Consider the following 54,134-nt stretch of genomic DNA (forward strand, 5'->3'; position numbering starts at 1 on the left):
CGCGGCCGCGCTGAACGTCGTCGAACCCACCTCCACGGGGCTGGGCGGCGACGTGTTCGCGTGCTACCGGACCGCCGACGGCGACGTCGGCGCGATGCGCTCGTGCGGCCCCGCGCCCGCGGACGCCACCATCGAGAACGTCCGCGAGGCCGTCGCCGACGAGCAGGACGTCGCGCCCGAGGACGCCGAGATGCCGATGACTGGCGCGCACACCGTCACCGTCCCCGGCACCGCCCGCGGCTGGGAGGCGACCGCCGAGAAGTTCGGTCGGAAGGACCTCGGCGACCTCCTCCAGCCCGCCATCCGGTACGCCACGGAGGGCTACCCGGTCTCGGAGGGCATCGCGTCGGCGTGGACGCACGGCGAACAGCTCTTCGAGGACGACAACGCCCGCGACGCCTACCTCTTCGACGGCGAGTCACCGGACGTCGGTCAGACGGTGACGCTCCCGGAACTCGGACAGACCCTCCAGCGCATCGCCGACGAGGGCGCGGACGTCGTCTACGAGGGCGACATCGGGGAAGCCATCGCCGCGGAAGTCCAGTCCCACGGCTGCTTCCTCACCATGGAGGACCTCGCGGCCTTCGTGCCCGAGTTCCCCGAGCCGGTCTCTACGACGTACAACGGCGCCGAGGTCTACGAGCTCCCGCCGAACAATCAGGGGCTGGTGGCGCTGGAAGCGCTCAACATCGCCGAAGAGTTGGGCGCCGGCGACTACCCGCTTGACTCCCCGGAGCGCGCGCACTACTTCGCGGAGGCGACGAAGCTCGCGTTCCACGACGGCCACCACTACATCACCGACCCCGAGTACGAGGACCACCCGCCGCTCGCCTCGAAGGAGTGGGCCGCAAAGCGCGCCGCGGAAGTCGGGGAGACGTGCAACGACGACGTGTCGTTCGGCGTTCCCGACGCGAACGCCGAGGACGCCGACACCGTGTTGCTCTGCGTCGCCGACGACGAGGGCAACGTCGTCTCGTTCATCAACTCCCGGTTCGCGGGCTTCGGCTCCGGGCTGGTCGCCGGCGACACCGGCATCGCGCTCCAGAACCGCGGGTCGTCGTTCTCGCTGGACCCCGAGCACCCGAACCGCCTCGAACCCGGCAAGCGGCCGTTCCACACGCTGATTCCCGCCGCCGCGAAGCTCGACGAGGACGACTGGGCGGCGTTCGGCGTGATGGGCGGCTACATGCAGCCGCAGGGCCACGTACAGGTAATCTCGAATCTCGTGGACTACGACCTCCCGCTGCAGGCCGCGCTCGACCGGCCGCGCTGGCGCTACCGCGAGAACGGCTCGCTCGCGGTCGAACCGCACTTCGATTCGGGGGTCGCCGCGAAGCTCTCCCGGAAGGAACACGACGTCGAACTGCTCACCAGCGAGCTGTTCGGCGGCGCGCAAATCGTCAGAAACGACGGCGGCACGCTGTCGGCCGCCACGGAACCGCGCAAGGACGGCAATGCGCAGGGCTACTAGCGGTTGATGGCGGCGCCGTCGCCCGCCAGCACGTCCTCGACTTCTTCGCGGGTGACCAGCGCCGTGTCGCCGGGCATCGTGCGCTTCAGCGCCGCGGTCGCCGCGCCCCACGCGAGGGCGTCGGGCACGTCGCCGCCCTCGACGCGGCGCGCGAGGAACCCGCCGACGAACGCGTCCCCGGTCCCGATTGCGTCGTGCGTGTCGGCCTCGAACGCCGGCTGCTCGTAGACCTCCTCGTCGTGGACCGCGAGCGCGCCCTCCGCGCCGCGCGTCACGACGACCGTCTCGAAGCCGAACTCCGCCGCGAGGTCGCGCCCGATTTCGCCGGCGCTCCCTTCGCGGGCGAGCACGTGTTCGGCGTCGCGCTCCGCGGTCACGAGCACGTCCACGTCCGGGAACAGCGTCTCCAGCACGTCGCGGGCCTCCTCGTGCTCCCAGAGCTTCGCGCGGTAGTTCACGTCCAGCGCCGTCGTCGTCCCCGCCTCGGTCGCGCGCTCCAGCAGTTCGGCGGTCGTCGCCGCGAGCGTCTCCGAGAGCGCGGGCGTGATGCCGCTCGTGTAGAAGTAGTCGGCTTCGTCGATTCGGCCGGTCGCAAGCTCGTCGGGCGTCGCGGTCGTCACCGCGGCGTCCGCGCGGTCGTAGACGACGTTCGTCCCGCGGGGCTCGCCTGCGTGTTCGAGGTAGTACGTGCCCTGTCGCCCGGCCTCGCTCCACGCCACGTCGGGCTCCGTGCCCTGCGCGCGTAGCGTCGCGGTCACCTTCCGCCCGAGCGGCGAGTCGGGGAGCTTCGACAGCCACGCGGTGTCGGCGCCGAGCCGGCCGGCGTTCACCGCGACGTTGCTCTCCGCGCCCGCCGCGCGGAACTCTAACTCGGTCGCGCGCTCCAGTCGCTCCTGTCCGGGCGGCGAGAGCCGGAGCAGGGTCTCGCCGAACGTCACGAGGTCCATACCCCGCGGTACGACGCCCGGGGTTTAGTTCCCGCCGTCTTCGCGGCGCCGCCCGCCGTGCCCGGGGTAGTCCCGTTCGAAGCGCTCGGCGAGCTCGTCGGCGTCCACGCGAATCAGCGTCGGCCGGCCGTGCGGGCACGCGTAGGGATTCTCGCAGCCATCCAGCGCGTCCAGCAGCGCCACTACCGACCCCTCCGTCAGCGACGTGTTCCCCGTCACCGCGGGCCGGCACGCAAGGTCCGCCAGCAGGTCGTCAGCGGCGTCGCTCACGGGGTCGCCGCCCGCGTCCGCGAGGAAGTCCGCGAGCACGTCCCGCGCCAACTCGGGGTCGAGGGCGTCCGCCAGCACCGCCGGCACCGCCGTCATGCGCGCCGTCCGCCCCGAAAGCTCCGCGTCGAATCCGAGCGCGCGCAAGTCGTCGATTGCCGCGTCGAACACCGCCGCCTCGCCCGCCGTCAACTCCAGTTCCACCGGCGAGACCAGCGCCTGCGACGCGCCGCCGACCTGCTCCTGCAGGCGCTCGTAGTGGACGCGCTCGTCCGCAGCGTGCTGGTCGACGAGCACGAGGCCGTCGTCGGTCTCCGCGACCACGTACGTCTCCGCCAACTGGCCGAGCACGCGCATCTCGGGCAGCGAGTCGAAGCCATCGCCCTCGTCGGCTCCGTCGCCGGCCGGCGCCGCGAGCCGCGCGTTCTCCGTCGGCGCGTCGAACGACGAACTGGTGCTCGCGCGCTCGCCGGCGCTGTCGCTCGTCGTCGTGTCCGCGGCCGGCTCACTCGTGCTCGGCTCCCGCTCCGCGCCGCTCGGCTTCCGCTCGGTCGACTCGGATTCGGTGTCCGCCAGCGAGTCCGTCACGCGGCTCTGACGCTCCGCGCTCTCCACGGCGACGTCCGCGGACGCGCTGGACGTGTCGGCCTCGCGCGTCGCTCCTTCTGCGGAAGCCTCGTTCTCGCCGCGCTCGCCCGCCGGCGAAATCGTCGCGTCCCCGGGCTTGGACGCGCCCCGCGGCGCCTGCGAGCGCACGATACCGGCGTCCAACAGCGCGTCTCGCACGGCGTCCTCGACGGCCGCCTGCACGCGGTCCTCCTGCTCGAAGCGGACCTCCATTTTCCGCGGGTGGACGTTGGCGTCCACGCCCTCTGTCTCCACGAACAGCACCGTGAACGGGTAGCGGTCGCTCGCGAGCTGGCCGCCGTAGGCGTCGAGGACGGCCTCGCGGAGCACCGAGTCGCGGACCGACCGGCCGTTCACGTACGTCGCGAGGTACTCGCGGGTCGAGCGCGTCGTCTCCGGCTCCGAGACGTAGCCGTGGACGCGCTCCACCGGGCCGTCGGGCGTCGCGTCCACCGGGACGAGCGACTGCGCGACCTCGCGGCCGTACACCGACAGCGCCGCGTCCCGCACGTCCCCGGTTCCGGTCGTCGCGAACACCTCGCGGCCGTCGTGGGTCAGCGAGACGGCGACTTCGGGGTTCGCCAGCGCGTACCGCGTCACCGCGCGGTTGACGTGCGCGAACTCCGTCGCCGGGCGCTTGAGGTACTTCCGGCGCGCCGGCGTCTCCGCGAACAGGTCCGCGACCTCCACCGTGGTTCCGGCCGGCCGGCCAGCCGGCCGCACGTCCCCGACGTCGCCGTGTTCGACGGTCAGCGTCGCCCCGGAGTCGCCCGCGTCCCGGGCGCGCGTCGTCACCGTCATCCGCGAGACGGAGCCGATGGTGTAGAGGGCTTCGCCCCGGAAGCCCAGCGTCGCCACCGCGTCCAGCTCGCTGGCGTCGCTGAGCTTGCTCGTCGTGTGCTGGCGGACCGCCGCCTGCAGGTCCTCGCCGGTCATCCCGTGGCCGTCGTCGGCGACCACGATTCGGTCGCGGCCGCCGCTCTCTACGGTGACGTCGATGCTCGCGGCGCCCGCGTCGAGGCTGTTCTCCACGAGCTCCTTGACCACGCTCGCGGGCCGCTCGACGACCTCGCCCGCCGCAATCTGGGCCACCGTCGCGTCGTCCAGCTCCCGCACGCGGTCGCCGTCGGTCATACTCGCCGGCAGGCGGCCCGCGCGTATCAATCCCGCGCTGCTACTCGTCCAGCCGCCGCTGCCACTCCTGCACGCGCGAGAGCAGTTCCACCGGCGGCGTCTCGTTCACGTCCACGTCCCGGAGGTCGTCCAGCACCTCGCGGGCCTCGGAACCGAGGCCGTCTGCCTCGCCGCCGTCGGCCGCGCTCTCCGTCCCGGTCGCCGGCTGCGATTCCGCGCCCGTCTTGACTTCGCCCGATTCGAGGTCGAACACCGCCTGCACCGGCTCGCTTGCGGAACCCCGGGCTTCGACGGCTTTCTCGTCTCGGAGGCGGTCCAGCACCTCCCGCGAGCGGTCCACCACGGGGTCGGGGACGCCCGCGAGGTCCGCGACGTGGACGCCGTACGAGCGGTCGGTCGCGCCGTCTCTGACGGTTCGCAGGAACGTCACGTCCCCATCCCGTTCTTCCGCCGCTACGTGGACGTTCGCGACGTCGGCGAGGTGGTCCGCGAGCGCCGTGAGTTCGTGGTAGTGGGTCGCGAACAGGGTCTTCGCGCGCACCTCGTTGTGCAGGTACTCTGTGGCTGCCCACGCAATCGAGATGCCGTCGTAGGTCGCGGTCCCGCGCCCGACCTCGTCCAGAATCACCAGCGAGCGCTCGGTCGCGGCGTGGAGGATGCGGCTCAGTTCCTGCATCTCCACCATGAACGTCGAGCGGCCCTGCGCGAGTTCGTCCAGCGCGCCGACGCGGGTGTAGATGCCGTCTACGACCCCGATTCGGGCGCTGTCTGCGGGCACGTAGCTCCCGACCTGCGCGAGCAGGACGATGAGCGCGACCTGTCGCATGTACGTGGACTTCCCGCTCATGTTCGGCCCCGTGACGACGAGGAACCGCCGGCCGTCGCCGAATCGGGCGTCGTTGGGCACGAACTCGGTGGTCTGCTCGACCACGGGGTGGCGCCCGCCCTCGATTTCGAGGTCGTCGCCGTCCACGAGGTCCGGGCGCACCCAGCGGTTCGCGGCGGCGTGCTCGGCGAGGCTCGCGAGCGCGTCCAGTTCCGCGAGCGCGCGGCCGACGCGCTGGAGGGCTTCCGCGCGCTCGCCGACCCACTCGCGGAGGTCGTCGAACAGTTCGTACTCCAAGTCGCCGCGCTCCTCCTCGACGCGCAGAATCCGACGCTCGCGCTCCTCTAACTCCTCGGTGGTGTACCGTGTGGAGTTCTTCAGCGACTTCACCTCCCGATACTCGTCGGGCACCGCGTCGGTCTCTGACTTCCCGACCTGTACGTAGTAGCCGTCGGTCTTGTTCCGGTCGACCTGCAGGTGCGTGATGCCGAGTCGGTCCTTCTCGCGGGACGCCAGCCCGTCCAGCCACTCCTCGTGCTCGCGGGCTTCTCGGAGCAGTTCGTCCAGTTCGTCGTCGTAGCCCTCGCGCAGGAGGCCGCCCTCGCGGAGCGTCTTCGGCGGGTCCGCCGCGAGCGCGGCGTCCAACTCGGCGCGCACCCCCTCGGCCGCCTCGCGGTCCACGCCGTCCAGTACCTCGCTCACGGGCGAGGCCGCGAGGTCCGGGTCGGATTCGAGCGCGTCCGCGGCCTCCGGGAGCGTCGCCAGCGTCTCCCGGATTCGGAGCAGGTCAGTCGCGTCCGCGCGGCCGCCGGCCGCCCGGCTCGCGAGCCGTTCGAGGTCGTAGACGTCGCCGAGCACGTCTCGGAGCGCGTCCCGCGCGAGCGGCGCGTCAGCGAGCGCGCCCACGGCGGCTTGCCGACGTTCCAGTTCCGCGCGGTCCCGGAGTGGACGCGTCAGCCACGCCTGCAGCCGCCGACCGCCAGCAGCGGACACTGTGTGGTCGAGCGTCGCGAACAGCGAGCCCTCTCCATCTCCGCCCATCGTCGCCGTGAGTTCGAGGTTGCGCTGGGTCGTTGCGTCCAACTCCACGTGGTCGTCCGCGCGGTACGGCTGGAGCCGCGTCAGCGACGCCAGCACGCCCGCGTCCGTCGCCGCGACGTAGTCGATTGCCGCGCCCGCTGCTCGCGCTGCCGGACTGTCACTCGCGACGCCGAGGCTGTCGAGCGCTCCGTCGCCGAACTGCTCGCGCACGCTGTGGGCGGCCTTCCCGGGCGCGAACGACGCCGCCTCGTGGAGCGTCAGCGTCGCGTCCGCGCGCTCCCGGAGTGCCCCGAGGAAGTCGTCGTCGCTGCGCAACTCGGGACCGGGAAGCACTTCCTCGGGGCTGAAGCGGTGCAGTTCCGTCAGCGCGTCCGTCTCCGTCTCGGCGTCCGCGACGTGGAACTGGCCGGTCGTCACGTCCACGAACGCCAGCCCCCACGTCTCGTCGCGCACGACCGCCGCGAGGTAGCGGGCGTCCGCACCGGTCACGTCAACGAACGTTCCCGGGGTCGCGACCCGGGTGATTTCGCGCTCGATGTCGTCGGCGCCGTCCTCGATTTGGTCGGCGACGGCGACCCGGTAGCCGCGCTCGACGAGTGTCGCGACGTACGGCGTCAGGTCGTCGACAGGCACGCCCGCCATCGGGTACGACGACCCGTGCGCGGACTTCTCGGAGACCTGCAGGTCGAGGACGTCCGCGACCGTGCGCGCGTCCTCCGCGAAGAACTCGTAGAAGTCCCCGACCTGCATCGCCAGCAGGTCGGCGTCCGTCTCCTCCTTGAGGTCGAGGAACTCCTCGACTATGCCCATGGCTGGTTCCTCGCTCGCATCGTCGGAACCTCGCCGCGCGCCGCAAAGAACCCTCCGGACGCCGCCCGCCTACTCACCCCAGAATCGCTCGCGGCCGGTCTCGTAGGCGCCCCACAGCGGGTCGGATTCGGGTTCCGCGAGCGGGGCGCCGTCCACGGTGACGCGCTCGTTGTCCGCCGCCCCGACTTCCCCGACCTCCGCGGCCGGAATGCCCTCGCTTTCGAGCGCCGCCAGCACCGCGTCCACGCTGTCGGGCGCGACGGTCGCGACGACGGTGCCCTCGCTGGAGGTCGTCCACGGGTCGATGCCGAAGTAGTCGCAGACCTCGCGCACGCCCGGGATCACGGGGACGCGCTCGCGCTCGACTGCCAGCGAGACGCCGCTGGCGGCCGCGAGCTCGTGGAACGCGTTCGCAAGCCCGCGCTCGGTCGCGTCGTGCATCGCCGTCACCTCGCCGGCGGCCGCCGCGGTGAGCGCGTCCCGGACGGGGCTGACGTCCTCGAAGCGCTCGCGGGCGGCCGCCGCGGCGTCGGCGTCGATTGGGAGGTCGTCGCCGAACAGCACGCCGAGCACGCCCGTCGATTCGATTGCCGGCCCCTTCGTGACGACGACGCGGTCGCCGGGTCGTGCGCCCGTCGGCACCACGAGGTCGTCGGGGTCGCCGATAGAGAGCGCGGTTGCGCCGCCGACCGTCGGGAACGAACACCCCTCGTAGGTGCCCGTGTGGCCGGTCGTCAGGCTCGCGCCCAGCTTCTCGGCTTCCCGGTCGAAGACGTCCCAGATGGCGTCGAACGTCTCCGTGCTCGTGTCCGGCGGGAGGTTGAAGTCCACCGCGAGGTGCGCGGGCGGCAGGCCGGAGAGTGCGACGTCGCTGACGCAGATGTGGAACGCGAACCACGCCGCCCGCTCGATGCCGAGGTCGCGCAGCACGAACACGGGGTCGGTCGCCATCGCGACGACGCGGTCGCCGACGTCTACGACGCCGAAGTCCGCGCCGTACGTCGGGCCGAGCCGCACGTCCTCGCGCTCGGCGCCCGTCCGCCCCGCGACGTGCTCCTCGAAGAACCGCCGGCTCGCCTTCCCGGAGTCCATACTCGTTGCTCGCCGCCCCGCCACAAGTACCCCGGCGGTTCTGGTGCCGCTCGGCACCCCCTGCCGAAAGTCAAAGCCCTTTACGTGAGCGCGGCTTACATTTGGTCAACGAAGACAATGCAGGGTCAGAACCAACAGCAGGCCTACGACCGCGGTATCACGATCTTCTCGCCGGACGGCCGCCTCTACCAGGTGGAGTACGCGCGGGAAGCGGTCAAGCGAGGCACCGCCAGCATCGGCGTCCGCACCGAGGACGGCGTCGTCCTCGTCGTGGACAAGCGCACCCGCTCGCCGCTCCTGGAGGGCTCCAGCGTCGAGAAGCTCCACAAGGTCGACGACCACGTCGGCGCGGCCAGCGCCGGCCACGTCGCCGACGCGCGGAAGCTCGTCGACCACGCGCGCCAGCAGTCCCAGGTCGAGCGCGTGCGCTACGACGAACCCATCGGCGTCCGCACGCTGACGAAGGAGGTCACCGACCACATCCAGCAGTACACGCAGGTCGGGGGCGCGCGCCCGTTCGGCGTCGCCCTCCTCGTCGCGGGCGTCTCCGACGGCGAACCCCGCCTCTTCGAGACGGACCCCTCCGGCACCTCCAACGAGTGGAAGGCCGTCGCCATCGGCTCGGACCGCTCCGCGATTCAGGAGTTCCTCGAAGACGAGTACGCCGAGGACCTCACGCTCGACGAGGGCGTGGACCTCGCGCTCCGCGCGCTCAGCGAGGGCCGCGACGACGAACTCTCCGCGGAGGGCGTCGGCGTCGCCACCGTGGACGCCGACTCCGCGCTGTTCCGCGAACTCGAGACCGAGGAGACCGCCGAGTACCTCGACGCCCTCGAATAAGCTGCCCGGCGGGCGTCGGCGAACGGCGCCCCCGCAGCAGTCCTTTTCCGCGCTCGCACCCTACATTTCTGCATGAGCACACAGTCACGACCGAACGCACAGAAGCCGATTCGCGTCGTGGACGGCGAACAACTCCGCGACGTCCTCGACAGCCACGACCGCGTGCTCGTGGACTTCTACACGAAGGGCTGCTCGCTCTGTCAAGCCATCGAGCCAGTGCTGGGCAACGTCGCGAAAGCCACGGGCATCACGGTCGCGATGGTCAACCCCGGCGACGACATCTCGCTCGTGGAGGAGTGGGACATCACGAGCGCGCCGACACTCGTGCTCGTCGAGGACGGAGAAGAAGTCGGGCGGCTCGCAGAGGGATTCAAGGGTGGCGACGACATCGAGGCGTTCCTCGACGAGCACCTCGACTAGTCGTCGCTGGCTGCCTCCTCGGGGACGTCGCGTTCGGTGACGTCCGGGAGGTGGGGGTCGCGGTTCGGGTTCCGGCCGAACGCCGGCAGCCCGTCGTCTAACTGTTCTTTCAGCACGCGGCGCAGCCGATTCAGGCTCGTCTTGTCGAGGCCGTGGCGCTCGGCGAGCGCCGCGAACGCGGGCTCGTCGGTGACGTCGTGGCTGCGGTACCGCTCGTAGAGGTCGTTCATGCGCTCCTGGGAGAGGTCCGCGGGGTCGAGGTCGTCGATGCCGAAGTACCGGCGCCGGTCGACGTCGACGACGTGGCGGATGACCACGAGCGCGACCTTCTCGATGGCGCGCTGGCTGCCGAACTCCGTGAGGTCGATTTCCCCCATCACGCCGAGCGCGACGTCGCGCTGCCACGGCGTCACGTCCACGGCGTTACACAGCGCCTGCGTGGTGCGCAGGCGGTCGAGGTAGTGGGTGCGGCGGCTGTGGCCCTCGGTCGCGGTGTGGCGCTCCTCGTGGAGCCGCCGGACGCTCTCCGAGAGGTCCGCGTCCGGGGACTCCGCGCGCCCGATGACGGTCGCGCTCGGGGAGACGACGCCCCACTTGCGGACCGTCGTGTCGCGCTGGGCTTCCGCCCGCGAGAGCGCGCCCGAGCCCGGCCGGTGTTCGACGCGGCGCTCCTCGCGCGTCTCCCAGCGAATCTGGTCGCCGCCGTCGGCACTCATTAGCGGTACCTGTGGCCTCCCGCGGTTTAAACTCTCGGCTGGCGGCGCCGTCGCTGTCGAACGTAACTCCCCGAGAAGTCCTTCGTATCTAGCTCTTGTCGCCAGAAGCACTTAAACGAACGACGCGCTGGTCGCTCGGCGGAGTGTCGAGCAGTCACGACGGCGCCGCGGCTACGAGGCGTAGCGCGCTGAGAAGCTGTTCGTATCTACGCCTTGTCGCCAGAGACACTTAAAGAGAATCTGCACGGCTCGCCGCTCGCGAGTCGGAGTTGGACTCCGCAGACAGCCGCGACTGGTCGGCGAAGTGCTCGGGAGAAGTCCTTCGTATCTATCCCTTGTCGCCAGAGATACTTAAATCAGGTTCGCGCGTCGGCTGACTGCCGACAGCCCGCTCGCGCTTACGTGCCTTCGACGAGCCGGCGGAGCTGGGACGGCGGGACGGCGCCGCGCGCGCCGTAGCCGTCGTACGCGAACGTCGGCACGCCGCTGATGCCCTGCTGTTGGGCCTCGCGGAACTTCGCGCGGAGTTCGTCGTGGTACTGCTCGGTTTCGACGACCTCCCGAATCTCGTCGGGGTCGAGGCCGACGTCCTCGGCGAGGTCCGCGAGCACGTCCACGTCGCCGATGTCGCGACCCTCCTCCCAGAGTGCCTCGAAGATGGCGACGTCGAAGTCCAGCCACTGCTCGGGGTGCTCGTCGCTGACGTACAGGGAGGCGGCCTGCGCGTCCAGCGAGTCGACCTCCCCCGAGAAGTCCATCTGCATCTCGTCGGCGCCGTACTCCTCCTTGAGGCGCTGGACGTTCTCGCGGGCCTTCTCGAAGTACTCGTCGTCCTTGCCGTCGTCGACGCTGTGGTCGATTTCGCCGTCCGGCCCGCGCTTCTGCGCGCGCAGGTCGAAGGGCTGCCAGTCGATGTCGAGTTCCTCCTCGCGCTCTGCCTGGTACTCCGACAGCGACTGCCGCCCGAGGTAGCAGAACGGGCAGACGTAGTCGGAGTACACCGTGATTTCGTCGGCGTCGCTCATCGCCGTCCGGTAGGACGCGCACGCCGAAAAGACCCCTGCTGGCGGGGGTTCCCGCTGGGGCCGCGACGACTGACGAGCCGTCGGCTCCGCGGTCGGTGTCGCCGAGAAGTCCTTCGTATCTATCCCTTGTCGCCAGAGACACTTAAACGAGGTCCGCGCTCGCCGCGCCGCCGACCGCTCGCGGGAACGACGGCGCCACGGCTACGAGGCGTAGCGCGCTGAGAAGCGCTTCGTATCTGTCCCTTGTCGCCAGAGGCACTTAAAGCGAGAGCGCGCTGCCGCCCGCGGAGAAGATGTTCGGCGAAACGGCTTCCGTTCACCGCCAGCACCGACTACGTGCGCGGCTGGTGTCCCCTCGTGGCGGGTCCGCCGCGACGGCCAGCCCGCAGTGGTCTAACGTCCGATGGCGAGTCTTCGATTCTCGCGCGCCGGCCGGTGGTGCCGGTCGGCGCGCTTCTCCGACGCGGCCAGCCCGCGTGACACGCTCGTCCTCGCCGGCGAGCGCGGGTGACAGGCAGCCACGTGCTTTTTGCCGGTGGCGGTCGCGGGTTCGCCCGTGACGGACTTCGACCTCGACCTCGCGGCGGCCGGCGACGAGATTCGGTCGTTCCTCGCGAGCTACCTCGACGCCGCGCCCGCGGACGGCTACGTCGTCGGCGTCAGCGGCGGGCTCGACTCCGTGCTCGCCGCGCACCTGCTCGCGGACGCCGTCGGCCCCGAGCGCGTCACGGGCCTCCTGCTGCCTGCCGACCCCAGCGACCCCGAGAACGTCGAAGACGCCCGTGCGGTCTGCGAGCGACTCGGGGTGGCCTACCGCGAACACGACATCCAGCCCGTCGTGGACGACGTCACCGCCGCGCGCGACGACCTCTCGAAGACCGCTGTGGGGAACGTGCAGGCGCGCGTCCGGATGGTCCTGCTCTATCAGGCCGCCAACGACGCGAACGCGCTCGTCGTCGGCCCGAACAACCGCTCGGAACTCCTGCTGGGTTACTTCACGAAGTACGGCGACGGCGCCGCCGACGTCGCGCCGCTCGCTGACGTCTACAAGACCGAGGCGTACGACCTCGCCCGCGAGGTCGGCGTCAGCGATGACGTCGTCGCGAAGACGCCCACGGCGGAACTCTGGGAGGGGCAGACCGACCCCGACGAACTCGGCGCACCTTACGAGGTCATCGACCCGATTCTGCACGCGTACGTCGACGAGGACCGAACAATCGAGGAGACCGTGGAGGCGACCGGCGCGGACCGCGAGACGGTCACCGAATTCGTCGAGCGCTACGAGGCCTCCACGCACAAGCGCGAGCGCCCGCCCTCGCCCGGCGTCCGGTAGCGTCGCATCCGCGCGCTTTTTCCCGTCCGTTGCCTACTCGCTGCCGTGACCCGCGCGCTCTCAGCCCCCGACGCCGACCGCGCCGCCGCCTTCGCCGCGGACGCCCGCGGCGACGGCCTCGCGGTCTCGCTCGTCGGCGAGTGCGCCACCGAGTTCGAGGGGCGCGCCGAGCGCAGCCTCCCTGCGGGCGTTCGGAGCGTCCTCTGGAAGCCCGACGACACCGTGCTCGTCCACGGCGCGACCGGCCGCGACCCCGACGCGTGGGCGACCGGCGGTAGTGTCGCCGTCGAAGCAACTGACGGTCGTCTCGAACTCCGCTGCGGCGACGGCGACGCCGCGGACGCGCTCACCGTCCGGTTCGACTCGGTTCAGCACGCCGCCGCATTCGACCCCGCGGATGCCGACGCCGAGGTTTCCGGCACCGAGTCCGACCTCAAGGAGCGCGTGCTCGCCGACCCCGACCTCGTCGAACCCGGCTTCCAGCCGCGCAGCACGGAGCGCGAGACGCCCGCCGGCCCCGTGGACGTCTACGGCCGCGGCCGCGACGGCGCCGTGGTCGCCGTCGAACTCAAGGCCCGCCGCGTCGGCCCTGCCGCGGCCTCACAGCTGGAACGCTACGTGAACGCGCTCCGCCGCGACCTCCACGCCGACGCCGACGTGCGCGGCGTGCTCGTCGCACCCGAAATCACGGAGAAGGCTCGCCGCCTGCTCGCGGAGAACGGGCTCTCCTTCTCGCCCGTCGAGTAGTCAGTCGAGGTCGCGCTTGAGGTCGTTCAGGACGTTCAGCGCCTCCACGGGCGTGAGTTCCGCGACGTTCACGTCACGCAGCGTCTCTTCGACGGCCGACTCGTCGTGGTCGCCGCTGTCTGCCGTCCGCGCCGGCTCCGTCTGCTCCTCGCTCGCGTCCGCGTCCACGTCTGCCGCGTCGAGGAGTTCGCGGGCGCGCTCGACGACTGCCTCGGGGACGCCCGCAGTTTGGGCGACCTCGACGCCGTAGGAGGCCGTCGCCGGCCCCTCCCGCACTTCGTGTTGGAAGGTCACGCCCTCCTCGTTCCGGGTTGCGCCGAAGTGGAGGTTCACGGCGTCCGCGAGGCGCTCTGCGTCCGCCGTGAGTTCGTGGTGATGGGTCGCGAACAGCGTTGTCGCGCCGAGTTCGTCGTGGACGTACTCGGTGACGGCGCGCGCGATGGCCAGGCCGTCCGTCGTGGAAGTCCCTCTGCCGACCTCGTCCAGCAACACCAGCGAGTCCTCGGTCGCGGCGCGCAGAATCGAGGAGAGTTCGGTCATCTCCACCATGAACGTCGAGCGCCCGCCCGCGATGTCGTCGCTGGCGCCGACGCGCGTGAAGATGCGGTCGACCACGCGGAGGCGCGCGCGCTCGGCGGGGACGAAGCTCCCCGCCTGCGCGAGCAACACGATCAGGGCGACCTGGCGCATGTACGTGGACTTCCCGCTCATGTTCGGGCCCGTGACGACCGCGACCCGGCGTTCGGGCGTGAGGTCGGTGTCGTTCGGCACGAACCCGGCCTCCGTGCGCTCCACGACGGGATGGCGGCCGCCCTCGACGTGGATGCCGTCGCCGCCCACCTCGGGGCGCGCGTAGTCGTGGCTCGCGGCGACTGTCGCGAACGACGCCAGCGCGTCCACGGCCGCGACTGCTGCCGCGGTCGCCTGCACGCGCTCGGCCTCCTCGGCGACCCGATTGCGGACCTCGCGGAACAGCTCGTACTCGAGGTCCTGGGAGCGCTGTTCGGCGCGCACGATGTCGTCCTCGCGCTCCTTCAGCTCGGGCGTGACGAACCGCTCGGAGTTCTTCAGCGTCTGCCGGCGCTGGTAGTTCGCCGGCACCGAGTCGAGGTTCGGGTTCGTCACCTCGATGTAGTAGCCGTGGACCGCGTTGTGCCCGACCTTCAGCGAGTCGATGCCCGTGCGCTCGCGCTCCTGTTCCTCCAAGTCATCTATCCACCGCTTCCCGGAGCGCTCGGTCTCCCGGAGGTCGTCCAGCGTCTCGTCGTAGCCGTCGCGGATGACCCCGCCCTCCGTGAGTTCCTGGGGCGGGTCCGGGACGATGGCCCGCGAGAGCAGGTCCCGAATCTCGGGGAGGTCGTCGAGACTCGCGCGCAGGTCGCGGAGCTTCTTGCTGTCCGCGTCCGCCAGCAGGCCGCGAATTTCGGGCACCACGTCGAGCGTGTCCTTCAGCGCGCGTAGGTCCCGGGCGTTCGCGCGGCCCCGCGACACCCGCGAAATCAGGCGCTCGACGTCGTAGACGTCCCGCAGGTGCTCGTGCAGTTCCTCCCGCGTCAGCGGGTCCGCGAGCAGTTCGCCGACCGCCTCGTGGCGCGCCTCGATTTCCTCGGCGTCGGTCAGCGGCCGGCGCAGCCAGTCCGTGAGCGTCCGCCGGCCGAGCGCGCACGCCGTCTCGTCGAGCACGTCCACGAGCGCGGTGCCTTCCGCGCCGTGGACGCTGCGCTGCTCGAACACCTCCAGACTCCGCAGCGCCACGGCGTCCATCTGGAGGTACTCGCGGGGGTCGTACCGCGTCAGGTGGTTCAGGTAGTCCAACCGGTCGCCGTCCTCCCCACCTCGGGTGTACTCGGCGTAATCGAGGAGCGCGCCACACGCCGCGACTTCGGCGTCGCCGGCGAGCGCGTCCACGCTCCCGAAGTACGCCGCCACGGTCTCCGCGGCGCGCTCGCCGTCGAACGCCGCGTCCTCGTACTCCGCGACGAACGTGCCATCCTCGAAGCGCTCCGCCGCCACGCCCGGTCCGGTGACAAGTTCTGCGGGCGCGAACCGCCCCAGTTCGTCCCGTACGCGCGCCGCGTTCGGGAGGCTCGTCGCGTAGAAGTCGCCGGTCGAGACGTCCAACAGCGCGAGGCCGAAGCCGCCGTCGTCGTCGGCCGCGACCGCCGCGACGAAGTTGTTGTCGTCGCCCCCGAGCAGTTCGTCCTCGGTCAGCGTCCCGGGCGTGACGACCCGGGTGACAGCGCGCTCGACGACCCCGGTGACCTCGTCTGGGTCCTCGACTTGGTCGGCGACCGCGACCCGGTAGCCCGCGTCAAGCAGGTCGTCGATGTACGGCTCCGCGTTGTCGATTGGCACGCCCGCCATCGGGTACTCGCCCGTGGAGTCCTCGCGGGCGGTCAGCGTAATCTCGCAGATGCGGGCGGCCGCCTCCGCGGCCTCGCAGAACAGCTCGTAGAAGTCCCCGACCTGGAAGAGCACGAGCGCGTCCTCGTAGCGCCGCGTGAGCTCGAAGTACTGGCTCATCATCGGCGTCAGGTCACCCTCGCTTTCGGCCATCTTCTCGGGTGGGCCGAGCGCCGCGTCCATGCACGAAGGCAACGGGGTGGCGGCTGTTATGCTCGTCGGTCAGCGCTCCGCTTTCGGTCAGAGCAGGCCGGCGAGCACGAGCAGTGCGACGCTTACGACGGCCGCGGCACCGAACCACGGCGTCGCGTCGTCGGCTGCCGACTGGACGTCGTGGCCGGCGGTGAGGCGACTCGTCGCGACGTGCGCCAGCCCTGCCAGCACCAACCAGAGCCCGGTCATCCCCACGACGAGATGGCCCCGCGAGGAGTTCGCGAGCGCCTCGAACGTGTAGAGGTTGCCGGCGAGGTGGCCGCCGGTCAACAGCATCGCGGCGACGCTGGCGACGCTGAGCTTCGTGAATCGGTCGGCAATCCACTCCACGGGCGCGGCGTCCAGCACGCCGCGGCGCGCGGCGGGCACGACGAACAGTGCGACGGCGAGCGTGCTCCCGGTCCACGCCGCGCCGAAGACGACGTGGACGACGCGGGCGGCGGCGATGTCGAAGTCCATCGTCTACGGGTTCGCACACGACCGGAAATAACGCGTCGGTCTCCTGACGGCACCGTCCCGACCGAGTCTGCCGGGGCCTAAGTGCCAGTAGCGCGTCGGCGGACGCGTGCGCACTGACCGCATCCTCGTCGCCGGCGAGACGCTCGTCGACCTGTTCCCCTCGGGTGCCGGCGACCTCGCGACCGTGGAGGGCTTCGTCCACCGCGCGGGCGGCGCACCAGCGAACGTCGCGGCCGGGCTCGCGCGCCTCGACAGCCCGCCCGAACTCTGGACGCGCCTCGGTGACGACGCGTTCGGCGCGTACCTCCGGGATGCGCTCGCCGACCGCGGCCTCGACGGCGAGTTCGTCGTCGCAGGCGACGCCGCCACCGCGCTCGCGGTCGTCAGCCCGACGCCCGACGGCGACCGCTCGTTCACCTTCTACGAGAGCGACACCGCCACGCTCGCGTTCGAGGCCGGGACTGTCTCCGACAGCGCACTCGCCGACTTCGGCTGCGTCCACGCCGGCGGCGTCGCGCTCGCGAACGACGCGGGCTGCACCGCCACGCTCGACTTGCTGGAGCGCGCCCGCGACGCGGATTGTCTGGTCTCGTTCGACCCGAACGCGCGCCCCGACCTCTGGGACGAGCCGGACGCCGCCGGCGACGCCGTCCGCGAGGCGCTCGACCTCGCAGACCTCCTGTTCTGTAGCCCCGACGACCTCCGGCCGCTCGGCCTCGCTGAGCGCGTTCGGAGCGAGCCAGCGGCCGTCGCCGCCGACCTGCTCGACTACGGCCCCGAGACGGTGTTCCTCACGCGCGGCGGCGACGGCGCGACGGCTGTCGCCGAGTCGGCGGACGGCGAGCAAGTGACGCGCTCCGCTCCCGCGTTCGACGTGGACGTCGTGGACACGACGGGCGCCGGCGACGCGTTCACGGCCGGCGCGCTCGCGGCGTACGAGCCCGGAATGGGCGGCGACGCGCTCGGCGACGCGCTCCGGTACGCGAACGCGACCGCGGCGCTCACGACCACCGAGACCGGCGGGATGGCCGCGCTCCCCGACGACGCCGCGGTCCGTGCGTTGGTCGAGTGTGCGTCGGAATCCACGTAACGCTTTACCCACGCGGTCGCCCACTCGCAGGTATGCGATTAGAGGAGTTCTGGGGGGTCGGCCCGAAGACCGCCGACAAGCTGGAGACCGAGCTCGGCGTCCCCGACGCAATCGACGCCATCGAATCCGCGAACGTCCGCGCGCTCGTGGACGCCGGCATCTCGCGGGGACGGGCGACGCGCATCCTGCGCCGGGCGAACGGCGGCGAGGGGATGGACGCGCTCGCGACCGACGACGCCCGCGCCGTCTACAAGGAACTGGTCGCGCTCGCCGCCGACTACGCCGTCACGCCCGGCGCCGCGGACCGGATCCGCGTGCGGACGCCGCTGACCGACCGGGACGCGATGCGCGAGCGCCTCGACGACGTGGAGGCCGCGCGGGAGACGTGGGCGCGCCTCGACGGCGAGACCCAGCAGGCCGTTCTCGACACGTTCGACGCGCACGACGACGCCGGGGACACCCAGCGCGCGGCCGTCGAGACGGCGCTCGCCCTGCAGGACGCCGTCAGCGAGGACTCGGGCGTGTTCGCGTCGGTCACGACGCTCGACCGCGACGCGCTCGAAGACGCCGCAGAGGCGCTGCGCTACCTCACCGGCGACGGCGTGGCGGCGGGCGCGGACGCCAAACTCGACCGGCTCCGGGAGCGCGCCGGCGACCTCGAACGCCTCGAACGCGACACCTTCGACGTGCTCGAAGACGTGCGCTCGCAGGGCGTCGAGGGCACCGACGAGTTCCGGGAGGCGTTCGTCCAGTACGTCGCCAGCGAGGCCGGCGTCGAACCGCGCCGCGTGCGGTCGGCGATGGCCGCCGACGCCGCCGACGCCGCGGACTTCGTGAGCACGACGCTGCGCGCGCTCGCCGACGACGTCCGCGAGGACGAACAGGACCGCGAGGACGAGGTGGCCGCCGACCTCCGCGGCGCTATCTCGACCGCCCGCGAGGAAGTGGACGCCGCAGTCACAGCCGTCAGCGACCTCGCGGTCGACGTCTCGCTGGCGCGGTTCGCGGAGGCCCACGACCTCACGCGCCCCGAGTTCGTGGACGCGGACGCCATCGCCGTCGAGAACGCGCGCAACCTCTCGCTGGCCGCCGAGGCCGGCGACGTCCAGCCGGTGACGTACGCGGTCGGCGACCACTCGCTGGACCCGCCGAACGGCGACCGCGTCGCCGTGCTCACGGGCGCGAACTCCGGCGGGAAGACGACGCTGCTGGAGACGCTCTGTCAGGTCGCCGTGCTCGCCGCGATGGGGCTGCCCGTCCCCGCCGACCGCGCCGAACTCGGGCCCGTGGACGCCATCGTCTTCCACCGGCGGCACGCGTCGTTCAACGCGGGCGTCCTCGAAGCCACGCTGAACTCCGTCGTGCCGCCGCTGGCCGAGGGCGACCGCACGCTGATGCTCGTCGACGAGTTCGAAGCCATCACCGAGCCCGGGAGCGCCGCCGACCTCCTCCACGGTCTCGTCACGCTCACGGTCGACGAGCAGGCGCTGGGCGTGTTCGTCACCCACCTCGCCGAGGACCTCGAACCCCTGCCGGACGTCGCGCGCACCGACGGCATCTTCGCGGAGGGCCTCAGTCAGGACCTCGACCTGCTCGTGGACTACCAGCCGCGCTTCGGCACCGTCGGGAAGTCCACGCCGGAGTTCATCGTCTCCCGGCTGGTCGCGGACGCCGGGGACCGCGCCGAGCGCGCCGGCTACGAGACGCTCGCGCGCGCCGTCGGCGAGGAGGCCGTCCAGCGCACGCTCGCGGACGCCGAGTGGTCCGAGTAGTCAGACTCTGCCGGCCAGCGGCCCCACGTCGGCGTACTCGGCCTGCCAGTACCAGATGAGCGGGACGCCGACCGCCGTCGGCCACAGCCACGCGACGACGTCGGGGACCATCCCGAGGTTGACCACCGAGACCGCGGTGACCGTCGCGATGTACCCGCCGACCATCCGCGAGAGGTGGCCGACCAGCCACGAGCGGTCCGCGCCCCGCCAGTACGCCCGCAGGTCGCTGGCGCCGAGCGCGCCGCCGATGCCGCCGAATACGGCCATCACGACGCCCAGCGAGTCCCCGGCAGCGACGAGCGTGACGCCCCACGCGCCGAGCGCGACGCACGCAGCGACGACCGCGACTGCCGCCGCCCAGTCCACCGCCGCGGGGTCGTCGCTCGGCCGTTTGCGAGCGAGCTCGCGGTACCCCGAGAACGCGAAGTAGCCGCTGAACACCGCGACCAGCAGGAGGAACGCGCGGAAGAACGTCGGGTCGAGCGCGAACAGCGGGAGCACCGTCGCGACGACCACTGCCATCGCCGCGACGTAGACGCGGCCCGCCTGCCGGTGGCGGCGCCCGCCCTTCTCGGTCGCGAGCGCGACGCCGCCGGCGACCAGCGCAGCGACGCCCGCGGCGACGTGCGTCCAGAGCGCCGCCGTCTCGACTGTCATCGCGTAGACCGTTCTCCCGCCGGTGCATAAGCGTTCCCGCACCAACGCCTTAGTGGCTGGTCGCCCTCGCCGGTCTCATGGCACTGGACCTCTCCGTACTCCCGTCGCTGGCCGCGGTCGCCGTCCTGCTGGCGGTGTCGGCGTACTTCTCCAGCACGGAAATCGCGCTGTTCTCGCTCACCGACGAACGAATCGCCGCCCTCGCGGGCGAGGACGAACGCGGGCCCGAGCTGAAGCGGCTCCGCGACGACCCACACCGGCTGCTCGTGACGATTCTCGTCGGGAACAACGTCGTCAACATCGCCGTCTCCAGCATCCTCACCGTGCTGCTCGTGACCTACCTCCCGCCCGAGCTGGCGGTCGTCGGGACGACGCTGGTCGCCACGTCGCTGGTGCTCGTCTGCGGGGAGATTCTCCCCAAGTCCTGGGGGCTGGCCAACGCCGAGTCGTGGGCGCTCACCACCGCCCGCCCGCTGAAGTACATCGCGCTCGCGCTGTGGCCGCTGGTCGCGTTCTTCGACGCGATTACGCGGCGGCTCGCCGGCGCGACCGGCGGCAGCCCCCACATCGAGCAGGAACTGTTAGAGGAGGAGTGACGGCGCCGCCGCTGGGCACCGAGAAAGAACGGAAAAGTTGCGACGTTACGACTTCCGGCGCTTGCCGGCGTTCGTGCTCGGGCGGAGGTGTTCCGCGCCCTTGCCGCGGGTCTGCAGGCCGCGAGCGCGCTGCCCGGCGCTGGTCTTCCCGTGGAAGACGCGACCCTGCTGGCTCTCGTCGCAGATCCAGTTGAGGTCGTCGTCGTTCTCGATTGCGCCGTGCTCGGGGTCCAGCAGAATCACTTCGAACCACTTCTGCGAGCCGTCCTCGCCGACCCAGTAGGAGTTCAGCACGCGGAGGTTGACGTACTTCTTGGAGGCACGCTCCTCGGCGATGCTCTGGAGGTTCTTCGCGCGACCGATGCGGTTGACGCCCTGCCGCTTCGTGCGGCGCCCAGCCTTGAACCGGGACTTCCGGGCGGTACCCTTCCGGACGCTGACCCGCGCCACGACGACGCCCTGCTTGGCCTTGTAGCCGAGTTCGCGGGCCTTGTCGAGGCGGGTCGGGTGATCAACGCGGACGATGGCGCCCTGCTTGCGCCAGTCCTGCTTGCGCTGCCACTGGAGCTCGGCGAGCTTCCCGTCGTCGGGGTCCCGCCAGGCTTCCTTGATGTGGGAGTAGAAGCTTCGTGTCATGTGTTGTCCGCGGGCGTTGGGTGGTTCAACTCTCGGTCGCCCGAGAATCACATTCCGTCCCGACTCGCGTCAGGAGCCCGCTGGAGCCCGCTCGCCAGCGAGTTACCCGACGTTCGTCGCGGCGGGGGTTAAGAACTTCGAATCCTACTCCACGTCGAAGTCGAGGTCCGCGCGTTGGAAGCGCAGCCCGGGGCCGTCAGCGCGCTCGACGAGCGTCGCCCCGTCGAACTCCGCCGGCACCGAGAACACCACGACTAGCCGGCCGGACTCCCCGGGCGCTGCGGTCACCGCCGCGCGCTGCTGCTGGAACTGCTGGCTCGCGTTCTCGAAGCGCTGGTAGCCGTAGTTCGTCCCGTTCACCACCAGCGCGAAGTTCTGCTGCCTGACGACGACCTGCGAGTCGCCCGCGGTCACGTTCAACTGCACGACGACGAACGTCTCGCCCTCCGGCGGCTCGTAGGTATTGGCGTCCGTCTGAATCTCGTCCTGCACGCTGACGTCCCACTCCGCGCTCGCGGTCGTGTTCTCGTCGGCGGCCATCGAGAACGCCGTGAACGCGGGCCCGGCGTCGCCCCCGCCACCGCCGCCGACGAACGGCACGAACCCCAACAGCGTGGGGCCCGCGAACACGGCCGCGAGCACGACGACGACCGCGACCACGATGGGGACGACCGGGACGCCGCTGGGCACGCCGCCCGGAATCGGCGGGCTCGGGACGTTGTCCAGCAGGGACCCGCCGTCGCCGTCCGTGAACTGCTCGACGAGGCCCTCGGCGCCCTCGTCGCGGACCGACGACGCCAGCTCGTTCGGGTCGAGGAGGTGGACGTCGCCCGCGTCCGCGGCGCTCCGCGCGCCGGTCGTGAACCGGCCGCGGGTCGCCATCACGCGCACGTCCACGCCCTTCTTGTCGCAGAACGCCGCGAAGTCCTCGACTTCGGAGGCGCCGATCTCGGTGTCCTCGCTCGGCCGGACGCCGATGAGCCCGCGCTTGCCGTTGTCCTTGTCGCCGCCGACGAGGTACGTGCCGTCGTCGTTCTCCGTTACGGACGTCGACCAGCCCTTCTCCTCCCAGAACGCCGCGAGGAACCGCGGGAACTCCGACGCCGGCATCTCCTCGAACATCACGCACCCCTCGCGGTCGGACGCGTACTCTGTCTCGTCATGCAGTCCCCAGGTGTATCGTAATCACCACGGCGCCCCCTCATAAACGGTCGGGTCCGCGGCGCGCCGCCAACAGCAATCCCGCGACGACCGCGAGCAGCGTCGTCGCCGGCGACAGCGGCACGAAGCCGCCCGACGACCCGTTGTTGTTCGCGACCGGCGCCAGCGGCTCCTCGTCGTTCACGCGCAACTCGGGCTGTGTCGTTGCCGCCGTCGTCGCGACGGTCGTCGTGTTGTTCTCCGGCGGCTCTGTCGTGGTCGCCGTCACGGCGGGCGAGATGACCGCGGTGTCCGCGACGGGCGACGACTCGTTCCCGTAGTTGGGGTCGGTGTCGTCCAGCACGCCGTTGCCGTTGGCGTCCGCAATCGCGGTCGCGGTCACGTTCGTCGGCCCGTCCAGCGACCCGTTCAGCGCGACGTCCACGCTCCCGTTGGTCGTCTGCGGGAACGGCCCCGCGGTGCCGACGGTCGTGTCGTTCGCGGTCAGCCGCAGGAACCCGCCCCGCGAGAGCGTCACGTGCTCGACCGTCACCGAGCCGTTGGACACCGTCTGCGAGGGGAACAGCAGTGACGCGTTCGCCGCGGTCAATCGCACTATGTGGCTGCTCTGATCTTCGTAGTTGCGCACCCACAGCGGGAACTCCGTCGGTCGGTCGGCGTCCGAGAAGTTCAGCGTCGTCCCGAAGGTTCCGTTCTGTGCGACCTCGACGTTGTTCTGCCAGAGCCGGGGTTCCGGGGGCTCTTGGAGCGCGCGCACGTTCAACGTCGTCCCCGGAAGTAGGTTCGTTCGCCCCGAAATCTGAATCTCGTCGCCGTCCCACGGCGCGAGCGTGTACCCCGGCTCGGCGTCGAGCGTGAACGACGGCTCCACGATTGTCACCTGTTCGGCCGCTAACGTTCGGTCCTCAGAGAACAGCGCGTTGTCGCTTGCGTCGACGCGCAACTCGAACCCGTACGTGTGGTTCGACCCGACGCCGAGCTCCACCCTGCTGGTGTCCCAGAGCAGGGCGAATTTTCCGGTCCCCTCTCCGAACTGTGCGGCGACACGCAGTTCCGACCCGGTGTACGTCTCCGCGTCCGTGTTCGGCTCGGGATCGAGTTCCCCGACGCGTACCTCGACCCCCTCCTCGGCCAGCCCGTCGACAGTCACGTTGCTCTCGAACGGGGCGTCGTACCCGGTCCCGTTCGTCTCGAGGACGAGTGCCGCGTAGTCGCCGACGACGATGTCTTGGTTCCCGCGCCCGATCTCCTCGTGAGTCTGGACGTCGCCGAGGGCGTTATCGGTATCGTTGCCCCCGAAGTAGTCCCCGGGAAGCCCGCCGGTCTCGGCTGCGAGTTCGGTGTTCTCCCTGACGACGAGTTCGCCGTACGCCCACGTATCGCCCTCGATGGAGACCTCCAGCGTGTACGTCCCCGGTTGGATGGCTTCCTCAAGCGGGGGGTCGTTCATTCTTGCCGCTCCACCGGAGATAAACTCGCCTGCCCGTCGATTAGTGGGTGCGTGTCGAGCTCGACCGTACTCGACCCGCTGCCGTTCAGGGCAACATCGACTTCGAAGCCACCCCCGGAGATGGTGGGGTTCGCGGGCGACGAATGCTCGACCGCTATCGAGGCTGTTTCCCCTCTTGTTATCGTGTAATCCCCGACGGACGCCGACTCCTGTGTGTGGTTGCCGAGACTGCTGTCGCTCCCGCGAGTGCAGTGGCGAGGACAACGAGGGTGGTGACGACGGGGGCGAGGCGTGTGCGGTCCATGCCGATTGCAGTTCGCTCAACCCTTTCCCGCGGTCGTATAAATACCGTTGGATGTAGAGTTAGATACCGGACACGTTCGTGCGCCGCGAGGAACTTTCGCCGCGCTAGAACAGGATTCTATATCGCCAAATAAGATTTACTGGCGTCACGCGGGGAAGTACAGCCGCTGGGGAATCTGTGCGCGAGCGACGCGAACGCGTCAGAATTCGGTGACGGAGCCGAACGAGCCGTCCGCGACCGCGTCCGCGACCGCTGACTCCTCGACTTCGGGGACGTCGCTGGGGTACTTCTGCTGGAAGTAGCCGACGATGTTTCCGACGTCGCGGTCGAGGAGTTCGCGCGCGTTCTCGTGGTCGCTCGGGGTGGCCTGCGGCCAGTCGAACAGCGTCACGCCGTCCTCGCTGACGAAGACGTTGTACTCGCTGATGTCCGCGTGCACGTAGCCCGCCTCGTAGGCGGTCGCCATCTCCCGGAGCACCAGGTCGAGGACGCCGCTGGCCTGCTCGGGCTCCAGTTCCGCGCGCGAGAGCTCCACGCCGTCGATGCGTTCCATCACGATGGCGTGGCGGTTCTGGTCGACCGGCCGCGGGACGTTCACGTCCGGGTACAGCGTCTCCAGGGCGTCGTACTCGCGCTCGGCGGCCTTCCGTGCGGTGTACTGCCAGGACGTGTGCTCCTTGTCGCTGGTGTAGTCGCGACCGCGGTGGACTTCCCGGAACTGCGTGTAGCCCTCGCGGTGGAACTTCAGCGCCATCGGGCGGAACGACTGCACCTCGTAGACGTCGCTCTCCTTGCCGACGCCCAGCGGCGACCCGAACCCCTCGACGGTGTCTCGCTCCGCGAACGCGTGCAACGCGAGGGCGTCGTAGCCCGCGAACGTGAGCTGGACGCCCTCGTACTGGATGGTCTTCCGTTCGAGGAACTCCAGATCGAGCATGCGGTCCAGCCGGTAGTCGACCTCCTCCTGTGTCAGCCGGGAGAACTCCGGGAGCTTCTCGCGGCTGACCCACTCGGAGAACCGCATTCCGTGTTCGACCCCGGAGAGCAGGTGGAAGTCCTCCGGGTCGAGGTCCGCCATCTCGGCGGCGACGTTCCGAACCATTCACCGGAGATAGCGGGCCGGCAGGTAAAAGCTACGCGCCGTGCGGCGAACGCCGCTTCACCGGAGTTGTCGTCCCAGTAGCGTGGTGCGTCCCGCGAGAATTTTGGTGGAAAGAAGCGATTCGGCGACTCTGTGGCCTTCTCTGGATGGTATTCTGTGTTCTGCGAAAATGCAGTCATACGCACGATAAATCATATACCACGATATAGAAGATTCCCGGTGCGGCCGTTCGCGCCACGAGTTCGGCCACAGATTGCCGCGTCGCTCGGTGCGCTCGATGGACACACCGGGCGACCTCCCAGACGCACGGCTTTTTGCCGGCGGCCGCGAACCGCGTGGTATGACGCTGGCCGACCGCGAGTGGCGACTGATTCCCGAGGAGGCCCGCGACGGCCCGATGCAGATGGCCTTAGAGGAGGTCGCCGCGGAGACGGCCGCCGACGGCGGGCCGCGCACGGTCCGCGCGTACCAGTGGTCGCCGTCCACGCTGTCGATGGGGTACCGGCAGGACGCCGCTTCCGTCGATTGGGACTTCGCCGATCGGGAGGGAATCACCGTGACGCGTCGGCAGACCGGCGGCGGCGGCATCTACCACGACGAGTTCGCGGACATCTCTTACAGCATCGTCGCGCCCGCGGACGAACTCCCCGGCGACCTGATGGACTGCTACGAGGTGCTCTGCGAGCCGATTCTGTCGGCGTTCCACGCGATGGGCGTCGACGCCGCGTTCGTCCCCGAGGAACACCCCGCGATTCACGAGCCGGCGTGCTACCTGCGCGCGCTCCACCCCGCCCACGACATCGCCGTGGACGGCCGGAAAATCAGCGGGAACGCCCAGTACCGCACCCGGGACGCGGTCATCCAGCACGGGTCGCTGTCCTACGACCTCGCGCCCGACGCCCACCTCGGCGTGTTCGCCGACCCGGGCGTTGGGAAGACGACAGCGTCGTCTTCCCCAGCCCATCAGAACACGGAGTATTCTGAGGACATCGACGCCGACCGGTTCCGCGAGCGCGTGACGAGTATCCGCGAGGAAGCCGGCATCAGCCGCGAGGAAGCGGTGTCGGCGCTAGAGGACGCGCTCGCCGAGTGGTGCGATGCGGCAGTCGGCGAGTGGACCGACGACGAACTCGAAGCGGCGCGCGAACTCGCCGACGAGAAGTACGCGACCGACGAGTGGACGCGCGAGCGGACCGCTTAGCTGAACCCGAACGTCTCTGTCTCGCCGCCGACGTGTTCCTCGACGGCCTCCCGAATCTCGGCCAGCGGCGGCTGGTCGCGGGTCGGGTCCAGCGGGTGCTCGCCGATCCAGCGGTACCGGACGACGCCGTCGGTGTCCACGAGGAACACCGAGCGCTTCGAGCGCGGCAGCAGCTTCAGCGCGCGGTACGTGACGCCGAACGCGTCCGAGACGGCGAGGTCGGTGTCGGCGTACAGCGGGAAGTCGATGTCGAGGTAGTCGATGAACCGCCGGTGGGTCGCCACGCGGGACTTGCTCGCGCCGACCACGCGCACGTCCTCCGTGGACGTGAACCAGCCGTAGTCGCGGAACGAACACCACTCGTTCACGCAGTCCGGGCTGAAGTCGTTCGTGTAGAAGACGACTAGCACGGGCCGGTCGGCGTAGAGTTCCGACAGCGCTGTCTGTTCGACGCTGTCGTCCGGCTGAACGAGTGGTGCCGCCACGTCGGGCACCTCGTCCCCGACGCCGAGCGCGTCCCCCCGAGTCATACGGTGACAGGAGCGCTCCCGCAGCAAAGGTGTTGCGACGCTTCGAAGCCTCTTTGCCTCCCGGCGCGAACGACAGCGTATGCGAGTAGGCGCACACGTCTCTATCGCGGGCGGCGTCGACAACGCCGTCGAGAACGAACTGGACGTCGGCGGGAACTGCGGGCAAATCTTCACGCACTCGCCGCAGGTCTGGCAGGACCCGAACGTCGGCGACGACGAAGCCGCCGCGTTCCGGGAGGGCACTGACGAACACCTCGACAGCCCGTGGGTCATCCACTCGTCGTACCTCGTGAACCTCTGCACGCCCAAGGACGACCTCCGCGAGAAGTCCGTGGACAGCATGCAGAAGGAGGTCGACGCCGCCGCCAAGCTCGACATCGAGTACGTCAACGTCCACCTCGGCGCGCACACTGGCGCGGGCGTCCAGCAGGGCCTGGACAACGCCGTCAGCGCGCTCGACGAACTCGATATTCCCGACGGGGTCACCGTGCTCGTGGAGAGCGACGCGGGCTCGGGCACGAAGCTCGGCGGCGACTTCGAGCACCTCGCGTACGTGCTGGAGGAGTCCGCCCATGACCTCGGCGTCTGCGTCGACACCGCGCACGCGTTCGCCGCAGGCTACGACCTCTCGACGCCCGAGGCGGTCGCGGAGACGCTCGCGGAGTTCGACGACGTCGTCGGCTTCGAGCACCTCCACTGCGTCCACCTCAACGACTCGAAACACGACTGCGGCACGAACAAGGACGAACACGCCCACATCGGCGAAGGCCTCATCGGCGAGGAAGGGATGGACGCATTCGTCAACCACGACGCCATCACCGACGTGCCGCTCGTGCTGGAGACGCCCCACGAGGACGGCCGCGGGTTCGCGTGGAACATCGAGAAGGTCAGAGAGCTGCGGAACAACTGAGTTCGGCTTGCAGGAGGACCCCGCCGCTTTTGCCGACCCCGGTTTTCAGTGGAGGTGTGCGCCGATTCAGCGCCGACTACCTCGAGGAGACGCGCCGCGGGATGTGGGCCGAGCGCGACGCGCTGGACGCGCTCCGGCTGGGCAGCCGCGAGCGGATTCTCGACGTGGGCTGTGGGACGGGCGAACTCACGGCCGTGTTCCGCGAGGAGTCCGACGCCGAGGTGCTCGCGCTGGACGCTGACGCCGACCTAATCGGGCACGTCGCCGCCGACGAACGCCTCCTCGGGGACGCGACGCGGCTGCCGCTCAGCGGGGGCGTCTGCGACCTCGTCGCGTGTCAGGCGCTGCTCATCAACCTCTCGGACCCCGTGGCCGCGGTGCGGGAGTTCGCGCGCGTCTCCTCGGACCTCGTGGCGGCCGTCGAACCGAACAACGCCGCCGTCACCGTCGAGTCCACGGTCGCGAGCGAGCCGCCGCTGGCGGCGCGCGCCCGCGACGCGTATATCGAGGGCGTGGACACGAACGTCTCGCTGGGCGCGGACGCCGCGGACTGCTTCGAGGAAGCGGGACTGGTGGACGTCTCCACGACGCAGTACGAGCACGTGCAGGCCGTCCAGCCCCCGTACGGCGAGGCTGCGCTGGAGGCCGCCGCGCGCAAGGCGACCGGCGAGCGGCTCGCCGAGCAGCAGCCGACGCTCGCCGCGGGTGGACTCTCCTCGGACGCCTACGACGCGCTGCGCGCGGAGTGGCGCGAGATGGGGCGGGAGGTCGTCGCACAGATGCGCGAGAACGACTACGAGCGCGTCGAGACCGTGCCGTTCTACGTGACCGTCGGCCGCGTCCCCGAGTAACTGCGGTGGGTTTCCGGTTCTCCGAGCTTTATTCGCGTCGGGGATGATTTCGCCGTATGGACGACAGAGTCCGCCGCCACGCCGAGATTCTCGTCGACGACTGCGCCGACGTCCAGCCCGGCGACATGGTCCAGATTCGCGCGTCGAAGGAAGCCGAAGACCTCGTCGTCGCGCTCTACGAGCGGCTCGGCGAGGTCGGCGCGCGCCCCACCCTGACGTGGGGGCTGGCGCGCGCCGCTCGCGCGTACAACCGCGCGATGGACGTCGACGATTACGAGACGAAGGCCCACGAGCTCGCCGCGATGGAGGAGACGGACGTCGTCTTCCTGATTGGCGGGAGCGGGAACGCCTTCGAGAGCAGCGACGTGCCGCCGGAGAAGTCACAGGCCGCGAGTCGCGCGCGCGGCCCGATTCTCGAAGAGCGACTGGGGAAGCGCTGGGTCATCACTCAGCACCCGACGCCCGCGGCCGCCCAGAAGGCCGAGATGAGCACGGCGGCCTACGAGGAATTCGTCTACGACGCAATCAACAAGGACTGGGACGAACAGCGCGAGTTCCAGTCCCAGCTCGTGGAGCTCCTCGACCCCGCCGACGAGGTTCGCGTCGTCTCCGGGGACACCACGGACGTCACGATGAGCGTCGCCGGAATGGACGCCGCCAACGACTGGGGCACGAAGAACATGCCCGCGGGCGAGGTGTTCACGTGCCCGGTGCCGGACAGCGTGGAGGGCGAGGTGCTGTTCGACAAGCCGCTCATCCGGGCTGGCAAGGAGATTCAGGGCGCGTGGCTGGAGTTCGAGGACGGCGAGGTCGTGGACTTCGCCGCCGACCAGAACGAGGACGCGCTGGAAGGCATTCTGAACACCGACGAGGGGTCGCGCCGGCTCGGGGAGCTGGGAATCGGGATGAACCGAGACATCGACCGGTTCACGTACAACATGCTGTTCGACGAAAAGATGGGCGACACCGTCCACATGGCCGTCGGCGGCGCCATCGAGGAGTGTGTCCCCGAAGGCCAGCCGCTCAACGAGTCCGCCACCCACGTCGACATGATCGTGGACATGAGCGAGGACTCCTACATCGAAATTGACGGCGAAATCGTCCAGCGCAACGGGACGTTCAAGTTCGAGGACGGGTTCGAGGAATAGCGTGGTTCGGAACGAACGAAGTGAGTGAGAACCACGGCCAACCGAACGGCGAACGAAGTGAGCCGTGAGGACGGTTTCGTGGACCAGTAATCGCCTACTGCAGTTTCTCTTCGGGTCCGGGGCTAACAGGCGGCACTGAATCCGGCTGGGACTGCCGCACTCCCGCCTCCCCCAGCCGGCGAGTCGTCAGGTCACGCGCCGGGGTGGTCCCGGCTTCGCACTTCAAACTACGTCGCCGCGGACGGTCGCGCCCTCTGCGCGCTCGCGGCGCGCTTCCACGGCGTCGGCGGCGACTTCGGCTTCCTCCTCGTCGGCGCCGAGCATCTCCAGCGCGCCCGCGAGCGTCGGGAAGACGAGTTCGCCGTCCCGGAGCTTCTGGAAGGCGTCGTCGCTTCGCTCGCCGTCCGCCCACAGGCAGACGCCGCGGGGGTCGAGGACGTTCTCGTAGGTTTCGGTCGCTCGCGCGCCTTCGAGGCGCTGGGTGACGTTATCCTCGAAGCCCGCGTTACACACTTCGAGGTGAATCGGCTCGTCGTCGTCCACGAGGTGCGCGCCGAGGCAGCGCTCGGGCGCGACGTGGCCGCTCTCGTTCGCGCGCAGGAACTCGGGGTGGTCGTCGGCCCACGACGCGCGCACGGTCTTCCCGACACCTTTCACGCCGTACTCGCGCTCGAACTCCGCGGCGCGGTCGGCGTCGTCCCCGCGCATCAGAATGTCCTTCGTGAGGTAGACGTCCAGTCGCTCGACGGGGTCGAGGCCGAGCGCGACGTCGCCGTACACCCAGATTTCGCGCACGGGGACCGGCATCTCCTCGCTCGCGACCGTCTCCACGAGCGCCTCCACCCGGTCGACGGCGGCAGTCCTGTCCATCGCGTGTCCGTAGCCCGCGAACGCCGAAAACGGTTCCGCACGCGCCCGTGTCGGGAATCGAAAGACCGACCCGCACCGAGCCCCTACGACGGGTAATTCGGGTCGGTCCGCTCGGACCGACGGTACACCATGCCAGCTACGCAAATCAAAGACCCCGTCCACGGCTACGTCGAACTCGAGCAGCCGCTCGTCGACAACGTCCTCGACCACCGCGCGTTCCAGCGACTCCGCCACGTCCGCCAGCTCTCGGCGACCTACCTCGTCTACCCGGGCGCGAACCACACGCGCTTCGAGCACTCGCTGGGCGTCTATCACCTCGCGCGCACCGTCTTCGAGAACCTCCGCGAGCAGTCGTACTTCTACCGCGACGCCACCACCGCGGAACTCGACGATATCCAGCGCACGCTGGAGTGCGCGGCGCTCCTCCACGACGTCGGCCACCCGCCGTTCAGCCACCTGGGCGAGCGCTTCATCGACACCGACGACCTCCAGCAGCGGCTCGCCGACCGCGGGCTCCACGACGCGTTCGCGGACGCCGGCGTCGGCGACGCGCCGATTCGGGAGGCATCCGCGCACGAACTCCTCGGTTGTCTCATCGTCCTGAAGGAGTTCGCCGACGGCCTCCGCGAGATGGGCGTCGACCCCCACGACGTCTGCGCGCACATCCTCGGATACAGCCTCGAATACGAGCGCGGCGGCCGCTGGCAGCACGGCGTCGCCGCCCAGATTCTGCACTCGCCCATCGACGTCGATCGCCTCGACTACATCACGCGGGACAACCAGATGACGGGCGCGGACGTGCTCAGTTTCGACACCGACCGCATGGTCGGCTCCTACACCGCCCACCCCGAGGAAGGGCTCGCGCTCTCGGACAAGGCGCTCTCGACCATCGGCAACTACCTCGAAGGCCGCATCGCGGTGTACATGTGGGTGACCCAGCACCACAAGTCCGTCTACGCCCACGTCCTCCTCAGCGAACTCCTCGACGAACTCGCCGCGCTCGCCGACGAACCGCCAGTCACCGCCGACGCCGTACTGGACGACGAAATCGACGACAACACGCTCATGGAGCGGTTGCGCGTCGCCGCCAGCGAGCACCCCGACTCCACGCTCGCCGCGCTCTACGACCGCTTCCGGGCGCGCCGCTTCCCCGAGACCTGCTGGAAGCACCGCATCGCGTACGCCGACCGCGTGGACGCGGACTTGGACGCGTTCAGCGACTGGCTGGTCGCCCACGCCGACCGCCTCGAAGCCGACCTCGCCGCCGAACTCGGCGTCCCCGACCACGAGGTCTGGGTCGAGCAGTCCTACGTCCCCGAGTACGAGCCACAGGACCTCGAAGACATCCCAATCGCGTACGGCGGCACCACCCGCTCGGTCGGCGACTGGGGCCTCTACGGCGAGCGCGCGTTCGACCGCCCCATCCCGTTCGTCTACGTCCCCCACGGCGTCGAGACGGAAGCCACCGGCACGCTCGTCGACTGGTTCCACGCCAAGCAGTACGAGCAGGCGTAACGCGGCCGTCCCGCTGCGTTTCCCGTCGAACGCGCTTCTGACGCTGAATCAGGCTAAGTCACCGCTCGCGCTTCTCCGCGACCGATTCCGTGTCCCAGATTCTCGCACAGCAGCCGATTTGCTATCCCGAAATAGGATTTACGCGCCGCGGTGGTTCGGTGAGACGTAACGGTGAAACGCCGGCGCTGCCAACGCGTACGTAATGGATTGCACCAAGTGCGACCGCGAGGCCGTGATGCACGCGGCGTACTCCGGCGCGCACCTCTGCGAGCGCCACCTCTTCGAGAGCGTCGAGCGCCGCGTGCGGCGGCGCATCCGCGAGGACGACATGCTACCCGACGACGCGACGCCCGAAGACCCCGAGACGTGGGTCATCGGGCTCTCCGGCGGGAAGGACAGCGTCGTCCTCACGGACATCATCGAGGAGACGTTCGCCGAAGACCCCCGCGTGGAGTTGGTCGCGCTCACCATCCACGAGGGCATCGAGGGCTACCGCGACGAAAGCCTCGCGGCCTGCGAACAGCTCACCGCGGACCGCGACGTCCGCCACGAGGTCGTCACGTACGCCGACGAGTTCGACGTCGAGATGGACGACGTCGTCGAGGACGACCCGATGGACATGGCCGCCTGCGCGTACTGCGGGGTGTTCCGCCGCGACCTCCTCGCGAAGTACGCCGAGGCCTACGACGCGGACAAGCTCCTCACCGGCCACAACCTCGACGACGAGGCCGAGACCGCGCTGATGAACATCCTCGAGGGGAACGTCGAGCAGGTCGCCAAGCACTTCGACGCCAGCCTCGGGCCGTTCGACGAGCGCACGCCCAAAGACGAGATGATTCCGCGCGCGAAGCCGCTCCGGGACGTCCCCGAGAAGGAGGTCGCGCTGTACGCCCAGCTCCGGGACCTCCCGGTCCACATGGAGGAGTGCCCCCACTCCAGCGAGGCGTTCCGCGGCGAGATTCAGGACCTCCTGCTGAAGTTAGAGGAGAACCACCCGGGCACGCGGCACTCGATTATGGCCGGCTACGAGGAGCTCGCCGGGCTCGCTGCCGACCAGTACAGCGACGAGGACGCGGACGTCGGCGAGTGCGAGGAGTGTGGTGCGCCGACGACCCGAGACCGGTGTCGGAAGTGCGCGCTGGTCGAAGCGGTAAACGCAGTCTGAGAGCGTGCGACACCGCGGCTCCGCGGGCGAACGCTGACTGCAAAAGAACCGGGACGGTTACCGGATGACGTCGAGGCCGTTGTTCTTCTCGACCTCTTCTTTCCCGCCGTCGGAGTGCGCGCCGAACTCGCCGGTCGAGCCACCGCTGTCGTCGACGGCGCGCTGCTTCGCGTCGGCGTCGACGTCCTTGAGCTCCTGCCGGGACTTGTCGGCCTGCTTCTGCGTGCTCGGGCCGAGCACCTGCGCGGACTGCACGCCGGTCATGATGGCCATGACGCGGACCTTGCCCTTGTAGTTCTCCTGGATGCGCGCGCCCCAGATGACGTTCGCGCTCGCGTCCAGCCGCTCGGTGATGTTGTCCGCGATACCCTCGGCCTCCTTCAGCGTGAGGTCCGGGCCACCCGTGATGTGGACGAGGCCGCCGCTCGCGCCGCGGTAGTCGACGTCCAGCAGCGGGTGGTTCATCGCGTCCTTGACCACTTCGTTGGTCTTGTTCTTGTCCTGGGTCTCGCCCACCAGCATCACCGCGACGCCGCCCTGGTTCATGATGGCGGTCATGTCGGCGTAGTCGAGGTTGATGAGGCTGGGCTGGGTGATGGTCTCGCTGATGCCCTTGACGGTCTCGGCGATGATCTGGTCCATCACGGAGAACGCCTTCCCGATGGGGAGGTTGGGCACGTAGTCGAGCAGCCGGTTGTTGTCGAGGACGATGATGGAGTCCGCCTCGTCGCGGAGCTTCTCCAGTCCTTCCTCGGCCTTGACCGTGCGGGCGCGCTCGACGTTGAACGGCGTCGACACCATGCCGACGACGATTGCGCCCTGTTCTTTCGCGATTTTGGAGACGACGGGCGCGGCGCCTGTACCGGTGCCGCCGCCCATCCCGGCGGTCACGAACACGAGGTCCGCGTCGCCGAGCACCTCCTTGATGGTGCCCTGTGCCATCTCGGTAGCGCGCTCGCCCATCGAGGGGTCGCCGCCCGCGCCGAGGCCGTTCGTCAGGGACTTCCCGACGAGAATCTTCGTGTCGGCCTCGATCATCTTGAGGTGCTGCTTGTCGGTGTTGATGGCGACCGTGTCGGCGCCCTCGACGCCGATGTTGTACAGCCGGTTGACGGTGTTGTTGCCCGCGCCGCCCGCGCCCACGATGACGATTCGCGGGTCGCCGAACTCGTCGCCGTCGCCGCTGGCGTCCATCTCGCGTTGCTCGGCTTCGGCGTTGTCGAGGGCGTCCTGAACGATGTCCTGCATCGTTACACCTTCGCCCAGCTGTTCGTGCTGGTCTGCTCGGTTTGTTCGTCTATCATCTCACGGACGGCAGACCGGATCGCCTCGCTGCGATTCGGGAACTTGCCCCGTTCGACCATCTGTTCGACCTCGTCGATCTGCTGTTTCGGAATGCGGAGTGTCACACGCTCCATATTTGGTATCCCCGTTGTGGTAAGACGGCGTTCGACCGCGAGTGTGTCTTACAGAATCGTTCGGCGGGTCATAATCCCGCGCCGTCGTGCGATTCGGTGTAAGACAACCGTCTTACGTACCACTACCCACAGCGTGGCAACGTATATAATTAACGGCGGATGTAAACAAGTGTCTTACCGGTCGAGCGCGTCCGCCGACGCGGTCCGCCGGCCGCAGTGCGGACAGAACGACCAGTCCGCGCGCACCTCGTCGCCGCACTCGCAGAACACGCGGCGGGTCGCCTTCTCGCCGCAGTTCGGGCAGAACACGTGGTCGTCGGACAGCGACTCTCCGCACTGGGCGCAGCTCTGCTCGCGGCTGCGGTCGCCCGCACGTCCACCGCCTTCGCCGTGCGCCGGCTCGCGACCCGGCGCGCGCTGGTCGTCGCGGCGCGGCTCCGCGCGCAGCCCGTCGGCGGTATCAACCGTGATGCGCACGTTTACGTCGCGCTCGCGGCTCCGCACGCCGAGTCGCCGCTCGACGAGTTCGTCGACGCGCTCGGCGACGACGTCGTCGATGCTGTCGTCCGCGTCGGACGCCCCGTCGAGGTGCGCGCGCAGCGCCTCGCGCATGACCTCGCTCTTGGACTCGTCGAGGTCGTCGACGGCGTCCACGAGGTCGTCGTCCGCGCGGAAGGTAATCTTCGACATCTCCGTTCGGTAGTACGTACCACCGCCGGGGACTTCAACCCACCTCATGCGTCTGACGCGCGTCGTCCGTTCCCGAATGGTAACCCTTAAATCCGAACCACGGCCTACGAACGAGTGCATCCGCCCTTAGCTCAGACTGGTAGAGCAGTCGACTGTAGATCGACTTGCCCCCCGTTCAAATCGGGGAGGGCGGACTTCCTCTCGTCGTCTACTCCACGAGACTCGAACGCGTCGTCGCGCGGTCGCGGGTGACGGGTCCTCAGTTCTCGTTTACACTAGCCCACCACAGCTCGGGGACCGCGTCAGCCGCCCGCGCTGGGCGTGGCGCCGCGTGCGCGCAGGCCGGTGTGGATGGCCGGCGTCGCGAAGAAGGCGGAGGTGACGCCAAGCAGGGAGGGGACGACGACGCCTCGAACGGGCGGGAAGAGAGCGGTCAGGGCGAACGTGGCGAGGAAGACGACCCACCCGCCACAGATGACACACGCTTCGTGACGCATACACGCAGTCACATCATGGAGAACACATAAATAGGCCGTCGTGTTCTCACGCCTTGCGACGGGGCTGGCGGTCCGCGCTCAGTCGTCGCCGACGTCCGGCGGCTGGTGGGGCGTGCTGCCCGTGGAGCCGGCGACGTTCTCGCGGAGGTCGGCTTCGATGGCTTCCAGCGTGCGGCCCTTCGTCTCGGGGACCAGCGAGTACGTGAACACGAGCGCGACGGCGCTGAAGACGCCGAACAGCCAGAACGTCGCGGAGGGACCGACGCTCGCGGTGAGAATCGGGAACGACAGCGATACCGCGAGGTTGGCGGCCCAGTTGGCGACCGTCGCCAGTCCTTCCGCGGAGCCGCGGACGGACAGCGGGTAGATTTCGGAGATGAGCAGCCAGAAGACGGGGCCGAGCCCGACCGCGAAGAAGGAGATGTACAGCATCAGGCAGACCGTCGCCGCGATGCCGAGCACGCCGGAGAGCCCGGGGAGGTAGAAGATCACGCCGAGCCCGGCGAGCGTGACGGTCATGCCGCCGGTGCCGACGAGCAGCAGCGGGCGGCGGCCGACGCGGTCCACGAGGCTGATGGCGACGACCGTGATGGCGACGTTGACGGCGCCGATGCCGACCGTCGCGAGGATGGACGCCGTGCTGCCGAAGCCGGTGGACTCCAGAATCGTCGGCGCGTAGTACATCACCGCGTTGATGCCCGTAATCTGCTGGAGGACCGCGAGCCCGACGCCGACGACGAGCGCGGGTCGGAGCCACGGCGCGAGGAGGTCGCGGAGGCTGGTGCCGGACTCGCGTTCGACGGTCTCCTCGATCTCCGCGAGTTCGTCGTCGACGCTCCCCTCGCGGGTGCGTTCGAGGACGCGGCGGGCGTCGTCGGGGCGCCCGTGGCTGAACAGCCAGCGCGGGCTCTCGGGCATCTTGAGCACGCCGACCGCGAGCACGACGGCGGGCACCATGCCGGCGCCGAGCATCCACCGCCACGCGCCGCCGTCCGCGAACGCGTAGTTCACGAAGTACGACGAGAGGATGCCGATGGTGACCATCAGCTGGTGCAGCGAGGTGAGGCCGCCGCGAATCTTCGGCGGCGCGATCTCGGAGATGTACAGCGGGCCGACGACGGAGGCGAAGCCGATGGCGACGCCGTCGACGAGCCGGCCGGCGACGAGCACGGGGACGTTGGGCGCGACCGCCATCAGGAACGACCCCGCGAAGAAGACGACCGCGGACAGCAGGATGAGCTTTCGGCGGCCGATTCGGTCTGCGAGCCGTCCGCCGAGCATCGCGCCGGCGGCGGCGCCCGCCATGGCGCCGCTGACGACGATGCCCTCGACGAGCGGCGAGAGGCTGAACGTGTCGTTGATGAACAGGATGGCCCCGGAGATGATGCCCGTGTCGAAGCCGAACAGCAGGCCGTTGAGCGCCGCCATCGCGGCGACGACGTAGACGAAGCGGGATTCCCCTCCGAGGGTCTCGATGGAGTCTGTGAGTCCCATCGTTGTGTAATGGATTTTTACTACACCTATAAAAAATTCTTCGGGATTTTCTGCGTGCCGGCAACGTCCGAGACCGCCCCCGACGACTACCTGTATTCGGAGTTAGCTGAGCGGAATTTTCGACGAATCTCCCGAAAATATTTGGCCGGGTAGCGCGGAAACACCGCACGTGACACACGTAGTCGCGGGCGACCTCTGGCGGCCACTCGCCGACGCGCTGCCGGACGACGTGGTGACAGTCGACGCCGCGGCAGTCCGCGACAGCGTCGCCAGCGACGACCCGGCCGTCGTCGTCGTGGACGCAGCCACACTCGCCGACCCCGCCGCCGCCGCCGTGGACGACGTCCGCTCGACCACCGACGCCGCGGTCGTCGCCGTCGGCGCGACGACCCTCGACGCCGACGTCGCGTGCGCGGCGACCGACGAAGCGGCCGTCGCGGTCGCCGTCGAGCGCGCCCGCCACATCGCCGCCTACCGGCGCTCGGTGTCGGACCTCTACGAGGCGTGTCGCGAGCGCGCACTCGGCCGGCCCGACGAGGACGTCCGCGAGCGCCGACAGTCCGCCGACGACCAGTTCGCGTCGCTGCCCGACGACCGCGAGGCGTTCGCGGCTGCGCTCCGCACGGAGGCCGACGATGGTTGAGGCGTTCGCCGTCGCCTCCGGGAAGGGAGGCACCGGGAAGACGACGAACACGCTCGCGCTCGGGATGGCGCTCGCCGAGGACTACGACGTGACGGTCGTGGACGCCGACACCGGGATGGCGAATCTCCTCTTCCACGCCGGACTCGCGGACGTGGACGTGACCCTCCACGACCTCCTCGTCGCGGACACCGACGCCGCGGTCTCGGACGCCGTCTACGAGCGCTACGGGATGCGCGTCGTCCCCTGCGGCACGGGCCTGGGCGACTTCCGCGCGGCGGACCCGGCCCGACTCCGCGACGTCGTCGCCGTCCTCGCCGCCGACACGGACGTCCTCCTCTTGGATTCGCCGGCGACGCTGGCGAGCCGCAGCGCCGTCCTCCCCATCGTCCTCGCGGACCGCGCGGTGCTGGTCGTCCAGCCGACGATTCCCGCCATCTCGGACGCGCTCAAGGTCCAGGAGTACGCGACGTCGTACGGCACGGGCGTCGCGGGCACGCTCTACAACAAGGTCCAGGGCCCCGAGGCGGTCGAGCGCGTCGCCGCGAAGTCCGGCCGGTACTTCGAGGGCGAGACGCTGGGAACCGTCCCCGAGGCCGAGGCGGTCCGGGCCGCGCGCCCCTCGGCGTCGCCGAGCCGGCCTTCGACGTTGGCCTCCCAGATGCGGGACTTGCACTCGTCGATGAGTTCGTCGTCGCCGGGGAGGCGGTCGGGTTCGCGGACCGCGTACTTGGTGTCGAAGGCGTCCCGGCCGAGCACGCGCTCGCGGTAGACGACCACCGGGACGTCGAAGTCCCTGAAGGGGACGGTGTAGCGGGCGACGCGCTCGGAGAGGAAGCGGTCGAGGTGCGGCGGGTCGGTGGGCAGGTCGGTGACGGCGGGCGCGTACTCGCTGGTGTGCACCACGAGGGAGTCGGCCGCGGCGTCCGCGACTTCGACGCCGTCGTCGAGCGCGAGCGGCGTGAGGTCGCCGAGCCCCCGGAGGTCGCAGAGCACGTGGAACTCGACGCGGCGGCGGGCGGCCCGCGAGCAGTCGGTGAGGCGCGCGACCACGCGGCGGTGTTTCTCCCCGAGGCCGGCGGCGACCCGTTCTCGCGTCCCCTCCCGGGTGCGCGGCCGGGCGAGGTGGGCGTCCGCGAAGTAGTCGGTGACGCGGGCGAGCGCGGTCTCGTCGCCGGTCCCGAGCGGCGGCGTGCGGACGTCGTAGGTGAACTCGACGTCCCGCTCGGCGACGGTGACGACGACGCCGGGGTGGACTTCGTACTGGCTGCGGACTTCGGGTGCGTACCACGCGTCCGTGTCGTCCGGTGGCACCGGCGACGGCACCGCGTGGTCGGCGCGTGCGGACATTACGAGCTACTGGTTCGTTACTAAATTTAAACTTTCACGATTCACACCAAATACGGGTGAGTCGAGTGAACTGTTCGCAAGACCTATACTCCGGACTTCGTAAACGCCGCCAGTGGACCGTAATCGACGCGCCCTCGTCGTCGCCCTCCTCTGCGTGGTCGCGGTGTCGTTGGCGGCCGCGACGCTCGCGAACCCCCAACAGCCCGCCGGTGGCACCGGGTTCGGCGACGGCGGCTCGGACCCCAGCGGCACCGCCACGCAGTCCGGGGACGGCGGCGACGGACTCGACAATCCGACGCCGGCCGACGGTACGGGGCCGCTCGCCCTCCAGCCAGCCTGTGTCCCCGCGCTCGCGTCGCCGGGCGTCGGTTTCGCGCTCCTCGGGTTGGCGCTGTTGCTCGGCTTCGTCGCGTACCGCCGCGACGGCATCGTGCCCGCGGTCATCGTCGTGTTCGTCACGTCTACGGTGCTGTTCCCGGCGTGGTTGCTGGTCAGCGCCTGTGGCGACTTCGGGACCGACTCGCCCACCGACAGCGGTCTCATCCCCGAACTCCCGTCCGGGCCGTCCGCCGGCGGCCAAGCCGGTAGCGGGGGCGGCAGCGAACTGCTGTTCTCGCCGCCGACCGTGCTGCTCGGCCTGCTCGCGGTCGCCGTGCTGCTCGGCTTCGTCGCGTTCCGCGCGACCGGCGACGACGAACCGCCCGAGCGCGAGCCCGTCCCCGAGCCGGCGTCCGAATCCGACGACGAGACGCTCGGTGCGCTCGGCAGCGTCGCCGGCGACGCCGCCGACCGCATCGCCGCCGACGCCGACGTCGAGAACGAGGTGTACCGCGCGTGGCGGGAGATGACCGATCACCTCGACGTCGCCAACCCCGAGACAAGCACGCCCGCGGAGTTCGCGACTGCCGCCAGTGACGCCGGGATGGCTCGCGAGCACGTCGACGAGCTCACCCGCCTCTTCCGGTCGGTCCGGTACGGCGGCGCCGAGGCGACCGAGGACCGCGAGCAGCGCGCGCTGGCGGCGCTACGCGCCATCGAGGCCTCCTACGGGGGTGACGAGTAGTGCTGCGCCGCGTCCTGCTCGCGCTCGGGGTCGCGTTCACCGCGCTCGGGGTCGCGGTCGCGGCCGCGCCCTCGATTGCGACGACGTTGCGACTGCCCGACGTGCCCCGGCTCGTCGTCGCCGTGCTCGCGGTCGTGTTCGCGCTCGCCACTCACGCCGCACGGAAGGCGGTGGACTTCCGCGACCCCGACGAGGCGGCCGTGCGCGCGTCCGGCCTCGAAGACCGCTACGAGCCGCCGCGGCCCGGCGCCGAAATCGACGCGGAACTCGCGCTCGGCCCGCGGGACGGACCATCGAGCGCCGACTCCCGCGTCCGCGAGCGGTTGCGCCTGCTGGCGGTGCGCGTGCTCTCCGACGCCGAGGGGTGGTCCGAGGACGAGGCCCACCGCCGCCTCGACGACGGGACGTGGACCGACGACCGCACCGCCGCCGCGCTGTTCTCCGAGGACGTCGACCCGGCTGCGCGCCACCTCGTCGCCTCGTTCGCGGGCATCGAGTCCACCCGCGAGCGCGAAGTCAGGCACGCGCTCGCCGAACTACAGCGCCGCTCGGGCGCCGGCGTCGGAGGTGACTGACGTGGGCGCGACCACCGCGGAGACCGCCGACGCCTCGCCCGACGCGGACGGCGCGCCCGACGGCGATTCCGAGACGGAGGTGGCCACGGCGCTCGCGGACGTGACGACGCGGGAGACGAACCGCTGGCGCGGCGTCACCGCGCTCTCGCTGCTCGCGGCCGCGGTCGGCACCGCGTCGGGGTCGCCCACCGCGCTCCTGATCGCGGTGCTCGGCGTCGCGTACGCCGCCTACGGCGCGCTGTTCGCGGCGCCGTCGCCGTCGCTTGCCGTCGAGCGCACGGTGCACGCCGACGACCCCGAGCCCGGCGACGAGGTCGAAGTGACGCTCTCCGTGACGAACGACGGCGCGTTCCGCCCCGACCTCCGCGTCGTCGACGACGTGCCCGCGGGCGTCGAAGTGGTCGACGGTTCGCCCCGGCTCGCGACCGCGCTCCGCGCGGGGAAGACGGCGACGTTGCGGTACACCGTCGAGATGCGCCGCGGCGAACACGACTTCGACGCGGTGCAGGTCAGGGCGCGCGACCTCAGCGGCGCCCGCGAGAGCGAAGCCACGGTCCACACGGCGTCGACGGTCGCGTCGGTCCCGCCGCTCCCCGAGCTGTCGTCGTTCCCGCTGCGCGAGCAGACCGTCCAGCGCGTCGGCCGCGTCCCCACCTCGCAGGGCGGGTCCGGCGTGGAGTTCCACGCGAGCCGCGAGTACCGGTCCGGGGACCCGCTCTCGCGCGTGGACTGGAAGCGGCTCGCGCGCACCGGCGACCTCTCGACGGTGCAGTACCGCGAGGAGCGCGCCGCCACCGTCGTCGCCGTCGTGGACGGCCGCGACGCCGCACACGTCGCCGACGCGGACGGCGAGAACGCCGTCGAGTACGGCGTCGAAGCCGCGGGCGCGGTCTCGTCGGCGTTGCTGGACGCGGGGAATCGCGTCGGCGTCGCCGCGTTCGGCCCGCACTGGGAGTGGCTCGCGCCCGGCTCCGGCCGCGACCACCGCGCCCGGCTCCGAGACGCGCTCGCCCGCGGCCGGGGGTTCGCCGCGCGCGAACCCGACCGCCGGTTCCTCGGCGCGCTCGTATTCCGCCGGCTCCGCAAGCACCTCCCGGCGGACGCGCAGGTCGTGTTCTGCTCGCCGCTCGCGGACGACGACGCCGCCGAGTACGTCCGCCGCCTCGAAGCCGGCGGCAACCCGGTGACGGTGGTGTCGCCGGACGTGACGGGTTCGGAGACGCTCGGCCAGCAGGTCGCGCGCGTCGAGCGCGCCACCCGGATTCGGTCGCTGCGGCGCGCGGGCGTCCGCGTCGTCGACTGGCCGGCCGACGAGTCGCTCCCGGTCGCCGTCGCCACCGCCACCCGGGGGTGGTCACAGTGAGCGAGTTCGACGCGCGCCCGCCGTCGCTGGCGGTCGTCCCCGCGACCGTCGCCGCCGCGCTCGTCGTGCTCCCGGTCGCGGCGGGCTCGACTGTCGGCCTGGTGTTCGCCGGGCCGGGCGCCGCGGCCGTCGTCTACGGCGCCCGCGACGCCGCCCGACGGTACGTCACGCTCGGCGGCGCGCTCGCGTTCGTCGGCGTCGCCGTCGCCGCTGCCACTGGCCTCCCGACCGCGCTCGCGCTCATCGCGGGCGTCGCCGCGCTCGTCGCCTACGACACCGGCGAGCACGCCGTGTCGCTCGGGGTCGACGTCGGCGCGGACGCGCCGGTCGCGCAGTCCGTCGCCGTCCACACCGCGGGCAGCGTCGCGGTCGCGTCGCTGGCCGCCGGCGTCGGGTTCGGCATCTACCAGTTCGGCCCCGCGAGCCTCCCCGTGACCGGGCTGGTCGCATTGCTGTTCGCGGCCGTCTTCCTCGCCTACGCGCTCGGCGACTGACCCTCCGCGGTCGGCACCGGCACCGAGTCGAGCACGTCGGCGACGACCTCGCGCTTGTCCGTGTTCTCGACCGCGGCGTCCGGCGTCAACACGAGCCGGTGCGCGAGCACGTTCGGCGCCAGCCGCTTGACGTCCTCCGGGACGACGTACTCGCGGCCGCGGAGCACGGCGCGCGCTCGCGCCGTCTCGAAGAGCCGCTGGGTGCCGCGCGGGCTCACGCCCACTTCGACGCGGCGGTCTTCGCGCGTCTCTCGCGCCACTGCGACGACGTACTGGAGGAGGTCGTCGTCCATGCGCACGTCCTCGGCGACCGCGCGCACCGCCTGCACGCGCTCGGCGTCGAGGACCGGTTCCACGCTCGGACTCCGCGAGGACCGCCCCGCGCGCCGTCGGAGGAGTTCCAGTTCGCCGGCCTCGTCCGGGTAGCCGATGCCCGCCTTCGCGACGAACCGGTCCATCTGGGCCTCCGGGAGCGGGAACGTTCCCTCCTGCTCGACCGGGTTCTGCGTCGCGATGACGAAAAAGGGCTCCGGCAGCTCCATCGTCTCCCCGTCGATGGTCGCCTGCCCCTCCTCCATCGCTTCGAGGAGCGCGGCCTGCGTCTTCGGCGGCGCGCGGTTGATTTCGTCCGCCAGTAGCACGTTCGCGAACACCGGCCCGGGCTGGAACTCGAACTCCCGGGACTTCTCGTTGAACACGTGCGTCCCCAGCACGTCCGCCGGCAGCAGGTCCGGCGTGAACTGCACGCGGCTGAACTCGAGGCCGAGCGCGGTCGCGACGCTGCGCGCGGTCAGCGTCTTCCCGGTGCCCGGCACGTCTTCGAGGAGGACGTGGCCGTCGGCCAAGAACCCGACGAGGACCGTTTCGAGGAAATCGCGGTCGGTCACGACCGCGCGCTCGACTTCGCTCAGGACGGCGTCGCACTCCTCGCTCGCAGCGGTGACGTCCATGGGCGTTCGTGCCACCCGCCGCGTTTAGTGGTATCGGTTGACACGAACTCGCTCCCGCCAACCGTAATCCCTAAATCCGACAACGACGTTCTCCCGAACGAGCCGAGGTAGCCTAGCCTGGCCAAGGCGGTTGCTTCGAGAGCAACTGTCCTCACGGACTCAGGAGTTCAAATCTCCTCCTCGGCGCTTCTCACTTACGTCACCGCCGAGCGACTGTACTGTCGCGAGGCGTGACGCGTCGTGGACGCCGTGAGATTTCGAACGAGAGTAGTCGCAGCCGGCGAGCGAAGCGAGCCGGACCGTCTACTCGTTGTTCAAATCTCCTCCTCGGCGCTTCTCCGAGCACACCGTCGCGGACCTCCGGGTCCGCGACTCGCGCAGGAATCGCGAACGATCGGGAGATTTGAACCCTGCAAGACGCAGCACGAACTCAGTGAGTGACCGTCTTGCTCCGGTTCAAATCTCCTCCTCGGCGTTTTCACGGAGCTACACCGAGCAGCGACGCGACCGTTCTGCTGCAGGTGGGTTCGACGCTTCCTCGAAAGCCCCGGCGCGCTCGGCGTCTGCGACTCGCTGCGCGCTTCCTTCACTCGCTACGCTCGTTCAGTCCAGTGCTTGCGTCGTCTCGACTGCCGACCGCGCCGCCCTTTTCAGTCCCACCCTGTGTTAGAGCGGTTCAGCTAATCGGGCCGGCTCTGAGAATCCAGTAGCGTGGTTCGAAGCCCGGGGAGGGTTTCGAACCCGGGTCAGTCGGCGGCCGTCGTCGCCTCTTGCTCGGGCAGGAGGCGATCGAGGGCGTCGACGACGGCGCTGACGCTGGCGGCGGTGATGTCGCTGTCGCTGGCATCGACGGTGACCGTGCGGTCGCCGCGGGAGACGGTGACGTGGACGGTGACGACGGCGTCCGTCCCACCAGTAATGGCGTCGACGTGGTACTCGTCGAGGCGGAAGGTGACGTCGCCGAGGGCGTCGCGGACGGCGGCGATGGCGGCGTCGACGGGGCCGCTGCCGGTGCCGGCCGCGCTGTGCTCCTCGTCGTCCACGCGCAGGCGGACCGACGCCGTGGGGGTGCCGCCGCCGCTGGCGGCCGTGAGGTCCAGTACTTCGACGCGGCGCTCGCGGTCGCCGCCCTTGACGTCCTCGGCGACGGCGAGCAGGTCGGCGTCGGTGACGCGCTTGCCGCGCTCGCCGAGTTCGTTCACGCGCTCGACGACCGCGGCGAGTTCGTCGTCGCTGACCTCGACGTCGTGTTCGGCGAGGGCAGCGCGGACGCCCGCGCGGCCGGCGTGCTTCCCGAGGACGAGCCGGCGCTCGCGTCCGACCGCCTCCGGGGAGTACGGCTCGTACATGCGGTCGTCCTTGAGCGTGCCGTCGGTGTGGATGCCGGACTCGTGGGCGAACGCGTTCTCGCCGGAGACTGCCTTGTTCGGCGGGAGCGGGACGCCCGTGGCCTCGGCGACGGTCGAGGCGAGGTCGTAGAGGCGCTCGGTGTCCAGCGGTTCGATGCCGTAGCAGTGCCAGAGCGCGACCGCGACCTCTTCGAGCGCGACGTTGCCGGCGCGCTCGCCGACGCCGTTGACGGTGGCGTGGACGAGGTCCGCGCCCGCGGAGACGCCCGCGAGCGCGTTCGTCACGGCGAGCCCGAGGTCGTCGTGGGTGTGGACGCTCACGGGGCCGTAGTCCGCGACGGCGTCCACGAGCTCGTAGACGCGCTCGGGGCTGGCGTGACCGACGGTGTCCGCGACGCAGAAGCGATCCGCGCCCGCGTCGGCGCTCGCTTCCGCGAGGTCTGCGAGGAACTCGTCGTCGGCGCGGGAGCCGTCCTCGCCGATGACTTCGACCCAGAGGCCGTGGTCGGTCGCGTACTCCACGAGCTCGCGGGTCGTGTCGAGGACGCTCTCGCGGGTGGTGCCGACTTTCCCCTCGACGTGGCGGTCGCTGGCGGGGACGACGAGGTTCACGCCGTCGACGTCGCACTCCATCGCGAGGTCCACGTCGCGCTGGATGCCGCGACAGAAGCTCGTGACCGTCGCGTCCAGGTCGAGGCCGGTGACGCGGCGAATCGTCTCGCGCTCGCCGGCGCTCGTGCACGCGCTGCCGGCTTCGACGACGGAGACGCCGGTGTCGTCGAGCTTGCGCGCGATGGTCGCCTTCTGGTCGGCGGACAGCGAGATGCCGGGGGCTTGTTCGCCGTCGCGCAGCGTGGTGTCGAGGAACTGTACGTCGGGTGCGCCGCCGTCGAGAGCGGCAGGGAAACTAGTGCCGGAGAATTTCTCGGCCAGCCGCCGTGAGGCGACTTACTCTATCCTCCGTGCCGGTGTGGTCCGACATGGTGTACGTGTGTTGGCGAGCCGCACACGTTTGAAGGTGTGGGGTGTGACAGTTGTTGCCTGTCAATCCGACACCCACACGCGGTCGCCGACGCGCACGTCGTCGGCCGCGCCCGCCGGGAGTTCGACGAGCGTGTCGCAGCGCGCCTCGCCGCGGCCCGTCCACGCCGAGAGCCGTTCGACGCGCTGGACTTCCTCGTCTTCTATCCAGACGGCGTCGATGGCGAACGGCACGAACAGCATGTGGACGTCGCGGCTGGCGGCGCCGTCGAAGTCGAAGACGAGCGCGTAGTCGTCGGGAATCGACAGCCGGAACATCAGGCCGCGGGTCTGCGCGAACAGCGAGTCGGCGACGTCGACGTCGGACGCGAGCGTCCGGGCGTCGCCGTCGCGTTCGTGGCGGAGGTGCACACCCGGAGTCGGCGGCGGGCAGCGAAAAGCGTTACCCCGTCCGGTCGCTACGCCGGGGCGTGAAGAAGACGCCGACCGGGACCGCCGTCGGGGTCGACGACCCCTACGACCACGCCGGCGTCTGCGACTACGCGACCGACGACGGGAAGTGCCGGTACGCCTTCGAGCACGGCCAGCACGACCCCGAGTTCGCGGCCGAGCGCCGCGCCGACGACTTCCGGTGCCCGGTCGCGGACGGCGACTGGGAGTGGGCGGACTGCCCGCACTACCGGTGCCGGCAGCGCGACCGCGAGTGCGCGCGTTGTGGGCTCGAAGAGCGCCGGCAGGCCCACGACGACGAGCGCCCGCTCCTCGAGGAGCACCACCTCGCGTACGACGACAGCGAGGACGTCGGCCACGAGATTACCGTCTTCCTCTGCCGGTGGTGTCACGCGAAGGTCCACGACTCGTGGGCGCGCATCGACGACGACGCCAGCCCCGACCCCGAAGCCATCGCGGCCGCGGAGGGCCGCCGCAGCGAGGAGCGCTCCGAACTCTCCTTCGACACCGCCGCGGAGCGCTTCGACGGCGAGTGAGCCGCCCCCGACTGCTAACTGCCTCCGCCCCGAAGGTGTGGTATGAACGATACGCCGTTCCACCTCGGCCACGTCCACCTCAAGGTCCGGGACCTCGACCGCGCGGTCGCGTTCTACGAGGACGTCTTCGACCTCGAACTCACGGAGACGGAGGGGCGGTTCGCGTTCCTCTCGTGGGGCGAGCACCACCACGACGTCGCGCTGCAAGCGGTCGGCGCGGACGCTCCCGACGCCGGCCGCGGCGTCGGCCTCTACCACGCCGCCATCGAGGTCGATACCGAGCCCGGGCTGGGCGACGTCTACGACGAGCTCTGCGAGCGCGGCGTCCCCTCGACGCCCGTCGACCACGGCATCAGCAAGGCGCTGTACTTCTCGGACACCGCCGGCAACGGCCTCGAAGCGTACGTGGACGCGCGCGACGACCGCGACCTCGCCGAGTGGGACGGCGAGAACCGGCGCTTCGACCCGTCGGCGCTGTAACCGTGAACGAGTGGGTTTTTAGTCGGCAGTCGTGTACCCCGGCCTAATGACACGCATCCTCGTCGTCGACAACCACGGTCAGTTCACCCACCTGGAGCACCGGCTGCTCCGGGACATGGACGGGGTGGAGACCGAGACCGTCGACAACACGACGCCACCGGCGGAGCTCGACGCCGACGGCCTCGTGCTCTCCGGCGGCCCCGACATGGACGACGTCGGGAACTGCCCCGAGTACCTCGATCTCGACGTGCCGATTCTGGGCATCTGCCTGGGCATGCAGCTCATCGCGACGGAGCTCGGCGGCCGCGTCGAGTCCGGCGACTACGGCGGCTACGCGGACGTCGACGTCGAGATTCTCGACGACGACGACCCGCTCGTGGGGTCGCTGGCGCCCGAGACCCGCGTCTGGGCGAGCCACGCCGACGAGGTCGTCGACGTCCCCGAGGGGTTCACCCGCACCGCCCGCAGCGACATCTGCGACGTCGAGGCCATCGCGGACACCGACCGCGACCTCTACGGCGTCCAGTGGCACCCCGAGGTCGCCCACACGGAGGAGGGCGAAGCGGTCTTCGAGAACTTCGTGCGGGTCTGCGAGTAGGCCGATGACGGAGACGCAGGGCGAACTGGCGAGCCTCTCGAAGTACATCTTCCGCGCGCCCCGGTGGTACACGACGGTCGCGCTCTCGCTGGTCATCGCGGCGCTGGCGGGCGTCGCGGCCTTCGACAGCCAGTACGTCCTCGAGGACGCGTGGCAGGGCGTGTTCTTCATCGGCGTGCCGACGGTCGTCGCGAGCCTCGGCACCACGCCCGTAGACCGCTACTTTGGCGGCCAGCTCACGTACAGCCGGTCGTCGCTTTTGGCGTTCGCCTGCGAGGTCGTGGTGGTGGTCGTGCTCGTCGCGGCGGGCGTCGTCGCCGCCGTCACCGGCCGGTTCGGGCAGAACTTCGTCTTCGACGCGCTCATCGCGGCGCTCGGGCTCGTGTTCGCGATACGGTTCCTCGTGGTGCTTGCGGTCTCCCGGGACTCCCCGCTGGTCGCCGCGATTCCCGCGAGCATCCAGACGGTGACCGCCGGCGTCCTGCTGTTCGTCTACAGCGGCACGATGAACTACCTCATGACCGGCGGCCGCCTCGTGAACGCCTACCTCTCCCGGCCCGCCGAGGCGCCGCCGGAAATCCAGTACGCGTTCGCGCCCCGCGACTTCGTCCTGCTGGTCTCGCTGACCGCGCTGTACGGCGTCGCCGCCTACGGGCTCGTCGTCGCCATCGACCGCCCGTGGAAGCGCAGCCTCGGCGTCAGCGTGCTGGACTTCGTCAGCGGCTTCATCGGCCACATCGCCGAGGGCACCCGCGAACTGGAGGACTTCTTCGAGCAGATCGGCGAGGAAGCCGTCGTCCCCGTGACGGTGCTGGCGTTCCGCAATCTCGACGACGGCGAGGAGAAAGCCCGGTTCGTGTTGCCGATGATTCACCCCGGCCCGATGGGGGAAATCGGCGGCGGGAACCTCCCGCAGCGGGTCGCCGAGTCCGCCACGGGGCTGGCGTTCCCGCCCCACGCCACCGCCGGCCACGACTTCAACCTCGTCACGGAGCGCGAGGTTGACACGCTCATCGACGCCGCCGAGCGCGCCCACGCGTCCATCGACTACGCCGACCGCGCGACCCCCGCGGTCCGCGTCCAGGAGGGCGAGGCGAAACTGCTCGGACAGGCGTTCGGCGACGACGCGCTGCTCGTCTCCACGTTCTCCCCGGAGTTCGCCGACGACGTCGAGTACGCGGTCGGGCTCTCCGCCACCGCGGAGGCCCGCGTCGAGGGCATGGACGACGTCCTGCTGGCCGACGCGCACAACTGCAACAACGGCCTGCAGGGCGACGACCTCGGGCACGTCTACCCCGGGAGCAAGCGCTCGTTCGACATGATTCAGGCCGCCGGCGAGGCCGCCCAGCGCCTCCGCGAGGCCGACGAGGACGTCCTCGAACTCGGCGTCGCGTGGGACCGCACGGCGTGGCGCCCCGAGGACGGCATCGGCCCGCTCGGCGTCCGCGTCGCCGTCCTCGACACCGGCGGCGACCGCACCGCGTACGTGCTCGTGGACGGCAACAACATGGAGCCCGGGCTCCGCGAGACCATCGTGGAGGCGCTCGACGGCGTCGACCACGCGGAAGTGATGACCACGGACACCCACATCGTCAACACCGTCGAGTCCACGAATCAGGTCGGCGGCGCCATCGACTGGGACGAACTCGTCGACCTCGTCGTCGGCCTCACGGAGGAGGCGGTCGCCGACCTCGAACCCGTCGAAGCCGGGATGGCCAGCGAGCGCGCGGAGGTCACCGTGTTCGGCAACGACCGCACGGAGACGCTCGCCAGCCACGCCAACGCCGTCATCGCGATGGGCGGCGCCATCGCCGGCCTCGCCGTGCTCGCCACCGTCGCCATCAGCGTCCTCATCTTCTTCCTGACGTAGCGGTTGCGGTCGCGACGGCTACCGCTGCGCGTTCGTGAAGCGAACGAGTGAGAAAACTACTCGTCCGCGAACAGGTCGTCGACGGCGCCGCGCGCCGCGAGCGCGGCGTCATCCGCGACCTGCTCGACGTCGGCGTCGGCGTCCGGCGCGTGGACGTAGACGTCCACGTCGAGTACGCCGTCCTCGAACGTGACAGTGACGTCGAGATCGTCGACGTCACCGGTCGCGAGCCGCGAGAACACGAGGCCTTCGGCGGCCTCGGCGGCGGCCTCCACGACTTCCTCGTCGGACGGTTCCTCGTCAGTCATCAGTTACGCGCTCGGGCCGCCCATCGGACCGCCGCCGCCGGCACCGCCGAGCATCTCCTGGAGCTCCTCCTGGAGGTCCTCGAACTGCTCCTGCACGCGCTCCTCCTGCTTCGAGAGGGTCTCGACGCGGACTTCGAGGTCGTCGACTTTCTCCTCGAGGTCGTCGGCGGCGTCGTCGTAGTCGGTCTCCACGAGGAGTTCGCCGACCTCGCGGTACATCGTCGCGTCCTCGTCGATGTCGTCGAGGGCGTTGAGGGCGGTCTCGGCGTCCGAGAGCTGGGTCTCGGCCTGCTGCTTCTGGGCCGCGACCGTCTGCGCTTTCTCCTGAAGGTCCTGTAGCTGCTCGAGCTTCTCCTGTGCTTCCGGCGGCAGATTGCCCTGCATACGTCTGGGGAGGCGCGCCCGACAGAAAAACCCCCGTATTACGCTCCGCGCAGCCAGCGCCGCGCGCTCGCCGGCCTCGGACCGCTCAGCGGTGCTGGCGGCCGGCGGCAGCGGCGCGCTCGGCGACCTCCACGAGCGTCAGCCACGTGTTGTTCCCCGCGCGCAGCGCGGTCAGGTCCGCGGCGTCGACGGTCACCGTGACGGTCGCGTCCTCGCGCTCGACGGCCGCCCGGCTACGGTCGCCCTCGATGTCGCCGGCTTCCACCGCGACGCTGCGCTCGACGGCGCGAGCGACCGCGGGAGAGTCGTACTCGAAAACCAGCTCCGTGGCGTGGTCCACCGGCCTAGCGAACGTCGACTTCCTTGACGTCGCGGCTCCGCTCTTTCAGGAGGACGCGGTGCCCGCAGTACGGACACCGAACCCCGCCGTACTCGTCGAGTTCGACGTCGCGCTTACAGCGGGAGCACTTGTACGCCATTATTCCTCGACGGCTTCGACGTCGGCTTCGGCGTTCGCTTCGCCTTCGTCCTCGCCGAGCGCCGCGCGGATGGAGCGGCTGACGGTGCGTCCGCCCGGCGTCTTGGGCTTGTACGCGCCGCCGGCGTACTTGTAGTCGCACTTCGAGCACTGCCAGATGCCGGTCCCCTGACGGGAGACGGCGTCGGAACCGCAGTCCGGGCAGGCGTGTTTCTCGTTCATCTCGTCCTCGATTTCGGAGACGCGACGCCGAGAGACGCGGCCGTAGCGCGCGCCGAATCGGCCGGCGCTCCCCGTGGAGCCCTTCTTAGCCATAGTGAACGCTTCTACCGTCGGGGCGCACATAAACGCTACGTTGCGTGGCCGACCGTCGGGAGGCCACGTCAATGCGAACGCGGAGCGCAGCGATGCGTGAGCAGCGTGGTCGACCGCAGGGAGACCACGTTAACGCGAACGGCGAACGGAGTGAGCCGTGAGTCCCACGTCAGTCCCGCAGTTCTTCCTCGTCGAGCGCGTCGTTGAGGTCCGCGCGGACGCGCTCGCCGGTGTCGCGGTTCATCGCCGTCGTCACGACGCGGTTCTCCTGCACGCTGGAGCCGTCGCGAATCAGCAGCCGGAGGTTGCCGTTGTCGTCGGCGCGCGTGACCTTCGCGCGGACGCCCGTCCGCGAGCCGGAGCCGCCGGCGTCGATTGGCCCGGGGATGACCTTCTTCACGTTGGGGTGGTCGGCGACGGTGCGAATCGCGCGCTGGCCGTCGCGGTCGCCGATGAGCGTGGAGTGGCGGCCGCCGATTTTCTCGCTTGCGGGCTCGTCGACCACGTCCAGCGAGCGGTCGCCGCGGCGCTCGACCACCGACTCCACGGGGTTCTCGCGGGGGACGCGGTAGACCTCGTAGTGGAGGTCCGCGCGCACCGCGCGAATGACGTCGTGGTCGCCCGCGACGAAGACGTCCTCGGGGCGCTTGCGCCGAATTTCGTCGGCGATGCGGCCGGCGAAGTTCCGGAGCTCGACGACGCCGGTCTCGCCGCCCTCCTCGGGGACGGTGGCGATGTCCGTCTGACCGACGACCTCCTCGTCGTCGAGGAACGTCAGGGTCGCGTGGTCGCGGTCGCAGGCGGCGACGACGGCGTCGCAGTTGGCGGTGTCGCAGACCAGGCAGTAGTCGCCCGGCTTCCGCAGGGGGGTGCCACACCGCCGACAGTCCATACTCGGGGAACGGCGTGGGCGCGCAAAAGCCCGGTGTTTCGCGCGGTGGCGGGGTCTCGTCGGGCCGCCAGTAGCTCTTTGAACGCGGCGACAGTACGGTCGGCGTGATGGCGCCCTCCAGAACGGCCGCGACGCACGGGCTGACCGTCGTCGTGGTCGCCGCGTTCGTCGGCGTGCTGGGCTGGCACCTCGGGCGGGCCGGGTACAGTTCGGCGCGGCTGGTGTTGTTCACGGCGCTGGGCGCGAGCGCCATCGCGGGCGCGTCCGGCGTCGTCTCCGGGCGTCCGTTCGTGGCTGCCGGCGGCGCGTGCGTCCTGCTTCTGCTCGGCTTCTGGCAGGCCGTGCTCTGGCCGTACGTCTTCGCCGTCGCGGGCTTCCTCGTCGTCGCCGCCGCTGTACTCGCGGCTGAGTGCGGTGTGGACGCGCCCGTCGCCGGGTAGCTCAGAGGTCCAGCGGACTCGTTTTCAGGTACTCGCGCAGGACGACCGTCGCGTAGCTCCCGGAGGGGAGCGCGAACTCGAAGGTCAGGGGGTCGCGTTCGACCGTGAGGTCGGGGCGGAGCAAAATTGCGCGCCGCGTCCCCGAGGAGTCGAACTCGCCCGGGAGGTCGAAGTCCCCGGGTTCGAGGTCGAGTTCGCCGAGCACGGCGCGCTCGATTTCCCCGGGTTCTCCTTCCGCCAACTCGGTGTCGGTGCCGACCAGCGGCGCGGTGACGAACGCCCGGCCGCGGGCGCAGTGGCGCGCCATCACGTCCACGCGGTCGGCGGTGACGCGCTGCTGGCGGCTCGAATCCGGCCGGGCGACGCTCTCGGGGACGTCCGACTCCGCGAACCACACCACGTCGCCCTCGACGGGCTCGTGGAACGGCAGCCCGCGCTCCATGCGCTCGGCGAGCATCCGGTTGAACGCGTACGATTGGGCGGCGTGGACGAACAGCCGCTGGAGGTTCGACGGGAACGTCTCGACGGCGTCCCGGAAGCTCCCGCCGTCCGCCAGCTCGTGCAGCATCGTGCGCTCGTAGCGCAGCCGGTTCGGGAACTTCTCTAGGGCGGCCTCCCAGTCGCGGGTGTCCTCGACGAACCGCCGCGCGCGACTGCTATCCTCCGGTTCGTGCTCGCTGGGCGCGCCGAGGTACGCCATCGCGGCGCCCTCCCAGTCGCCGCGCAGGATGGCGAGCCCGACCTCGTGGGTGACCGGGCGCTTGCTGCCGAAGCGCTGCTGGCCGAAGTAATTTGGAACGCCCGGCTCGCCGCCGCCGAACGCCGCGAGGTCCGCGGTGACGGCCTCCGCCTGCCCGGGGTCGTCGGGGTCGCGGACGACGACGCGGAACTCGTTGCCCGCGAGGTCGCCGAACTCCAGTCCGCGGCCCGCGCGCCCGACGACGTCGATGCCCGCGTCCGAGATGTCGGGGAGGTCCTCGGGCACGACGTCGCGGACGGCGAACAGCTGGGTGGTGACCGCGTGGCGGTCTTTCGTCCCCGCCCACGTCACGCGCTCGCGGCTCATCTCTAGGCCGTTCGCGAGCTCGCGGGCGAAGTCGTTGGTGTCCCACGACGTCAGCGTCGCGCGCAGGACGAGCCACGGGTAGTCGCCGCGGTCGGCGTCCACGGGCTGGGTGTCGAACTCCTCG

At 70.3% G+C, this 54,134-nt stretch carries 55 protein-coding genes and 2 tRNA genes (2 of these 57 running past the window's edge); 27 read left to right on the forward strand and 30 right to left on the reverse strand.

The features are described from left to right. Positions 1 to 1,471 carry the 3' portion of a gamma-glutamyltransferase family protein gene (locus tag HHUB_RS01605; RefSeq protein WP_059055589.1) on the forward strand. 152 nt of this gene lie to the left of the window's left edge, so 1,471 of the gene's 1,623 nt are visible here — the last part of the coding sequence; the start codon falls outside the window, past its left edge; it ends in the stop codon at positions 1,469 to 1,471. Here the strand turns inward: HHUB_RS01605 and kdgK1 are convergent. From kdgK1 to HHUB_RS01625, 4 genes are all read right to left on the reverse strand, one after another. After that, entirely contained in the window at positions 1,468 to 2,418 is a 951-nt protein-coding gene (gene kdgK1 / locus HHUB_RS01610) for a bifunctional 2-dehydro-3-deoxygluconokinase/2-dehydro-3-deoxygalactonokinase (RefSeq protein WP_059055591.1), read from the reverse strand. The genes HHUB_RS01605 and kdgK1 overlap by 4 nt on opposite strands. A gap of 24 nt (positions 2,419 to 2,442) precedes the next feature. After that, the gene (gene mutL, locus HHUB_RS01615) at positions 2,443 to 4,446 is read right to left on the reverse strand and encodes a DNA mismatch repair endonuclease MutL (protein WP_059055593.1); all 2,004 of its coding nucleotides are present in this window, start codon (positions 4,444 to 4,446) and stop codon (positions 2,443 to 2,445) included. Positions 4,447 to 4,486: 40 nt separating this feature from the next. Next, a complete protein-coding gene (mutS, locus tag HHUB_RS01620) occupies positions 4,487 to 7,123 on the reverse strand; it encodes a DNA mismatch repair protein MutS (protein WP_059055595.1) in 2,637 nt (878 codons plus the stop codon). A gap of 69 nt (positions 7,124 to 7,192) precedes the next feature. Then, positions 7,193 to 8,215 carry an AIR synthase family protein gene (locus tag HHUB_RS01625; RefSeq protein ID WP_059055597.1) on the reverse strand — a complete coding sequence of 341 codons (1,023 nt, stop codon included), beginning with the start codon at positions 8,213 to 8,215 and terminating at the stop codon, positions 7,193 to 7,195. 117 nt (positions 8,216 to 8,332) lie between these two features. On the opposite strand from HHUB_RS01625, the gene psmA reads away from it, so the two are divergent. Together psmA and HHUB_RS01635 are read left to right on the forward strand one after the other, a co-directional pair. Next, complete coding sequence (gene psmA / locus HHUB_RS01630; protein WP_059055598.1) at positions 8,333 to 9,055, forward strand: archaeal proteasome endopeptidase complex subunit alpha; 723 nt, start codon at positions 8,333 to 8,335, stop codon at positions 9,053 to 9,055. A 72-nt stretch (positions 9,056 to 9,127) separates the two neighbouring features. After that, complete coding sequence (locus tag HHUB_RS01635) at positions 9,128 to 9,475, forward strand: thioredoxin family protein (protein ID WP_059055600.1); 348 nt, start codon at positions 9,128 to 9,130, stop codon at positions 9,473 to 9,475. Here HHUB_RS01635 and HHUB_RS01640 read toward each other — a convergent pair. Both HHUB_RS01640 and HHUB_RS01645 read right to left on the reverse strand, forming a co-directional pair. Continuing rightward, entirely contained in the window at positions 9,472 to 10,191 is a 720-nt protein-coding gene (locus tag HHUB_RS01640; protein ID WP_059055602.1) for a hypothetical protein, read from the reverse strand. The genes HHUB_RS01635 and HHUB_RS01640 overlap by 4 nt on opposite strands. 398 nt (positions 10,192 to 10,589) lie before the next feature. Continuing rightward, positions 10,590 to 11,216: a DsbA family oxidoreductase gene (locus tag HHUB_RS01645; protein WP_059055604.1), complete on the reverse strand. Its 627-nt coding sequence runs from the start codon at positions 11,214 to 11,216 to the stop codon at positions 10,590 to 10,592. A gap of 556 nt (positions 11,217 to 11,772) precedes the next feature. Between HHUB_RS01645 and HHUB_RS01650 the strand changes: the two genes are divergently transcribed. Continuing rightward, positions 11,773 to 12,549 (forward strand): NAD+ synthase, encoded by a 777-nt coding sequence (locus HHUB_RS01650; RefSeq protein ID WP_059055606.1) that lies wholly within the window; start codon positions 11,773 to 11,775, stop codon positions 12,547 to 12,549. Positions 12,550 to 12,594: 45 nt separating this feature from the next. Next, positions 12,595 to 13,296: an endonuclease NucS gene (nucS, locus tag HHUB_RS01655; protein ID WP_059055608.1), complete on the forward strand. Its 702-nt coding sequence runs from the start codon at positions 12,595 to 12,597 to the stop codon at positions 13,294 to 13,296. Here nucS and mutS (HHUB_RS01660) read toward each other — a convergent pair whose 3' ends face one another. Both mutS (HHUB_RS01660) and HHUB_RS01665 read right to left on the reverse strand, forming a co-directional pair. Then, positions 13,297 to 15,882, reverse strand: coding sequence for a DNA mismatch repair protein MutS (mutS, locus tag HHUB_RS01660; protein ID WP_059055610.1), 2,586 nt, complete (start codon positions 15,880 to 15,882; stop codon positions 13,297 to 13,299). It abuts the gene before it with no gap. Positions 15,883 to 15,939: 57 nt separating this feature from the next. Further along, a complete protein-coding gene (locus HHUB_RS01665) occupies positions 15,940 to 16,371 on the reverse strand; it encodes a CopD family protein (RefSeq protein WP_059055613.1) in 432 nt (143 codons plus the stop codon). 106 nt (positions 16,372 to 16,477) lie between these two features. Between HHUB_RS01665 and HHUB_RS01670 the strand changes: the two genes are divergently transcribed. Then, positions 16,478 to 17,461, forward strand: coding sequence for a carbohydrate kinase family protein (locus HHUB_RS01670; RefSeq protein ID WP_059055615.1), 984 nt, complete (start codon positions 16,478 to 16,480; stop codon positions 17,459 to 17,461). 32 nt (positions 17,462 to 17,493) lie between these two features. Next, the gene (locus tag HHUB_RS01675) at positions 17,494 to 19,233 is read left to right on the forward strand and encodes a MutS-related protein (RefSeq protein ID WP_059055616.1); all 1,740 of its coding nucleotides are present in this window, start codon (positions 17,494 to 17,496) and stop codon (positions 19,231 to 19,233) included. On the opposite strand, the gene HHUB_RS01680 is transcribed toward HHUB_RS01675, so the two are convergent. Then, positions 19,234 to 19,890: a DUF2306 domain-containing protein gene (locus HHUB_RS01680; protein ID WP_059055617.1), complete on the reverse strand. Its 657-nt coding sequence runs from the start codon at positions 19,888 to 19,890 to the stop codon at positions 19,234 to 19,236. Positions 19,891 to 19,967: 77 nt separating this feature from the next. Here HHUB_RS01680 and HHUB_RS01685 point away from each other — a divergent pair, with 77 nt between their 5' ends. After that, a complete protein-coding gene (locus tag HHUB_RS01685) occupies positions 19,968 to 20,486 on the forward strand; it encodes a CNNM domain-containing protein (RefSeq protein ID WP_059055620.1) in 519 nt (172 codons plus the stop codon). A 45-nt stretch (positions 20,487 to 20,531) separates the two neighbouring features. Here the strand turns inward: HHUB_RS01685 and HHUB_RS01690 are convergent, their stop codons facing one another. The 4 genes from HHUB_RS01690 to HHUB_RS01705 form a co-directional block, all read right to left on the reverse strand. Continuing rightward, positions 20,532 to 21,122, reverse strand: a complete 591-nt coding sequence (locus tag HHUB_RS01690) for a 50S ribosomal protein L15e (protein ID WP_059055622.1) — start codon at positions 21,120 to 21,122, stop codon at positions 20,532 to 20,534. Between the two features lie 144 nt (positions 21,123 to 21,266). Beyond that, positions 21,267 to 22,244, reverse strand: a complete 978-nt coding sequence (locus HHUB_RS01695; protein WP_059055624.1) for a restriction endonuclease — start codon at positions 22,242 to 22,244, stop codon at positions 21,267 to 21,269. A gap of 79 nt (positions 22,245 to 22,323) precedes the next feature. Next, positions 22,324 to 23,733: a DUF7282 domain-containing protein gene (locus HHUB_RS01700; RefSeq protein ID WP_059055627.1), complete on the reverse strand. Its 1,410-nt coding sequence runs from the start codon at positions 23,731 to 23,733 to the stop codon at positions 22,324 to 22,326. A 503-nt stretch (positions 23,734 to 24,236) separates the two neighbouring features. Continuing rightward, positions 24,237 to 25,139 carry a serine/threonine-protein kinase RIO2 gene (locus HHUB_RS01705; protein WP_059055630.1) on the reverse strand — a complete coding sequence of 301 codons (903 nt, stop codon included), beginning with the start codon at positions 25,137 to 25,139 and terminating at the stop codon, positions 24,237 to 24,239. A gap of 340 nt (positions 25,140 to 25,479) precedes the next feature. On the opposite strand from HHUB_RS01705, the gene HHUB_RS01710 reads away from it, so the two are divergent. Continuing rightward, complete coding sequence (locus HHUB_RS01710) at positions 25,480 to 26,340, forward strand: lipoate--protein ligase family protein (protein ID WP_059055633.1); 861 nt, start codon at positions 25,480 to 25,482, stop codon at positions 26,338 to 26,340. On the opposite strand, the gene HHUB_RS01715 is transcribed toward HHUB_RS01710, so the two are convergent. Then, a complete protein-coding gene (locus HHUB_RS01715; protein WP_059055635.1) occupies positions 26,337 to 26,870 on the reverse strand; it encodes a redoxin domain-containing protein in 534 nt (177 codons plus the stop codon). The genes HHUB_RS01710 and HHUB_RS01715 overlap by 4 nt on opposite strands. Before the next feature lie 79 nt (positions 26,871 to 26,949). Here HHUB_RS01715 and HHUB_RS01720 point away from each other — a divergent pair, with 79 nt between their 5' ends. Genes HHUB_RS01720 through HHUB_RS01730 form a run of 3 tightly spaced genes read left to right on the forward strand, consistent with a single transcriptional unit; the run spans position 26,950 to position 29,779 of the window. Then, positions 26,950 to 27,780 (forward strand): deoxyribonuclease IV, encoded by an 831-nt coding sequence (locus tag HHUB_RS01720; RefSeq protein ID WP_059055637.1) that lies wholly within the window; start codon positions 26,950 to 26,952, stop codon positions 27,778 to 27,780. 56 nt (positions 27,781 to 27,836) lie between these two features. Further along, the gene (locus tag HHUB_RS01725) at positions 27,837 to 28,631 is read left to right on the forward strand and encodes a class I SAM-dependent methyltransferase (protein ID WP_059055638.1); all 795 of its coding nucleotides are present in this window, start codon (positions 27,837 to 27,839) and stop codon (positions 28,629 to 28,631) included. A 56-nt stretch (positions 28,632 to 28,687) separates the two neighbouring features. After that, complete coding sequence (locus HHUB_RS01730; RefSeq protein ID WP_059055640.1) at positions 28,688 to 29,779, forward strand: aminopeptidase; 1,092 nt, start codon at positions 28,688 to 28,690, stop codon at positions 29,777 to 29,779. A 222-nt stretch (positions 29,780 to 30,001) separates the two neighbouring features. Here HHUB_RS01730 and HHUB_RS01735 read toward each other — a convergent pair whose 3' ends face one another. Then, positions 30,002 to 30,649: a DUF7095 family protein gene (locus tag HHUB_RS01735; RefSeq protein WP_059055642.1), complete on the reverse strand. Its 648-nt coding sequence runs from the start codon at positions 30,647 to 30,649 to the stop codon at positions 30,002 to 30,004. A gap of 129 nt (positions 30,650 to 30,778) precedes the next feature. Here HHUB_RS01735 and HHUB_RS01740 point away from each other — a divergent pair, with 129 nt between their 5' ends. Both HHUB_RS01740 and ncsA read left to right on the forward strand, forming a co-directional pair. Continuing rightward, a complete protein-coding gene (locus tag HHUB_RS01740) occupies positions 30,779 to 32,164 on the forward strand; it encodes an HD domain-containing protein (RefSeq protein WP_059055644.1) in 1,386 nt (461 codons plus the stop codon). A 202-nt stretch (positions 32,165 to 32,366) separates the two neighbouring features. Further along, positions 32,367 to 33,329, forward strand: a complete 963-nt coding sequence (ncsA, locus tag HHUB_RS01745) for a tRNA 2-thiolation protein NcsA (RefSeq protein WP_059055646.1) — start codon at positions 32,367 to 32,369, stop codon at positions 33,327 to 33,329. Between the two features lie 57 nt (positions 33,330 to 33,386). On the opposite strand, the gene ftsZ is transcribed toward ncsA, so the two are convergent. The 3 genes from ftsZ to HHUB_RS01760 all read right to left on the reverse strand — a co-directional run bounded on the left by ftsZ (position 33,387) and on the right by HHUB_RS01760 (position 35,437). After that, positions 33,387 to 34,577 carry a cell division protein FtsZ gene (gene ftsZ, locus HHUB_RS01750; RefSeq protein WP_059055648.1) on the reverse strand — a complete coding sequence of 397 codons (1,191 nt, stop codon included), beginning with the start codon at positions 34,575 to 34,577 and terminating at the stop codon, positions 33,387 to 33,389. Between the two features lie 2 nt (positions 34,578 to 34,579). Next, positions 34,580 to 34,747, reverse strand: a complete 168-nt coding sequence (locus tag HHUB_RS01755; RefSeq protein ID WP_058981067.1) for a ribbon-helix-helix domain-containing protein — start codon at positions 34,745 to 34,747, stop codon at positions 34,580 to 34,582. Positions 34,748 to 34,921: 174 nt separating this feature from the next. Beyond that, positions 34,922 to 35,437 (reverse strand): zinc ribbon domain-containing protein, encoded by a 516-nt coding sequence (locus tag HHUB_RS01760; protein WP_059055650.1) that lies wholly within the window; start codon positions 35,435 to 35,437, stop codon positions 34,922 to 34,924. 120 nt (positions 35,438 to 35,557) lie between these two features. Between HHUB_RS01760 and HHUB_RS01765 the strand changes: the two genes are divergently transcribed. Then, positions 35,558 to 35,631, forward strand: a tRNA-Tyr gene (locus HHUB_RS01765). 108 nt (positions 35,632 to 35,739) lie between these two features. Here the strand turns inward: HHUB_RS01765 and HHUB_RS01770 are convergent. Beyond that, positions 35,740 to 35,934, reverse strand: a complete 195-nt coding sequence (locus tag HHUB_RS01770) for a hypothetical protein (protein ID WP_059055652.1) — start codon at positions 35,932 to 35,934, stop codon at positions 35,740 to 35,742. A gap of 78 nt (positions 35,935 to 36,012) precedes the next feature. Next, a complete protein-coding gene (locus HHUB_RS01775) occupies positions 36,013 to 37,428 on the reverse strand; it encodes a sugar porter family MFS transporter (protein ID WP_059055654.1) in 1,416 nt (471 codons plus the stop codon). A 169-nt stretch (positions 37,429 to 37,597) separates the two neighbouring features. Here HHUB_RS01775 and HHUB_RS01780 point away from each other — a divergent pair, with 169 nt between their 5' ends. From HHUB_RS01780 to HHUB_RS01810, 6 genes are all read left to right on the forward strand, one after another. Continuing rightward, positions 37,598 to 38,071 carry a hypothetical protein gene (locus HHUB_RS01780; RefSeq protein ID WP_059055656.1) on the forward strand — a complete coding sequence of 158 codons (474 nt, stop codon included), beginning with the start codon at positions 37,598 to 37,600 and terminating at the stop codon, positions 38,069 to 38,071. Next, positions 38,064 to 38,840: a nucleotide-binding protein gene (locus HHUB_RS16020; RefSeq protein WP_082687145.1), complete on the forward strand. Its 777-nt coding sequence runs from the start codon at positions 38,064 to 38,066 to the stop codon at positions 38,838 to 38,840. The genes HHUB_RS01780 and HHUB_RS16020 overlap by 8 nt, the downstream gene beginning before the upstream one ends. Positions 38,841 to 39,530: 690 nt before the next feature. Continuing rightward, the gene (locus HHUB_RS01795; protein WP_059055662.1) at positions 39,531 to 40,481 is read left to right on the forward strand and encodes a DUF4129 domain-containing protein; all 951 of its coding nucleotides are present in this window, start codon (positions 39,531 to 39,533) and stop codon (positions 40,479 to 40,481) included. Beyond that, the gene (locus HHUB_RS01800; RefSeq protein ID WP_059055663.1) at positions 40,481 to 41,056 is read left to right on the forward strand and encodes a DUF7269 family protein; all 576 of its coding nucleotides are present in this window, start codon (positions 40,481 to 40,483) and stop codon (positions 41,054 to 41,056) included. The genes HHUB_RS01795 and HHUB_RS01800 overlap by 1 nt, the downstream gene beginning before the upstream one ends. Next, a complete protein-coding gene (locus HHUB_RS01805) occupies positions 41,049 to 42,419 on the forward strand; it encodes a DUF58 domain-containing protein (protein ID WP_238323985.1) in 1,371 nt (456 codons plus the stop codon). The genes HHUB_RS01800 and HHUB_RS01805 overlap by 8 nt, the downstream gene beginning before the upstream one ends. Continuing rightward, positions 42,416 to 42,913, forward strand: coding sequence for a DUF7519 family protein (locus tag HHUB_RS01810; RefSeq protein WP_059055665.1), 498 nt, complete (start codon positions 42,416 to 42,418; stop codon positions 42,911 to 42,913). The genes HHUB_RS01805 and HHUB_RS01810 overlap by 4 nt, the downstream gene beginning before the upstream one ends. Here the strand turns inward: HHUB_RS01810 and HHUB_RS01815 are convergent. After that, a complete protein-coding gene (locus HHUB_RS01815; RefSeq protein WP_059055667.1) occupies positions 42,895 to 43,863 on the reverse strand; it encodes an AAA family ATPase in 969 nt (322 codons plus the stop codon). The two genes, HHUB_RS01810 and HHUB_RS01815, sit on opposite strands and share 19 nt — an antisense overlap. 101 nt (positions 43,864 to 43,964) lie before the next feature. Between HHUB_RS01815 and HHUB_RS01820 the strand changes: the two genes are divergently transcribed. After that, a tRNA-Ser gene (locus HHUB_RS01820) sits at positions 43,965 to 44,049 on the forward strand. 560 nt (positions 44,050 to 44,609) lie between these two features. On the opposite strand, the gene HHUB_RS01825 is transcribed toward HHUB_RS01820, so the two are convergent. Both HHUB_RS01825 and HHUB_RS01830 read right to left on the reverse strand, forming a co-directional pair. Continuing rightward, positions 44,610 to 46,145 (reverse strand): 2-isopropylmalate synthase, encoded by a 1,536-nt coding sequence (locus HHUB_RS01825; RefSeq protein ID WP_059055669.1) that lies wholly within the window; start codon positions 46,143 to 46,145, stop codon positions 44,610 to 44,612. A gap of 111 nt (positions 46,146 to 46,256) precedes the next feature. After that, on the reverse strand, positions 46,257 to 46,604 hold the full coding sequence (locus HHUB_RS01830) for a DUF192 domain-containing protein (protein WP_059055671.1): 348 nt from the start codon (positions 46,602 to 46,604) through the stop codon (positions 46,257 to 46,259). Between the two features lie 59 nt (positions 46,605 to 46,663). On the opposite strand from HHUB_RS01830, the gene HHUB_RS01835 reads away from it, so the two are divergent. Genes HHUB_RS01835 through HHUB_RS01850 form a run of 4 tightly spaced genes read left to right on the forward strand, consistent with a single transcriptional unit; the run spans position 46,664 to position 50,127 of the window. Then, positions 46,664 to 47,179 carry a DUF7097 family protein gene (locus HHUB_RS01835; RefSeq protein ID WP_059055672.1) on the forward strand — a complete coding sequence of 172 codons (516 nt, stop codon included), beginning with the start codon at positions 46,664 to 46,666 and terminating at the stop codon, positions 47,177 to 47,179. A gap of 42 nt (positions 47,180 to 47,221) precedes the next feature. After that, positions 47,222 to 47,659, forward strand: a complete 438-nt coding sequence (locus HHUB_RS01840; protein WP_059055674.1) for a VOC family protein — start codon at positions 47,222 to 47,224, stop codon at positions 47,657 to 47,659. A 46-nt stretch (positions 47,660 to 47,705) separates the two neighbouring features. After that, the gene (locus tag HHUB_RS01845) at positions 47,706 to 48,257 is read left to right on the forward strand and encodes a GMP synthase subunit A (protein WP_059055676.1); all 552 of its coding nucleotides are present in this window, start codon (positions 47,706 to 47,708) and stop codon (positions 48,255 to 48,257) included. A 4-nt stretch (positions 48,258 to 48,261) separates the two neighbouring features. Continuing rightward, a complete protein-coding gene (locus tag HHUB_RS01850) occupies positions 48,262 to 50,127 on the forward strand; it encodes a DUF2070 family protein (RefSeq protein ID WP_059055678.1) in 1,866 nt (621 codons plus the stop codon). 56 nt (positions 50,128 to 50,183) lie between these two features. Here the strand turns inward: HHUB_RS01850 and HHUB_RS01855 are convergent, their stop codons facing one another. From HHUB_RS01855 to HHUB_RS01880, 6 genes are all read right to left on the reverse strand, one after another. Further along, positions 50,184 to 50,435, reverse strand: a complete 252-nt coding sequence (locus tag HHUB_RS01855; RefSeq protein ID WP_059055680.1) for a DUF3194 domain-containing protein — start codon at positions 50,433 to 50,435, stop codon at positions 50,184 to 50,186. Between the two features lie 3 nt (positions 50,436 to 50,438). Beyond that, complete coding sequence (locus HHUB_RS01860; RefSeq protein WP_059055682.1) at positions 50,439 to 50,819, reverse strand: prefoldin subunit beta; 381 nt, start codon at positions 50,817 to 50,819, stop codon at positions 50,439 to 50,441. An 85-nt stretch (positions 50,820 to 50,904) separates the two neighbouring features. Further along, positions 50,905 to 51,159: a KEOPS complex subunit Pcc1 gene (locus HHUB_RS01865; RefSeq protein ID WP_059055684.1), complete on the reverse strand. Its 255-nt coding sequence runs from the start codon at positions 51,157 to 51,159 to the stop codon at positions 50,905 to 50,907. 4 nt (positions 51,160 to 51,163) lie between these two features. Continuing rightward, entirely contained in the window at positions 51,164 to 51,298 is a 135-nt protein-coding gene (locus tag HHUB_RS01870) for a DNA-directed RNA polymerase subunit P (protein WP_059055686.1), read from the reverse strand. Then, a complete protein-coding gene (locus HHUB_RS01875; RefSeq protein ID WP_082687147.1) occupies positions 51,298 to 51,612 on the reverse strand; it encodes a 50S ribosomal protein L37ae in 315 nt (104 codons plus the stop codon). Before HHUB_RS01875 ends, HHUB_RS01870 begins: the two co-directional genes overlap by 1 nt. Before the next feature lie 169 nt (positions 51,613 to 51,781). Next, a complete protein-coding gene (locus HHUB_RS01880) occupies positions 51,782 to 52,504 on the reverse strand; it encodes a DUF2103 domain-containing protein (protein ID WP_059055690.1) in 723 nt (240 codons plus the stop codon). A gap of 107 nt (positions 52,505 to 52,611) precedes the next feature. Here HHUB_RS01880 and HHUB_RS01885 point away from each other — a divergent pair, with 107 nt between their 5' ends. Continuing rightward, on the forward strand, positions 52,612 to 52,944 hold the full coding sequence (locus HHUB_RS01885; RefSeq protein WP_059055692.1) for a hypothetical protein: 333 nt from the start codon (positions 52,612 to 52,614) through the stop codon (positions 52,942 to 52,944). A 1-nt stretch (position 52,945) separates the two neighbouring features. On the opposite strand, the gene truD is transcribed toward HHUB_RS01885, so the two are convergent. Then, positions 52,946 to 54,134, reverse strand: partial view of a tRNA pseudouridine(13) synthase TruD gene (gene truD, locus HHUB_RS01890; RefSeq protein WP_059055695.1) — the 3' portion only. Its footprint extends 116 nt past the window's final position; only the last 1,189 of its 1,305 coding nucleotides appear in the window; its start codon lies beyond the right edge, outside the window; its stop codon occupies positions 52,946 to 52,948.

The sequence above is a fragment of the Halobacterium hubeiense genome (genome assembly GCF_001488575.1).
In the GTDB taxonomy this organism is placed as follows: domain Archaea; phylum Halobacteriota; class Halobacteria; order Halobacteriales; family Halobacteriaceae; genus Halobacterium; species Halobacterium hubeiense.

What these genes read in the sequence shown, in the direction of transcription:
- kdgK1 (WP_059055591.1), bottom strand. Translation starts at nt 2,418, where the DNA reads ATGGACCTCGTGACGTTCGGCGAGACCCTGCTCCGGCTCTCGCCGCCC.
- mutL (WP_059055593.1), bottom strand. Translation starts at nt 4,446, where the DNA reads ATGACCGACGGCGACCGCGTGCGGGAGCTGGACGACGCGACGGTGGCC.
- mutS (WP_059055595.1), bottom strand. Translation starts at nt 7,123, where the DNA reads ATGGGCATAGTCGAGGAGTTCCTCGACCTCAAGGAGGAGACGGACGCC.
- HHUB_RS01625 (WP_059055597.1), bottom strand. Translation starts at nt 8,215, where the DNA reads ATGGACTCCGGGAAGGCGAGCCGGCGGTTCTTCGAGGAGCACGTCGCG.
- psmA (WP_059055598.1), top strand. Translation starts at nt 8,333, where the DNA reads ATGCAGGGTCAGAACCAACAGCAGGCCTACGACCGCGGTATCACGATC.
- HHUB_RS01635 (WP_059055600.1), top strand. Translation starts at nt 9,128, where the DNA reads ATGAGCACACAGTCACGACCGAACGCACAGAAGCCGATTCGCGTCGTG.
- HHUB_RS01640 (WP_059055602.1), bottom strand. Translation starts at nt 10,191, where the DNA reads ATGAGTGCCGACGGCGGCGACCAGATTCGCTGGGAGACGCGCGAGGAG.
- HHUB_RS01645 (WP_059055604.1), bottom strand. Translation starts at nt 11,216, where the DNA reads ATGAGCGACGCCGACGAAATCACGGTGTACTCCGACTACGTCTGCCCG.
- mutS (WP_059055610.1), bottom strand. Translation starts at nt 15,882, where the DNA reads ATGGACGCGGCGCTCGGCCCACCCGAGAAGATGGCCGAAAGCGAGGGT.
- HHUB_RS01665 (WP_059055613.1), bottom strand. Translation starts at nt 16,371, where the DNA reads ATGGACTTCGACATCGCCGCCGCCCGCGTCGTCCACGTCGTCTTCGGC.
- HHUB_RS01675 (WP_059055616.1), top strand. Translation starts at nt 17,494, where the DNA reads ATGCGATTAGAGGAGTTCTGGGGGGTCGGCCCGAAGACCGCCGACAAG.
- HHUB_RS01680 (WP_059055617.1), bottom strand. Translation starts at nt 19,890, where the DNA reads ATGACAGTCGAGACGGCGGCGCTCTGGACGCACGTCGCCGCGGGCGTC.
- HHUB_RS01685 (WP_059055620.1), top strand. Translation starts at nt 19,968, where the DNA reads ATGGCACTGGACCTCTCCGTACTCCCGTCGCTGGCCGCGGTCGCCGTC.
- HHUB_RS01690 (WP_059055622.1), bottom strand. Translation starts at nt 21,122, where the DNA reads ATGACACGAAGCTTCTACTCCCACATCAAGGAAGCCTGGCGGGACCCC.
- HHUB_RS01695 (WP_059055624.1), bottom strand. Translation starts at nt 22,244, where the DNA reads ATGTTCGAGGAGATGCCGGCGTCGGAGTTCCCGCGGTTCCTCGCGGCG.
- HHUB_RS01700 (WP_059055627.1), bottom strand. Translation starts at nt 23,733, where the DNA reads ATGAACGACCCCCCGCTTGAGGAAGCCATCCAACCGGGGACGTACACG.
- HHUB_RS01705 (WP_059055630.1), bottom strand. Translation starts at nt 25,139, where the DNA reads ATGGTTCGGAACGTCGCCGCCGAGATGGCGGACCTCGACCCGGAGGAC.
- HHUB_RS01710 (WP_059055633.1), top strand. Translation starts at nt 25,480, where the DNA reads ATGACGCTGGCCGACCGCGAGTGGCGACTGATTCCCGAGGAGGCCCGC.
- HHUB_RS01715 (WP_059055635.1), bottom strand. Translation starts at nt 26,870, where the DNA reads ATGACTCGGGGGGACGCGCTCGGCGTCGGGGACGAGGTGCCCGACGTG.
- HHUB_RS01720 (WP_059055637.1), top strand. Translation starts at nt 26,950, where the DNA reads ATGCGAGTAGGCGCACACGTCTCTATCGCGGGCGGCGTCGACAACGCC.
- HHUB_RS01730 (WP_059055640.1), top strand. Translation starts at nt 28,688, where the DNA reads ATGGACGACAGAGTCCGCCGCCACGCCGAGATTCTCGTCGACGACTGC.
- HHUB_RS01735 (WP_059055642.1), bottom strand. Translation starts at nt 30,649, where the DNA reads ATGGACAGGACTGCCGCCGTCGACCGGGTGGAGGCGCTCGTGGAGACG.
- HHUB_RS01740 (WP_059055644.1), top strand. Translation starts at nt 30,779, where the DNA reads ATGCCAGCTACGCAAATCAAAGACCCCGTCCACGGCTACGTCGAACTC.
- ncsA (WP_059055646.1), top strand. Translation starts at nt 32,367, where the DNA reads ATGGATTGCACCAAGTGCGACCGCGAGGCCGTGATGCACGCGGCGTAC.
- ftsZ (WP_059055648.1), bottom strand. Translation starts at nt 34,577, where the DNA reads ATGCAGGACATCGTTCAGGACGCCCTCGACAACGCCGAAGCCGAGCAA.
- HHUB_RS01755 (WP_058981067.1), bottom strand. Translation starts at nt 34,747, where the DNA reads ATGGAGCGTGTGACACTCCGCATTCCGAAACAGCAGATCGACGAGGTC.
- HHUB_RS01760 (WP_059055650.1), bottom strand. Translation starts at nt 35,437, where the DNA reads ATGTCGAAGATTACCTTCCGCGCGGACGACGACCTCGTGGACGCCGTC.
- HHUB_RS01770 (WP_059055652.1), bottom strand. Translation starts at nt 35,934, where the DNA reads ATGCGTCACGAAGCGTGTGTCATCTGTGGCGGGTGGGTCGTCTTCCTC.
- HHUB_RS01775 (WP_059055654.1), bottom strand. Translation starts at nt 37,428, where the DNA reads ATGGGACTCACAGACTCCATCGAGACCCTCGGAGGGGAATCCCGCTTC.
- HHUB_RS16020 (WP_082687145.1), top strand. Translation starts at nt 38,064, where the DNA reads ATGGTTGAGGCGTTCGCCGTCGCCTCCGGGAAGGGAGGCACCGGGAAG.
- HHUB_RS01815 (WP_059055667.1), bottom strand. Translation starts at nt 43,863, where the DNA reads ATGGACGTCACCGCTGCGAGCGAGGAGTGCGACGCCGTCCTGAGCGAA.
- HHUB_RS01840 (WP_059055674.1), top strand. Translation starts at nt 47,222, where the DNA reads ATGAACGATACGCCGTTCCACCTCGGCCACGTCCACCTCAAGGTCCGG.
- HHUB_RS01845 (WP_059055676.1), top strand. Translation starts at nt 47,706, where the DNA reads ATGACACGCATCCTCGTCGTCGACAACCACGGTCAGTTCACCCACCTG.
- HHUB_RS01850 (WP_059055678.1), top strand. Translation starts at nt 48,262, where the DNA reads ATGACGGAGACGCAGGGCGAACTGGCGAGCCTCTCGAAGTACATCTTC.
- HHUB_RS01855 (WP_059055680.1), bottom strand. Translation starts at nt 50,435, where the DNA reads ATGACTGACGAGGAACCGTCCGACGAGGAAGTCGTGGAGGCCGCCGCC.
- HHUB_RS01860 (WP_059055682.1), bottom strand. Translation starts at nt 50,819, where the DNA reads ATGCAGGGCAATCTGCCGCCGGAAGCACAGGAGAAGCTCGAGCAGCTA.
- HHUB_RS01870 (WP_059055686.1), bottom strand. Translation starts at nt 51,298, where the DNA reads ATGGCGTACAAGTGCTCCCGCTGTAAGCGCGACGTCGAACTCGACGAG.
- HHUB_RS01875 (WP_082687147.1), bottom strand. Translation starts at nt 51,612, where the DNA reads ATGGCTAAGAAGGGCTCCACGGGGAGCGCCGGCCGATTCGGCGCGCGC.
- HHUB_RS01880 (WP_059055690.1), bottom strand. Translation starts at nt 52,504, where the DNA reads ATGGACTGTCGGCGGTGTGGCACCCCCCTGCGGAAGCCGGGCGACTAC.
- HHUB_RS01885 (WP_059055692.1), top strand. Translation starts at nt 52,612, where the DNA reads ATGGCGCCCTCCAGAACGGCCGCGACGCACGGGCTGACCGTCGTCGTG.